General features: G+C 48.7%; 47 protein-coding genes (1 of these 47 only partly in view). 19 read left to right on the forward strand and 28 right to left on the reverse strand.

Annotated elements, in window-relative coordinates:
* Nucleotides 1-129 precede the first annotated feature (129 nt).
* The 6 genes from Q4526_RS16155 to Q4526_RS16180 all read left to right on the forward strand — a co-directional run bounded on the left by Q4526_RS16155 (nucleotide 130) and on the right by Q4526_RS16180 (nucleotide 6288).
* The gene (locus Q4526_RS16155; protein WP_215978158.1) at nucleotides 130-726 is read left to right on the forward strand and encodes a DUF938 domain-containing protein; all 597 of its coding nucleotides are present in this window, start codon (nucleotides 130-132) and stop codon (nucleotides 724-726) included.
* An 18-nt stretch (nucleotides 727-744) separates the two neighbouring features.
* Nucleotides 745-1161 carry an MAPEG family protein gene (locus tag Q4526_RS16160; RefSeq protein ID WP_215978159.1) on the forward strand — a complete coding sequence of 139 codons (417 nt, stop codon included), beginning with the start codon at nucleotides 745-747 and terminating at the stop codon, nucleotides 1159-1161.
* 156 nt (nucleotides 1162-1317) lie between these two features.
* Nucleotides 1318-1887 (forward strand): LPP20 family lipoprotein, encoded by a 570-nt coding sequence (locus tag Q4526_RS16165; RefSeq protein WP_215978160.1) that lies wholly within the window; start codon nucleotides 1318-1320, stop codon nucleotides 1885-1887.
* Between the two features lie 18 nt (nucleotides 1888-1905).
* Complete coding sequence (locus Q4526_RS16170; RefSeq protein ID WP_215978161.1) at nucleotides 1906-3189, forward strand: flagellar assembly protein T N-terminal domain-containing protein; 1284 nt, start codon at nucleotides 1906-1908, stop codon at nucleotides 3187-3189.
* A gap of 83 nt (nucleotides 3190-3272) precedes the next feature.
* Nucleotides 3273-4472, forward strand: a complete 1200-nt coding sequence (locus Q4526_RS16175) for an NAD(P)/FAD-dependent oxidoreductase (protein WP_215978162.1) — start codon at nucleotides 3273-3275, stop codon at nucleotides 4470-4472.
* A gap of 64 nt (nucleotides 4473-4536) precedes the next feature.
* Nucleotides 4537-6288, forward strand: a complete 1752-nt coding sequence (locus Q4526_RS16180; protein WP_215978163.1) for a phosphotransferase — start codon at nucleotides 4537-4539, stop codon at nucleotides 6286-6288.
* On the opposite strand, the gene Q4526_RS16185 is transcribed toward Q4526_RS16180, so the two are convergent.
* Entirely contained in the window at nucleotides 6263-8458 is a 2196-nt protein-coding gene (locus Q4526_RS16185; RefSeq protein ID WP_215978164.1) for an FdhF/YdeP family oxidoreductase, read from the reverse strand. The genes Q4526_RS16180 and Q4526_RS16185 overlap by 26 nt on opposite strands.
* Before the next feature lie 15 nt (nucleotides 8459-8473).
* The gene (locus Q4526_RS16190; protein WP_215978165.1) at nucleotides 8474-9268 is read right to left on the reverse strand and encodes an ABC transporter substrate-binding protein; all 795 of its coding nucleotides are present in this window, start codon (nucleotides 9266-9268) and stop codon (nucleotides 8474-8476) included.
* Nucleotides 9269-9346: 78 nt separating this feature from the next.
* Between Q4526_RS16190 and Q4526_RS16195 the strand changes: the two genes are divergently transcribed.
* Nucleotides 9347-10072 (forward strand): SIMPL domain-containing protein, encoded by a 726-nt coding sequence (locus tag Q4526_RS16195; protein WP_215978166.1) that lies wholly within the window; start codon nucleotides 9347-9349, stop codon nucleotides 10070-10072.
* 72 nt (nucleotides 10073-10144) lie between these two features.
* Entirely contained in the window at nucleotides 10145-11125 is a 981-nt protein-coding gene (locus Q4526_RS16200; RefSeq protein ID WP_215978167.1) for a diguanylate cyclase, read from the forward strand.
* On the opposite strand, the gene fghA is transcribed toward Q4526_RS16200, so the two are convergent.
* Both fghA and Q4526_RS16210 read right to left on the reverse strand, forming a co-directional pair.
* A complete protein-coding gene (gene fghA, locus Q4526_RS16205; RefSeq protein WP_215978168.1) occupies nucleotides 11085-11921 on the reverse strand; it encodes an S-formylglutathione hydrolase in 837 nt (278 codons plus the stop codon). The genes Q4526_RS16200 and fghA overlap by 41 nt on opposite strands.
* 18 nt (nucleotides 11922-11939) lie before the next feature.
* Complete coding sequence (locus Q4526_RS16210) at nucleotides 11940-13058, reverse strand: S-(hydroxymethyl)glutathione dehydrogenase/class III alcohol dehydrogenase (RefSeq protein WP_215978169.1); 1119 nt, start codon at nucleotides 13056-13058, stop codon at nucleotides 11940-11942.
* Nucleotides 13059-13177: 119 nt separating this feature from the next.
* Here Q4526_RS16210 and Q4526_RS16215 point away from each other — a divergent pair, with 119 nt between their 5' ends.
* The 4 genes from Q4526_RS16215 to Q4526_RS16230 all read left to right on the forward strand — a co-directional run bounded on the left by Q4526_RS16215 (nucleotide 13178) and on the right by Q4526_RS16230 (nucleotide 19878).
* Nucleotides 13178-14071, forward strand: a complete 894-nt coding sequence (locus Q4526_RS16215; RefSeq protein ID WP_215978170.1) for a LysR family transcriptional regulator — start codon at nucleotides 13178-13180, stop codon at nucleotides 14069-14071.
* Between the two features lie 430 nt (nucleotides 14072-14501).
* Complete coding sequence (locus Q4526_RS16220) at nucleotides 14502-16628, forward strand: methyl-accepting chemotaxis protein (protein WP_215978171.1); 2127 nt, start codon at nucleotides 14502-14504, stop codon at nucleotides 16626-16628.
* A 264-nt stretch (nucleotides 16629-16892) separates the two neighbouring features.
* Nucleotides 16893-18638 carry a diguanylate cyclase gene (locus tag Q4526_RS16225; protein ID WP_303603892.1) on the forward strand — a complete coding sequence of 582 codons (1746 nt, stop codon included), beginning with the start codon at nucleotides 16893-16895 and terminating at the stop codon, nucleotides 18636-18638.
* Nucleotides 18639-18732: 94 nt separating this feature from the next.
* Nucleotides 18733-19878 (forward strand): AraC family transcriptional regulator, encoded by a 1146-nt coding sequence (locus tag Q4526_RS16230; protein ID WP_215978173.1) that lies wholly within the window; start codon nucleotides 18733-18735, stop codon nucleotides 19876-19878.
* Nucleotides 19879-19912: 34 nt separating this feature from the next.
* Here Q4526_RS16230 and Q4526_RS16235 read toward each other — a convergent pair whose 3' ends face one another.
* From Q4526_RS16235 to Q4526_RS16265, 7 genes are all read right to left on the reverse strand, one after another.
* Entirely contained in the window at nucleotides 19913-22051 is a 2139-nt protein-coding gene (locus tag Q4526_RS16235; protein WP_215978174.1) for a glycoside hydrolase family 16 protein, read from the reverse strand.
* 597 nt (nucleotides 22052-22648) lie between these two features.
* Nucleotides 22649-27163, reverse strand: coding sequence for a di-heme oxidoredictase family protein (locus Q4526_RS16240; protein WP_215978175.1), 4515 nt, complete (start codon nucleotides 27161-27163; stop codon nucleotides 22649-22651).
* A 554-nt stretch (nucleotides 27164-27717) separates the two neighbouring features.
* Nucleotides 27718-28413, reverse strand: coding sequence for a DUF6445 family protein (locus tag Q4526_RS16245; RefSeq protein ID WP_215978176.1), 696 nt, complete (start codon nucleotides 28411-28413; stop codon nucleotides 27718-27720).
* 10 nt (nucleotides 28414-28423) lie between these two features.
* Entirely contained in the window at nucleotides 28424-29923 is a 1500-nt protein-coding gene (locus tag Q4526_RS16250; protein WP_215978177.1) for a tryptophan halogenase family protein, read from the reverse strand.
* Between the two features lie 26 nt (nucleotides 29924-29949).
* Nucleotides 29950-30939 carry a cupin-like domain-containing protein gene (locus Q4526_RS16255; RefSeq protein ID WP_215978178.1) on the reverse strand — a complete coding sequence of 330 codons (990 nt, stop codon included), beginning with the start codon at nucleotides 30937-30939 and terminating at the stop codon, nucleotides 29950-29952.
* Nucleotides 30940-30955: 16 nt separating this feature from the next.
* On the reverse strand, nucleotides 30956-31687 hold the full coding sequence (locus tag Q4526_RS16260) for a SapC family protein (RefSeq protein WP_215978179.1): 732 nt from the start codon (nucleotides 31685-31687) through the stop codon (nucleotides 30956-30958).
* Nucleotides 31688-31844: 157 nt separating this feature from the next.
* Complete coding sequence (locus tag Q4526_RS16265; RefSeq protein WP_215978180.1) at nucleotides 31845-34880, reverse strand: TonB-dependent receptor; 3036 nt, start codon at nucleotides 34878-34880, stop codon at nucleotides 31845-31847.
* 492 nt (nucleotides 34881-35372) lie between these two features.
* Between Q4526_RS16265 and Q4526_RS16270 the strand changes: the two genes are divergently transcribed.
* Entirely contained in the window at nucleotides 35373-36590 is a 1218-nt protein-coding gene (locus tag Q4526_RS16270) for a DUF3300 domain-containing protein (protein WP_215978181.1), read from the forward strand.
* Nucleotides 36591-36605: 15 nt separating this feature from the next.
* Here Q4526_RS16270 and Q4526_RS16275 read toward each other — a convergent pair whose 3' ends face one another.
* Entirely contained in the window at nucleotides 36606-38102 is a 1497-nt protein-coding gene (locus tag Q4526_RS16275; protein ID WP_215978182.1) for a methyl-accepting chemotaxis protein, read from the reverse strand.
* A complete protein-coding gene (locus Q4526_RS16280) occupies nucleotides 38099-38686 on the reverse strand; it encodes an SCO family protein (protein WP_215978183.1) in 588 nt (195 codons plus the stop codon). Before Q4526_RS16280 ends, Q4526_RS16275 begins: the two co-directional genes overlap by 4 nt.
* Nucleotides 38687-39341: 655 nt before the next feature.
* Between Q4526_RS16280 and Q4526_RS16285 the strand changes: the two genes are divergently transcribed.
* Nucleotides 39342-39872, forward strand: a complete 531-nt coding sequence (locus Q4526_RS16285; protein ID WP_215978184.1) for a methylated-DNA--[protein]-cysteine S-methyltransferase — start codon at nucleotides 39342-39344, stop codon at nucleotides 39870-39872.
* Here Q4526_RS16285 and Q4526_RS16290 read toward each other — a convergent pair.
* The 11 genes from Q4526_RS16290 to Q4526_RS16340 all read right to left on the reverse strand — a co-directional run bounded on the left by Q4526_RS16290 (nucleotide 39854) and on the right by Q4526_RS16340 (nucleotide 49818).
* Nucleotides 39854-41299 (reverse strand): mechanosensitive ion channel family protein, encoded by a 1446-nt coding sequence (locus Q4526_RS16290; protein ID WP_215978185.1) that lies wholly within the window; start codon nucleotides 41297-41299, stop codon nucleotides 39854-39856. The genes Q4526_RS16285 and Q4526_RS16290 overlap by 19 nt on opposite strands.
* 128 nt (nucleotides 41300-41427) lie before the next feature.
* Complete coding sequence (locus Q4526_RS16295; RefSeq protein ID WP_215978186.1) at nucleotides 41428-41634, reverse strand: hypothetical protein; 207 nt, start codon at nucleotides 41632-41634, stop codon at nucleotides 41428-41430.
* 207 nt (nucleotides 41635-41841) lie between these two features.
* Nucleotides 41842-43767 (reverse strand): response regulator, encoded by a 1926-nt coding sequence (locus Q4526_RS16300; protein ID WP_215978187.1) that lies wholly within the window; start codon nucleotides 43765-43767, stop codon nucleotides 41842-41844.
* A gap of 37 nt (nucleotides 43768-43804) precedes the next feature.
* Nucleotides 43805-44248 carry a response regulator gene (locus Q4526_RS16305; RefSeq protein ID WP_215978188.1) on the reverse strand — a complete coding sequence of 148 codons (444 nt, stop codon included), beginning with the start codon at nucleotides 44246-44248 and terminating at the stop codon, nucleotides 43805-43807.
* Nucleotides 44245-45672 carry a CHASE3 domain-containing protein gene (locus Q4526_RS16310; protein ID WP_303603893.1) on the reverse strand — a complete coding sequence of 476 codons (1428 nt, stop codon included), beginning with the start codon at nucleotides 45670-45672 and terminating at the stop codon, nucleotides 44245-44247. The genes Q4526_RS16305 and Q4526_RS16310 overlap by 4 nt, the downstream gene beginning before the upstream one ends.
* Before the next feature lie 58 nt (nucleotides 45673-45730).
* Nucleotides 45731-45952, reverse strand: a complete 222-nt coding sequence (locus Q4526_RS16315; protein WP_215978190.1) for a histidine kinase — start codon at nucleotides 45950-45952, stop codon at nucleotides 45731-45733.
* Entirely contained in the window at nucleotides 45953-47275 is a 1323-nt protein-coding gene (locus Q4526_RS16320; protein ID WP_215978191.1) for a sigma-54 dependent transcriptional regulator, read from the reverse strand.
* Between the two features lie 351 nt (nucleotides 47276-47626).
* A complete protein-coding gene (locus Q4526_RS16325) occupies nucleotides 47627-48091 on the reverse strand; it encodes a hypothetical protein (RefSeq protein WP_215978193.1) in 465 nt (154 codons plus the stop codon).
* On the reverse strand, nucleotides 48091-48381 hold the full coding sequence (locus Q4526_RS16330; protein WP_215978194.1) for a hypothetical protein: 291 nt from the start codon (nucleotides 48379-48381) through the stop codon (nucleotides 48091-48093). The genes Q4526_RS16325 and Q4526_RS16330 overlap by 1 nt, the downstream gene beginning before the upstream one ends.
* A 39-nt stretch (nucleotides 48382-48420) precedes the next feature.
* A complete protein-coding gene (locus Q4526_RS16335) occupies nucleotides 48421-48582 on the reverse strand; it encodes a DUF1328 domain-containing protein (protein WP_215978195.1) in 162 nt (53 codons plus the stop codon).
* Nucleotides 48583-48753: 171 nt separating this feature from the next.
* On the reverse strand, nucleotides 48754-49818 hold the full coding sequence (locus Q4526_RS16340) for an AI-2E family transporter (RefSeq protein ID WP_215978196.1): 1065 nt from the start codon (nucleotides 49816-49818) through the stop codon (nucleotides 48754-48756).
* A gap of 315 nt (nucleotides 49819-50133) precedes the next feature.
* On the opposite strand from Q4526_RS16340, the gene Q4526_RS16345 reads away from it, so the two are divergent.
* The 3 genes from Q4526_RS16345 (at nucleotide 50134) to Q4526_RS16355 (ending at nucleotide 52650) form a co-directional block, all read left to right on the forward strand.
* Nucleotides 50134-50784: a BON domain-containing protein gene (locus Q4526_RS16345; RefSeq protein ID WP_215978197.1), complete on the forward strand. Its 651-nt coding sequence runs from the start codon at nucleotides 50134-50136 to the stop codon at nucleotides 50782-50784.
* Between the two features lie 73 nt (nucleotides 50785-50857).
* Nucleotides 50858-51403 carry a bacterioferritin gene (locus Q4526_RS16350; protein WP_215978198.1) on the forward strand — a complete coding sequence of 182 codons (546 nt, stop codon included), beginning with the start codon at nucleotides 50858-50860 and terminating at the stop codon, nucleotides 51401-51403.
* A 191-nt stretch (nucleotides 51404-51594) separates the two neighbouring features.
* The gene (locus Q4526_RS16355; RefSeq protein WP_215978199.1) at nucleotides 51595-52650 is read left to right on the forward strand and encodes a CNNM domain-containing protein; all 1056 of its coding nucleotides are present in this window, start codon (nucleotides 51595-51597) and stop codon (nucleotides 52648-52650) included.
* A gap of 5 nt (nucleotides 52651-52655) precedes the next feature.
* On the opposite strand, the gene Q4526_RS16360 is transcribed toward Q4526_RS16355, so the two are convergent.
* A complete protein-coding gene (locus Q4526_RS16360) occupies nucleotides 52656-53039 on the reverse strand; it encodes an STAS/SEC14 domain-containing protein (RefSeq protein WP_215978200.1) in 384 nt (127 codons plus the stop codon).
* A gap of 150 nt (nucleotides 53040-53189) precedes the next feature.
* Between Q4526_RS16360 and trxC the strand changes: the two genes are divergently transcribed.
* On the forward strand, nucleotides 53190-53624 hold the full coding sequence (gene trxC, locus Q4526_RS16365; protein WP_215978201.1) for a thioredoxin TrxC: 435 nt from the start codon (nucleotides 53190-53192) through the stop codon (nucleotides 53622-53624).
* A gap of 141 nt (nucleotides 53625-53765) precedes the next feature.
* Here trxC and Q4526_RS16370 read toward each other — a convergent pair whose 3' ends face one another.
* On the reverse strand, nucleotides 53766-54479 hold the full coding sequence (locus Q4526_RS16370; protein WP_215978202.1) for a PRC-barrel domain-containing protein: 714 nt from the start codon (nucleotides 54477-54479) through the stop codon (nucleotides 53766-53768).
* A gap of 338 nt (nucleotides 54480-54817) precedes the next feature.
* Complete coding sequence (locus Q4526_RS16375) at nucleotides 54818-56599, reverse strand: alkaline phosphatase (protein WP_215978203.1); 1782 nt, start codon at nucleotides 56597-56599, stop codon at nucleotides 54818-54820.
* 257 nt (nucleotides 56600-56856) lie between these two features.
* Between Q4526_RS16375 and Q4526_RS16380 the strand changes: the two genes are divergently transcribed.
* Entirely contained in the window at nucleotides 56857-57045 is a 189-nt protein-coding gene (locus Q4526_RS16380; protein WP_215978204.1) for a hypothetical protein, read from the forward strand.
* A gap of 229 nt (nucleotides 57046-57274) precedes the next feature.
* On the opposite strand, the gene Q4526_RS16385 is transcribed toward Q4526_RS16380, so the two are convergent.
* On the reverse strand, nucleotides 57275-57671 hold the final stretch of the coding sequence (locus tag Q4526_RS16385; RefSeq protein ID WP_215978205.1) for a Stf0 family sulfotransferase. It continues 425 nt past the right edge of the window; 397 of the gene's 822 nt are visible here — the last part of the coding sequence; its start codon lies beyond the right edge, outside the window; it ends in the stop codon at nucleotides 57275-57277.

A 57671-nucleotide genomic window follows, 5' to 3' on the forward strand; every position in this document is an offset into this window, starting at 1 on the left:
GAATGCTGAATGCTGAACAAAATTGTGAGCGGGCAGCGCTTTAACTTGGCAACCCTTAAGGCTTGCTTTTGCGTTCAGCGTTTGTCGGCTACATTTTTCTTACTAACCAAAATACAAAGACGACCAGTTATGTCTCTACCTTTTTCTCAAGCCTGTGAAAACAATAAAGACCCGATTCTCAATGTCTTAACCGAGGTTTTCTCTGACCGCCGCCGTGTTTTGGAGATCGGCTCGGGCACGGGGCAGCATGCGGTGTATTTTGCCCAAAACTTGCCTCATCTTATTTGGCAAACCAGTGATCTGTCTGTGAACCACGTGGGTATCAACCAGTGGATCGATCATCAGCCCAGCGACAACCTGCTGCGACCGACGGTTTTTGATTTACGTCAGCCTGTCTGGCCCACCGGCATTGATGCAGTATTTTCGGCCAATACCGCACACATTGTCAGCTGGCCGCTGGTTCAGGCGTTATTTACACAGGTGGGCCAACACCTCCCCCCTGGGGGAATCTTTGCGCAGTATGGGCCTTTTAACTATGGCGGCCAGTACACCAGCGACAGCAATGCCGCCTTCGATCAAATGCTAAAAAAGCGAGACCCGGACAGCGGCATCCGCCACTTTGAGGAGATCTCGCAACTGGCCGAACAAAACGCTCTAGTACTGAGTAAAGATTACCCCATGCCAGCGAATAACCGACTGCTGGTTTGGACCAAACTCACCCGCTAGCCCAAAGGAAGACGCACTATGAATTACGATTATTCGATTACTTTTATCGGCACCTATATCGCTCTGGTAACGCTGTTTATTCAGGCTGTTGTGGCGGCCGGCAGCAAGGCCAAACAACCCGGTGCCGTACCGGGCAAAATCAGTGATGAACTGTCACACGACTCTTTTGTATTTCGCGCCCACCGCACGTTTATGAACTCGCTGGAAAATATGCCGCTGTTTATCGGCTCGGTCTTTCTCGGTGTCTTTGCCGGCGCTCATCCGCGCTGGTTGGGCATTTTGGTAGTCACCTACGCCCTTGCCCGTTTTATTCATATGGCGCTCTACTACGCCATTGCCACGGAAAAGAACCCCAGCCCGCGGAGTTATTTTTACGGTATCGCCCTGCTTGCCCAAATAGGTATGCTGGTGTTGATTGGCGCCGCGCTGGTTTAACTCAACCCCTCGCGCCCTGTGATGTTCAGGGCGCCCCCCTCTGCTGCACTGCAACAATCCCACCCACAAACCCCTAAATAATCCTTGGCAGCTGCCGATACCGATCTTATAACCGATAGAACCGGACTAATGATCCCAGCTCAAGGAACCCAGAAGATGACCGTTCGCTTTTTAAAATACTTGTCTTTACTTACCATCAGCAGCCTGCTGGCAAGCTGTGGCATTATTGAGTGCCGTATTTGTGGCGGCTATAACAATGAACACGTACAAGCGGCTCATGTGCAGGTTGAGCCATTAACCATCGCCGCTACCGGTTATGGTGCCATTGACCCAACCCTGGCCGGCAATGTGCCGCAACAAAAGCTGATGGCTCTGCGCGCCTCAGAAGTCGAAGCCTACCGTACGCTGGCAGAAAGGGTACGAGGGGTACAAATATCGGCCAACACCACTGTCAGTGACTTTATTACCGACTCTGACCGCATGAGCGCTCTGGTCGATGCCTATACACTGCGCGAATCTCGCATTGTGACTCAGGGAATGAACAAAGAAGGCTACTTTGAAACCACGGTATCCATCACGCTGGGTGAGCAGTTCTTCCTCGCACCATTGGCTACGATGCAGGGGCAAACCTATGGTTCTACTCGCGGCCAGCATTATCCCGATCAGCGCCAAGTCGTGCGCACGCATAGCACAGTAGAAACACATTACGACACCGGTGCTCACTGACACTAAAGGTAAGGACTCATGCACAGGTTTAAGACGCTTGCATTACTCGCCACGCTCAGCTGGAGTTTGATTATTGTACCCGCTGCGGCAACCACCATTACTGCCCAAGGGCGCAGTGCACTCAGCGAGGGCAGCTTATCTGAGGTGCGCCAACGCGCTATTGAGGATGCCGCCCGCACCGCACTGATGCAGGCGGGCCTGCAGGTCAACGCCTCCACTGTGGTGGTCAATGCCGCTGAGGTGGACGACCAAATCCGGGTTAGCACCAAGGGCCAGCTAAAAGCTTTAAAAGTGATTGGCGAGAGCCAAAAAGACGGTATCTATCAGGTGACTGTCAGTGCCGAACTGGCCCCGCAAGCGATAAATACGTGCCCCAGCAGCGATTATCAAAAGTCTCTACTGGTGACCGCCTTCAACGTCAAAAGCCCAACCCACAGTCGCGTGGGTGAACTTAACAATGCTGATACCGCCCTTTCAAGCGCCATGGCTGAAAGGCTTTACCCCAACCACCAGCTACAGGTTCAAACCCAACCCGAATTATTACTGGCCAGCACCAATCGGTTAATGAGTAATCACTACGAATTATTTAACGCGGTTCAGCAAGTTGCCAACCAGTATCAAGCTCAATATGTGATGACCGGCTACATCGAAGACATGTCGATGGTCAACGGCCACGGTTACTACCGCAGCAACAGCCTGGGACGCGCCTCTAACCGGGTGGCCAGTACCGTCAAAGGCTGGGTGGGCCAATCGCGTGATGACATTCGTGCCCGCCACTTCCGTTTTCGTTTAATGCTGCACGACGGTGTCACCGGCGCTCGTATTTTCGATAAAAGCTATGCCACTCAAGGGTTATGGACTGCCGACTACACCGCGCGCACCGGCTTTGCCAGTCCCGAATTCTGGAGTACCGATTACGGCCATAAAACCAGTGAATTAATCGACCAGGCTGTAGCCGATATCGGTCAAAAAGCCCTGTGCCAACCCTTTATGGCACCGTTAAAGGTCTCCGCCCATGACCAGAACGTCTACCTATTGGCCGGGGCGAACAACGGCGTCGATGTGGGCGACAGCTTTACGGTTTACGCCCAGGGTGCAGCGCCTTTTGCCAATATTCAGTATTACGGCACTCAGGCACTCGCGCCCACCACCTATAAGCGCTTGGATCAAACCGAGGTGACCCTCACGATTACCCAAACCTACCCAGGCTACAGCGTGGGACGCTTTGATGGCGTTTTACAGCCGTATTTGCAATATATGGCAATGGCTGAGCCTGTGACCGACGACGCTTTCAGGCACTAGCCCTGCAAAGCTCCAGGTAACGTATAATAGCTCCCTTTTGACCGGAGCCGGCGCATCTAGCCCGGCCCGCAACGGGCGGCAGAATGCAAACCTTTGACTGTATTATTATTGGCGCCGGCGCCGCCGGGCTTATGTGCGCGGCCACGGCAGGGCAGCGGGGCCGCTCGGTGGCGGTGCTTGATCACGCCAATAAAGTCGGCAAAAAAATCCTGATGTCCGGCGGCGGGCGCTGTAATTTCACTAATTACGATATCGGCCCCGACAACTATCTCTCGGCCAATCCCCACTTTTGTAAATCGGCCCTGTCGCGCTACACCCAATGGGATTTTATTTCTCTGGTAAGCGAGCACCAATTGGCTTACCACGAAAAAACCCAAGGCCAACTCTTTTGCGACAACAAAGCCAAAGATATTCTGAATATACTCTTGGCCGAGTGCGATAAGGGCTCGGTCAGCATACAAACGGGCTGTGACATACACGCCATCACCCCCATCGAAGACGGCCCCCTGCGCTATCAGTTAGCCACCTCTATGGGCAGTTTCAGCTGCCAGTCACTGGTGGTGGCCACCGGCGGTCTGTCGATCCCCACCATGGGGGCCAGCGGTTTTGGCTACGATATCGCCAAGCAGTTCGGCCTCAAAATTAAGGCGCGCGACGCGGCATTGGTGCCTTTTACCTTTAAAGGCGAAACGCTAACCCTGTGCCAATCGTTAGCCGGGGTGTCACTGCCGGTAAACATTACTTGTAACGATCAAAGCTTTCACGACAGCTTACTGTTTACCCATAAAGGCCTCAGTGGCCCCGCCGCTTTGCAGATTTCCAACTACTGGCACAGTGGTGAAACCCTCGCCATAGACTTTTTACCCGGCGCGAGTATCACTCAGCACATAGAACAATGGCGCCAGCAGGGGCAAAAAGCATCACCGCTCAATTTATTGAGCCAGCTCTTACCCAAGCGTTTTATCCAGCAGTGGGTGGAGTACCAGGGGCTAAACGGTCTGATGCAAAAAGAGCTCGCCCAGTGGCGGCGGGAGGATATTGCCAGACTCAGCCAAGCCCTGCAGCACTGGCAGACGATCCCCAATGGCACCGAGGGGTATCGCACAGCAGAGGTGACCCGCGGCGGCATCGACACCGACGGTGTATCGTCCAAAACCTTTGAGGCCAAAACCGCCCCGGGGCTCTATTTTATCGGCGAAGTGCTGGATGTAACCGGCTGGCTGGGCGGCTTTAACTTTCAATGGGCCTGGGCCAGCGGCTATTGCTGCGGCCAACAGCTCTGACTTCACTTGACCGAACACCCTAGGTACACTGAGTTCGCCCACTATTTCGCTGAGGTACGCTTTTTTGCAGCAGACGACAAACACCCCACACTGGCTCTGGCAGTTGGCTCAGCGTTTAATGCAGTTGACGCCCTTTCGCTCCAGCCAAGCCATTGCATTAACGCTAATCGCTCAAACAGCACTGATGCTGGGCATGCTATTGCCCGTGAAAATTGTCATGCTGTTGGGAATGGAGACGATACCTAGCTATATGCCGCAGCTGGTTCAGCAGTGGTCGCGCGAAGCTCTGATTCTGTCTCTCAGTGGGCTTGCCGTGATCTGCTTTCTTATATACTTGGTGGGCGAGAAGTGGGCTACTAATCTCATTAACTCCTCAGTGCGAAATATTGTAGAGCAGGCTGGAAAAATCGTACTGTTTGAAAATCAAGAACAGGTCGCAACCAACACCTACACTAAGGTCATTAACTCACTTGCCGGCATTATATTTATGCTGGTATCCCTTGTAGTATTGAGTTTTATTTATCCATTAACCAGTATTTCGACCATTGCGGTCATTGCGGCCTCAGCCCCAGCAATTCCTGTTTTGGTTCGCCGCGCCCGCCAACACAATCAGCCCAAGCTGTTAATTCAATCACTACAAAATATTAACAATCTTGGCTTTTTACTTATATTCGCTATCATCGTAGTGGATCATCTGTACTTTTCTGGGCCCTCGCTTCTGTTTACTATTGCCACCATTATTTTAACCAGACAGGCCACCAGTAAATTGATCATCAGTGTGGCCGACCTAGCCAATACCGCAGAACTGCGAGAAAAAAATTCAGCGTTATTTTTTCATGACCATGTTTTAAATAGCCACACCCCCATCAATTCAGAGGGGATATGGGCACTGCTGGAGATTCCGAACCGAAAGCATTGGCTGTGTGATTTATTGGAACAGGCAAGCGGAGAACGCCCTGCCACCGATACACTGAGCATTCACTGGCTACAATCGGGAATACCGAACATCTTTGCTTTTTGGGTGGAGGCAGACAAAGAAAACTACATTGTTAAAATTTACGATAAGCCCCGCGCCTTACAATGCAACCATGAGGCGACCCTATTAACCTCGGAATCGGCAGCGCAGCTGCCCGCCCCAGAGCTATTATTCACAGGCGTACACAAAGAATTTCGCGTCAACGTTTTACGCATCGCCACAGGCTATACACCATTAACCAATCGCTCTGAATTCGAAGCCATTGCTACTGAACTTCAGCAGACGCTGGCCGGATGCCTACCGCCAACATCCATAACCGCGCCTTATTTACGCTCGCACCCACTGCTCTGGAAGAAACTGGATGAAGCGCTGGTAAGACCATTACTGCTAGCGTGTCAAAAAGACGAACGCGAGCAGGTCGCGAGTCTATTACACAATATAAGTGCATTACGGAATACGCTCGCCAATTTACCTACAGCTTTTCAAAACAATACGATTAATCCGCATAACATTTTGATTAAAGAGGGACAGAGCCCTATCACTTGGCAGTGGGGGCAATGGGGTTTAGATGTGTTTGGCTGTAATTTTCCCGCCAATAAAAAAGGATTTTCACAAATCCAAACCGCTATCACTTTACGATATAAGAACGATCAGGCACTCAATACAGTGCCAGCCAGTGATATAGAGCTTGCTAGCTTTACCAACGCACTCTACTACTGCCTTAAAAGCCAGCGCTTTAAAGACGCTTTAGAGTTAGTGCCTGAAATCAATCAGCGGCTGGCTGAAATGCCCGCCGCACTCACCAACGAACCTCCTAGCTCGTCGCAATCTCCAACTTAACCGGCACCGACTTAAAGGCAGGTGTTTTACTGCGCGGGTCGTGCTCGGTGTCAATTAAGACGTTGGCCTCGGGGTAATAAGCCAGCACGTTGCCAGATGGCAAATCAAAGGGCACCACTTCCAGCCCAACCATTTCACCTTGCTGTGATTTGACCGTTACCCGGTCGCCGCCTTCTAAGCCAAGCTTTTGGCAGTCGTGATGGGAGAGCAATACCGTCCAGCGCGATTGCGCGCCACGATAGCTGTCGCTCTGCTCATAAATGATGGAGTTAAACTGGCCTTCACTGCGAATACTCGCCAGCGTAAAGGGATACTCCAACTGTTGTTTTTCATCTTTTTGGCTAAACAGAAATCGCGCGCGACCAATATCAAAAATGGGTTCGTGTTTAATGCGACCACCGACGCTAAACTCCTGCTTAGACTCGTCGATATCGGCCAGTGCTTCCATCCCCGGTATACAGCTGGCAATCGCCTCACGAACATGACGGTGCTCTTTAAACAGGGCAAAATCAAACGGCGCTTGCTCTAATAACCGGCTGCCTAAATCGGCCAAAATCTCGACCTCGGAGCGAACATTGTCTAAACGTTTTATGCCGCCGTCACTCAGGCGTACATAGTTAAACATGGACTCTTGGGTAGTACTCTGTGGCTCCTCGTCGCGCGCGGCCACGGGCAGTACCATTACATCACCGGACTCGACCCCATTAACATGACCTTCATTCAGTGTAGTGGTGAGAAATAGCTTAAATCCGACAGCGTCCAACGCTTTGCGAGCGAAATCGCTATTGGGGGTTGCCGAATATAAGTTGCCGCCCATAATCAGAGCGGCATCCATCTTGCCTTCCAGCGCGGTGTTAAGGCACGCAAGAGTATCCATACCGCGCTCTGTCGGCAGGGTAACCGCAAACTTATCCTCCAGCGCAGCCAGTACATCTTCTGCCAACACGGGCTTTACCCCGATACTGCCAATACCCTGCACATTGCTGTGACCACGCAAAGGCAATAAACCCGCACCAGGCTTGCCCAGCATACCGCTCAGTAGGGCGAGGTTAGCAATGGCTTCGACATTTTCCACCCCGTTTAAGTGGTGGGTAATGCCCATGCCCCAACTGAAAATGGCATTGTTGGCGTCAGCAAGTTGTAGGGCGATACTTTCTATGTCCGTTTTCTCCACTCCACACTGGGCTATTATCGCATCCCACTCAAGCGCGGCTATTTGTTCGGCGTAGCCATCGAAGTCTCGGGTGTACTCAGCGATAAAGGTGTGATCTTGACGGCCCTGCTCCAGCAGCGCCTTGGCAATACCATTGAGTAGCGCCAAATCAGAACCGATATTGGGCTGTACAAAGGTCGACGCAATCCAGGTACCGCCACTGACCATCGAGCGCGGGCTTTTCGGCACGGCAAAACGTACCAACCCGGGTTCTTTCGCCGGATTAATCACAATGACTTTGCCGCCGCGGTCGCGACATTTTTTTAGTTGGTGAATAAACCGCGGATGATTGGATGCCGGGTTGGCGCCAATCACAAAAATTAAATCGGCATATTGCAAGTCGTCCAATGCAACCGTTGCCGTCCCAGTGCCGATACTGTTGCCAAGACCAACGCCTGTAGCCTGGTGGCAATAATAAGAGCAGTTATTGACGTTGTTAGTGCCGTATAGGCGCGCCAGCAATTGCAGAACAAAACCGGCCTCATTGGAGGAGCGGCCCGAGGAGTAAAAAAAGCTGCGTTCAGGGGGTGCAGCGCCGAATCGGTCAACGGCAATATCCAAGGCGTCCGACCAACTTAATACCTGATATTTATCTTGCCCTTTGGGCTTAAAAATCGGGTTGTTTAATCGCCCTAAACGCTCCAACTCGTAGGCGCTTAGATCTTTAAAATCGTTTAGATCATGGTCAAACAGCTCTACGGGAATCGGCGGTTGAATATCGGTTGACTGCGCCTGAATACTTTTATTACATACCGAGGGAAACTCATCCGCCTCGTTCGTCATGCCGCCGTGCTGACCGCCCATCCCCAAACCACAGGCTTTGCAAGCATTGCGACTTTTGAGAGCCTTGGCAGAATTGGCCAACCCAATACGCTGAATGGTCTTTAAAGTGTAGAGAACTTTCTTGGGGCCACCGCCGACAATTTTAATAGATTGTTTCTGAGCTTCATCCAACATTTTTGCTACCCATGGTTATCGCCAATCAGAAAGGTGATAGCGTGCCAATATTTTTTCTAACTCACCATTAGCTCTCATTTCTAACATTGCTTGGCTTAAAATATTGGCGTATTTTTTGGAATTTTTATCGGCCGGTGAAAAAGCGATATATACCTTGCTAAATCGATCCGTGGTTGGTACGTAGCCGGCCAGTTTCACTTTACCTTCTATGTCGGCTTGCGCTATTTTTTGCCGCATAACCGTTTCATCCTCAACTAACGCATCAATGCGTTGGCGCAATAACATGGCCAATCCGGTATCCAGGGGTTTATCGCCACGGATAACTGAAATCATTTCTTTACTGCTGTCACTGTCAATATATTGAGTTAAAGCAGGACCATAACCATAACCGGCTAAAATTCCTAACTGCACCAGTGATAATGAGTGTAGGCCTTGAAACTGCCAAGGTGAGTCGGTGTTTACCCAAAAACCATTGCGCATTTCACCTTGCTCAAGACGGGGAAATATAAAGTCTGGTGCTTCAGCTTTAGAAGCGCCAATCGTCGCATGGTATTTCCCATTGCGAGTCTCGCGCAGTGCACGTAACCAAGGCAAGGTAGAATAGTGAATCTCCACTCCTTGTTCGGCAAAGGCGCGGGTCATAATTTCTACCATAAATCCCGGCTTTTTGCTGTTGGGTTCGCAGTTGTAGGGACACCACTCATCGGCAACCAAATGTAGGGTTTGAGCACGCCCCTCACTCGCGCCCCAAAAAAGCACGATGGCAAGACAAATCCGGCAGAAAAGGGCCGAATGCGAACTTTCTGACATATAACCAATCCAAAAACAAAATATTCACTGCGCAATGTAACCTTTATACCATATAGATAATGCCCCTTGGAGTAAGTTATGCAACGTATTCTTTTCGCGCTTTTGCTGTTTACCAGCCTGATAAACAGCAGCCACGCCCAGCAAGATCCGGGCTTTGCCCACCTTACGGTCGCCGGCGAGGCCAAACTGGATGTGGCGCCAGATACCGTAACCTTAAAATTTCAAATCATGGAATATTCAAAGAGCGCCCAAACGGCGGTCGATACAGTGACTCAACGAGCGGCTGATATTGTCGAAATGGGGGCCCAACAAGGATTAGAGCGAGAGCATATTGAATCTTGGGCAATCGATAAACGCCCGCGACGCAGTCATCAGCCCGGCGGCAATCAACCGTTGATTACCGGTTACGAAGTGACACAAAAGTTTACTTTAACGATTGAGGGGCTGGATGCTTACCAAGCCATCGTCAATCACCTAATGCGCATGCCCAACACCACCAATCTCAATGCCACTTTTGACGTCAGTAAACGCGAATTAATCACCGCTCAGCTAACAGAGCAAGCAGGTGCCGACGCCCGCCGCAAAGCTCAGGCGTTGGCCGGTGGGCTCGATGTCGAACTGGGCCGGGTTTATTCAATTACCGATCAACACGCAGGGCTTGCTCCTTACCCCAAGTTTGGCGTCAATGAAGCACAGTTTCGATCTATGGCGGCGGGGGCCCAACAACCCCAATTTGAGCTCTTCGCCCCTCAGAGCATTACCCTCAGTAAAAAAATTCAGGTGGTTTTTGCCATCAAGGAGTAACGATTTTTTGTCAGCCTGCCACGGGGCTGCTATCTTTATTAATACTATAAAGACGCCCTATGGACGTACCACTTGATCACGACTCTTCGCAATAACTTTCGCCAGGCGATGATGCTGTTGCTATCCGCCTGCGCGATTATCGCCATTACACCCCTTGCGATGATGCGAGCACTGGCTGGCCAATGGTTATTGGCCGGGCTCGATGCAGTCATCGTTTTAGGCATGCTTCTTGTTCTGCGCTACAACCTACGCCACCAACACAGCCTTGCAGCCCGCCTAAGCAGTGCGAGCTTTTACTCGATAGCGGGAATCACCATGGTGTATTTTAAATTAGACGTCATGGTTTACTGGCTCTTCCCTGTGGTTATTGCCAATTTTTTCTTACTCTCGCTCAGGCAAGCTATTGTTATTAATTGCGCCGTATTGCTTGTAATTGCCCCGGCAGTATCGGGCTTTACCAACCCCTCAGAGCCAATCGACTTTTATGTTGCCCTTATTCTAGTCTGTGCCTTTGCCGGTATTTTTTCCTGGAAAACAGAAGATCAGCGCCAACAGCTTGAGCAATTGGCCCACCACGACCCACTTACCGGCATGGGCAATCGACGTAAGCTTTTTTCTAAACTGGGGCCAAACAATGCAAAATACACCGGCTCCATGGTGCTGATGGATCTGGATCACTTTAAAGCTATTAACGATGAGCTCGGACACGAGCGAGGCGATACAATACTCCAACAAATTTCTGCCCTGATGACCAACAAGCTGCGCCAAAGCGATGAGCTGTACCGCTATGGCGGCGAGGAGTTTTTAGTGGTGTTAAACAACACAGGCCTCAGCAACGCCTGCCGCATCGCCGAACTACTGCGCCGAGAAATTAACGAGCAGTTGTCGATAACCGCCTCATTTGGCTGCGCGCAGAAGCACCCCGATGAAGACTGGGACAGCTGGATTGCCCGGGCCGACAAGGCGCTGTATCAGGCCAAAAACGAAGGGCGCAACTGTGTGCGCCCGGCACCTACCAATACCGACTGTGAAAGCGCAGATGCTCTTCCATAAAGCTCGCAATAAAGTAGTAGCTGTGGTCGTAGCCCTGCTGCATGCGCAGAGTTAATGGATAGTCAGATTGCTCGGCCGCCTGAGTCAATGCTTGCGGTTTAAGTTGCTCACTCAGAAAGTTATCACTTGTACCTTGATCAACCAACACAGGTGTCTTACCACCGCGAGCCATTAATACGCTGCTGTCGTAATCGCACCACAATGATTTATCTTCTCCCAGGTATTGGCTAAAAGCCTTTTGCCCCCAGGGGCAATCCATCGGGTTTGAGATTGGGCTGAATGCGGTAATCGAACTGTATTTGTCCGGATTTTTTAAGCCGATGGTCAATGCACCATGCCCCCCCATAGAGTGGCCGCTGATGGCGCGCGCCTGGCTCACCGGGAACACACTTTCGACCAATTCGGGCAGCTCATGGACCACATAGTCGTACATACGGTAGTGTTGCGACCAGGGAGCTTGTGTGGCGTTGAGATAAAAGCCCGCGCCCAAACCAAAATCGTAGGCCGCTTCCGGGTCATCGGGAACGCCATCACCCCTGGGGCTGGTATCCGGCGCCACCAGAGCGATACCGAGTTCAGCCGCAATACGCTGCGCCCCTGCCTTTTGCATAAAATTTTCATCGGTGCAGGTCAGTCCGGACAGCCAATACACTACCGGAACCGATTGCCCCGACGACACCTGCGGCGGCAAATAAACGGCAAAGCGCATAGCGCAGTTCAAGGTCGATGATTGATGACGGTACTGCTTATGCCAACCAGAAAAACATTTTGTGTTGGATACCACCTCTAGACTCATACAAGCTCCTGGTATGTACTATTTGGCAAAATGAATAACGCTGCGTATGCTCTCACCGGAATGCATAAGTTCAAACGCGTGATTAATATCATCCAAACCCATGGTATGGGTAATAAAATCGTTGAGCTTAAACTTGCCGGCCAAATAATCCTCGACAATACCTGGCAACTCCGAGCGCCCCTTGACCCCACCAAAGGCTGTGCCGCGCCAAACCCGTCCAGTCACCAACTGAAACGGCCGGGTACTGATTTCCTGACCGGCACCGGCGACACCGATAATGACCGACTCGCCCCAACCTTTGTGGCAGCACTCCAGCGCAGAGCGCATCACATCGACATTGCCAATACATTCAAACGAATAGTCAACACCGCCATCGGTAAGCTCGACAATCACCTCTTGAACCGGTTTATCGTAGTCTTTTGGGTTAATGCAGTCGGTAGCCCCCAGCTTCTTAGCTAAGTCGAATTTACTGTCGTTAATATCCACCCCAATAATACGCATGGCACCCGCCATGGTGGCCCCAATAACGGCCGATAAACCAATACCACCCAAACCGAAGATAGCCACCGTGTCGCCCGGTTCCACTTGCGCGGTATTGAGCACCGCCCCCATACCCGTGGTGACCCCGCACCCCAGCAGACAAACCTCTTCCAAGGGCGCAGATTGATCGACCTTAGCTAATGAGATTTCTGGCAACACGGTGTACTCAGAAAATGTGGAACACCCCATATAGTGGTAGATAGGCTCGCCGTCTTTATAAAAGCGAGTCGTGCCATCAGGCATTAGCCCTTGGCCTTGGGTTTCGCGTATCTGCTGGCAGAGATTGGTTTTGCTGGACAGACAGAATTTACATTCGCCGCACTCGGGGGTGTACAAAGGAATCACATGGTCGCCCACCGCGACACTGGTAACCCCTTCTCCAACCTGCTCAACAATACCGCCACCTTCATGGCCGAGAATAGCGGGCCAATTACCTTCCGGGTCGTCACCGGACAAGGTGAATGCGTCGGTATGACAGACCCCACTGGCGATCACCCGCACCAAAACCTCACCGGCCTTGGGCGGCATAACATCGACCACTTCAATACTCAATGGCTCGCCTGGGCCCCAGGCCACTGCAGCACGCGATTTAATCATGGCAAACCTCACAATTGGCTAAAAGAAAGGAGACTGTTTAGTCTATGTCCCCATTGTAATTATTTTTATCTGGATAATAATACAGCCTACAAGTAAAACATTTTTACAGCAGGGTAATAATGGGCAATTGGGAGGGCATCAGTGAGTTTGTCGCCGTGGCTGAAACCGGGAGTTTTACCCGTGCCGCCCAACGTCTGGGAACATCTGTAGCCCACATTAGCCGCCAAATAAAAGCCCGCGAACAAAGGCTCAATACACGCCTGCTTGATCGCACCACGCGCAAGGTCAACATGACCGAAGAGGGGCGGGTCTTCTACCAGCATTGCCGGCAAATTCTCGACGCTTTAAGCAGTGCCGAAAACGAGCTGGCCGAGCTGCAAACCAATCCCACCGGAATACTGCGATTGACCGCCCCGGTCACCTTTGGCGAAACATACATCGCCCCACTGATTAACGATTTTGCCTTGCAACACCCGCAGTTGCGCATTGATTTGACACTGAGTAATCAACGCCTAGACCTAATGGATGAAGGCCTAGATTTGGCCGTGCGACTTGGCCCACTGGAAGATAGCCGCCTGATTGCCCGTTTACTGGCCGAGCGCACCCCCATTGTGTGTGCCGCGCCCGGATATCTAGCCCGCCACGGTACGCCGCACACGCTAAGTGAATTAACCGACCACAACTGCCTGCTGGGTACGCTGGATTACTGGCGCTTTAGTGAAGCGGGACGAGCCCGCAATGTGCGTGTTAGCGGTAGCCTTCGATGCAACAATGGCCCCAGCTTAGTCGATGCGGCCCGCAAAGGAATTGGTTTAATTCAATTACCGGACTACTACTTAACCTCCGAGCTAGCCGAGCAACGGCTGATACCAATTTTAAAGACCTATTCCCCCGCCCGCGAAGGAATTTGGGCGCTCTACCCTCCCACGCGCCGGCTATCACCCAAAGTTCGACTGTTAGTACACCATCTGGAATCTCAGCTACCGAGCCTTCTTAATCGCACGGTGTCATAACCATAGCCGCACCGAAAAGTGGCAAAAACAATTAAGGGCACTTCTATTAAATCAAAGCCGTCTCTACGCGAGTCCAAAACGCTCACTCCGCTAGCCGCTCTTAGCCGTAAGCCCTTAGCAATAAGAGCAACGACGCGGATGGACGTTTTGGCCGCGCCCTGCGGGGTCTTCAGGGCTTCCCGACTCTGTGTTGGCTCCGCTAGACGGGCAACCAGCGCGCTTTCACGAAGCCGCCTTGGGCTCGAAAAGCCCTGAAGGCCAGAGGCGATTCTGAATTAATAGAGGTGTCTTTATACCTAAAGAAAACCCGCAGCGACCGATAACGTTGTAAGGCGCGCCTCTGTACGCGGTAGATAACCGCCCCGCGTCATCATTATGTCGCCAAACTCATCTACACTTTAATCTCAATACTCACGACCAAGGACTCCCCATGTTCAGAACCTTGAAGGCCAAATTGCTGGGCGCCATAGCCGTTGCGTTAGTTTTATTACTCTCGGTCTTGGTGACCCAGCTGGTGTCTGGCCTCAACGGTATGAAAAGTCAGCTGTTGGAGCAAACCCAGGCCGCCATGGAGGACGAAGTACTGGGGCGGCTTAACAGTGAAGCGGCCAGCCTTGGCAATAGAGTCGCCGGCTACATGAACAGCCTATTCCGGGTGACCGAGACTCTTGCCGGCGAACTCTCTCTGAGTGCAGCGAATGAACAACACCGCCTCAACCGGGCACAAGTGAACCTTCTTACCGAAGCCACTCTGACGCAGCACGCCGACATCAGCGCTTTGTACGCACAGTTCGAAGCCGATGCCTACGATCGACAAGACACACAATTACTCGGCAGTGAGCAGGTGCATACGGTAGCCAATAGCGGCGCCCTGGAGATTTACTGGATACGGGATCAGGCCGGGCAAGTTCACCAAGAGCGCGTCGAAGACTCAGAAGAAAAATATCTCGACACCAGAGACGAGTTTGGCCAGCGCGAGGCCGAGTGGTTTTTATGCTCAAAAGACACTCGTAGCGCCTGCGTGCTAGAGCCATACTTTTATGAAATCCGCCCCGGTTACAGCGAATTGATGACTAGCTTGACCAGTGCCATTACTGTTGCCGGCGATTTTCGCGGTGTGGTCGGAATTGACGTCAACTTGCCGGTCATACAATCCTTAATTGACGAGTTACACCGCGAGCTTTACGCCGGCCGCAGCCGCATCACACTTTTGAGCGAAAAGGGCTTAATTGTCGGCTCCAGTGAATACACCGACAAGCTGACCCGCCCCCTTTCTGAAGCGCGGGACACTTATGCCGAGCAGCTGACTAATTTGCACCAAAAAGCCGATTCAACCCTCAAGCGCGATGGCACCTACTATGTTGCTCAACCACTGTTTATCGAGGCCTCCGATTCGACCTGGTCACTGTTAGTCGAGCTGCCAGAAGAGGTGGTATTGGCCACCACCAGCCGCCTGACCGGCACCATTGATAACAATGTCGCGACCCTGCTGCGCAACCAAACGGTTATCTCTTTGGCGATCTCTCTGGCCATTGGCGTTGCACTGTTATTATTGGTGCAGTCGATCGTCCGCCCCCTGCGCAAGCTCGATGAGCGGGTGCACAATCTGGCGAGCCAGGAGGGGGATCTCAGTGCCTCCATTGACGTACAGACCCACGCCGAGTTGATGTCTTTATCGCGGGGCTTCAATAACTTTATCGCCAAGCTGCGCCATATGGTGAATGAGTTAAAACAAATTGGCTCCGATGCACACCAATCGGCCGAGCAGATCACATCGATCAACAAGCGCGCCGCCGAGGCCACCCACGAACAACAGCGGGAAATCGACAGTGTGGTGACCGCCACCAACGAGATGTCACAAACGGCAACCAGTGTTTCCCAGCTGGCCGCACAAGTATCGGAAAATGCCACCACTTCCCTGGATACCGTGGTTCAGTCGCGTGAAGCGCTGGCAAGCTCTGTCGAACGAGTGGAACAGCTCACCGGTGAAATGCTGACCGCCAGCGACAGCATTCGCGATGTGGCCGCACGCACAGAAGATATCAATCGAATTCTCGATGTTATTCGCGCCATTGCCGAACAAACCAATTTACTGGCCCTCAATGCGGCAATTGAAGCGGCACGAGCCGGCGAGCAAGGCCGCGGCTTTGCCGTTGTAGCCGACGAGGTGCGCAACCTGGCCAGCAAAACTCAAAACAGTACCGACGAAATTAATGATTTAATTTCTAGCTTAAAAGAAGGGGTCAATCGCTCTGTGGCGGTCATCGCCAGCAGCGCCGAAAAAGCCGAAGACACTAAGGCCAATACACAGGCCTCCTTCGACTCACTGTCCACGGTGGTGGCGGATGTAAACTCTATTGCCGACAATATTACCCAAGTCGCCACCGCCGCCGAAGAGCAGAGCGCCGTAAGTGAAGAGATCAGCCGCAATCTGACGATAATCGGAGATAAAGCAAACCAGCTAGCCGCTATGGCCAAAGAGTCTGATCAAACCGGTGTTGAGCTAGACACCATCATGCAGCGGTTGGATGACCAGCTCAGCTCACTCAAAACTTAACCAGCGGCTTATTACGATTGCCACATCAACCTTAGACACGCGCCCGACAGCTTCCACCGGGCGCGAGCTCGCCGCCGGTTAGCGCTTACCTCACTATACACATTGAGCTGCCGTGGCCCCTACCCGACAAATCTAAGTAGCCCTCTCGATCACCACGATTGTTTTTCCCTCAGACAACGCAACACTCATGCGGTAAACTACAATGGTATTTATACCATACACCTTAACAACAAGATTAAGAGTCAATGGGGGCCCCAATTGCGCGTGCACACTCGCCGCTTTTTTGCGTTATATGCGCTCATGACTTTACTGGGGCTAACTCTGGCCAACCAGCAAGCGGCCGCATATAACCTTGAGCCGACCCGTACCCTTAAAGATCTCGACACCCAAATTTTATTAGCGGTAGAACCCCTTACCATAGACCAGGCAACAACAGACTTGCGCTGGCAAGAGTTTCAACCTCGTGACAATAATCAAGGAATCAGTGATAAGCATTACTGGGTAAGATTTAGCCTGCATAACCCAGAGCCGGAAGACCGGGTAGAAATTCTGAGCACCGAGACCAGTTATTTGGACCATATGGCCGTCTATCTGCGCCGCGACAGCGAGTCCAACTTTCAATCACATAGCCTCAGCGATAGAGAGCCCTTCTCAAGTCGCCCCGTGTTTTATCGCACCCTGGCTTTGCCTATTGTTTTACCGGCGGGAACCAAAACCGAGATTTATATCCAAGCCTACCACACCAAAGCCGACTCACTTACTATGGGCTTTAAGCTGGAGTCCCCTTCGCGTTTTGCCACCAGGCAGCAGCAAGAGCACCTCAGCTTTGGGCTTTTTTACGGCGCTCTGAGCATTATGGCCCTGATGGCCAGCATATTTGCCATCACCCTAAAGCAGCGCAATGCGGCCTATTACGCTTTATTTCTGCTCAGCAGTATCGTCTTTTGGTTAATGCTTAACGGGTTGGGGTTTCAATACCTCTGGCCCGAAGCCCCCTGGTGGCACAATGAAGGCTTCCACCTTGTTTACTTGATATTTGTTATTTGTGCGCTGCAATTTAGCAAATCTTTTTTACAGCTTCAGCTTTTATCGCCACATCTTAATGTAGTATTTATCGCCATTCAGGCCGTCGCGGGAACAGGCATAATTATCCGTCTAATCGGCTTTTATGAGCCCATTTTGACACTCTCATACGGCTTGCTGGCGGCCCTTGCACTCATTCTCCCGGTTGCCAGCTTCGCAGTGTGGCGCAAAGGCCTCGATTACGCCCTGTGGAGTCTATTGGCTTGGTTGATATACGCTGCGGGATTGATTTTAAGTTTAATCAGCGCCGCCACACCTCTATTCAACTGGGGCATGACACCCCTATTTTATGTCCAGATTGCAGCACTTCTGGAAACTTTATTTTTAATGATTGGCCTATCTAAATGGTTAATTCAATTAGAGTCAGAACGTCAACAAGCCATCACACAGGCCAGCGAAGATCCTCTGACGGGTCTGGGCAACCGACGTCGCCTGCAAATTGCATTTACCCAGCTAAAAGACCGCATGGCCATCGATCAAAGACCTGCCTACGTATTAATGATTGATTTGGATTATTTCAAACAAGTGAATGACAACTATGGCCACGAAGCTGGCGATCAGGTACTCAAAGATGTGGGAAGATTATTATTGCGCACCTGTCGCGACAGCGATGTAGTAACACGATATGGCGGGGAAGAGTTCGCAATTTTATTGCGCGCCAGCGAGATAGACTCCGTAATACAGATTGCCGAACGCATACGCATCGAGTTTGAATCAACACCGACGCAATATAATTCTAGCAAAATCGCACATACTCTGTGTTGTGGCATTGCCGAAGTAATGAACATCGAATCCCAGCCCAGCGTGCAAGATATGATGCGCCACGCCGATGCTGCACTCTATCAAGCCAAGGCGGCCGGGCGCAATCAAACGTATGTGTACCCTCACGAACATAAACTTAACCATACTCAACTGACTGTATATTGATTTATCATTGCTAAGTTCATTCAAGGTCATATACTGTATGAACATCTAATAAAAACGTAGAGCTATCTCTATTTACCTGCGATAAAAATTCATTATGGAAGCTTACATCTTCAATTTTCACGACGTCATCGTTTTTATGACGATCATTGAGTGCATCATGCTGGCACTTTTTCAGTGGGCTTTGCCGACCGCACGTAAAACGGCCAGTGGAGCATTAATTGTCTTCTTGCTCTCAATTGGTCTGCACAGCCTTTGTATACTTCTCTTGTGGAATGATTTGGTTCACACCCTCGACTTTTTTGACTTAAACGTCGTACCTTATTTACTTATGTTGGCTGCATTTAGTAAAGGGCAAGCACTCTATTTTTATGTTGCATCGCTAACAGAACATGACTTTAAGCTAAGAAAGAACCAACTTGTACATTTATTACCCTTGGCCCTTAGCTGGCTTTTATTGTTAGTACTACAAATTGATAGCGATGCACTGCGCTGGCGGGCGGACAATCAATCACAACTGTCCATTACCGTGGTGAATTTTATTTGGCATAGCTCAAAAGTCATTCCGTTTATATATGGATTAGCCGCTGTACATTTGGCGCGCCGGTACTACCTGTCACTCAAAGATCAATACTCTTCGTTCTCAAGTGGCGAGCCCAGCTGGCTGATAGTGCTAACGGTTGGATTTTTGCTGCATTGGATTTTTTCACTGGTCGTTCATGTTGGCGCCCAATTCAGCACCATCAGCCTTTCCAATTATTTAGGTATCTCTGAAAATTATGTCGTTTTCGTGCTGATCAATGGCCTTTTTGCCTACAGCGCCGCCTATGCTCACAGAGTATTAACGACAAAACCTGTGACCCTTAAAACGGTTCCTGAAGATCAGCCGAATGATGCTGCCATTGTGAAAGTCAAAAACGGCATGGAGGTTGACAAATTATTCTTACAACAAAACCTGAACATTGAAGAATTTTCGAATCAAATAAATCTACCCGCCAGGGATGTGTCCGGCGTAATCAATAAACATTTTGGCACCAATTTTTTTGAATTTATGAATTCTTACCGGGTAGAAGAAGCCAAAAGGCTATTGTTAGACCCTGCCCACAAGCATCTAACGATTCTCGATATTTTGTTACAGGCAGGGTTTAACAGTAAATCAGCGTTTCATCGCTTCTTTAAGCGACTGGTGGGGATATCCCCCTCTGAGTACAGAAAACAATCGGCAGGGAAAGGGGAGCGATAAACGCAGGTTTGCGTTATTGCCCCCCCCCCCGAATTTACGGTGCGATATAACGAATGTTATCCAACTGCAGATGGACATTCGCTTGCGCTTCCCAAGTAGGGGAAATCACCAATGGAGTATTTACCCGGCTTAAATCCAGGCCGCCATTAACCAAGTCATTGATTGGCACCTCCACCGTCTGCCAGCCATCGGAGCCGACCATGCCTAACTCTATATCGCCGGAACTGCAGGGGTGCACACAGTCAACCCGGATAGCCACTTGACTTGCCAAACCGTAGTCCAATACCTGAACATCAAACACCAGACGACCGCCGGAAAATACGCTCATATCCTTTGGGCTGGTCGACTGAATAAAGGCTATACCACTGCCTCCCGCATTGCCAAATTGAACATCAATAACTTGCCCCCGGGCATTATCACTCGCCTCCACGATTGACGTTGAAACATGGTTCGCGGCAGTCTGATAAATACCAATACCAAAATCCCAGTTCACATTAATGGCATCGTCAAATACGGTATGCGGCGTTTCTATGGTACTGGATTGGCCGGCCAATATGGCCTGAGGCGCGCAGTCACCCAAACATTCATAAGCAATATTGTTTATTTTAATTTTAGCCGTCCCAGCGGCCAACTCTAAAACAAAGGGATTCACCACTGAATTCAGGTCGACCTGACCCGGCTCAATATTATTCGCCTGCAGCTCGCTCAAGCGCACAACCACGCGCGTCCACTCACCCACACTGGGTTCAATTTCTTTTTGGCTCACAGCGGGCCAACCACTATCCACCTTCACTAAAAATTGCGCGTCACCGGACTTTTCTTCAACCAACAAATCGAAGGCAATCTGCCCGGTTTGGGCAAACTGAGACAGATTCACACCGCTGGCCAACCCATCTTCTTCCGAACTCTGATCTGCACTGAGAAAAATATTCGCCGCACCGGAAAACTCTGCGCTCCACACCGTATCACTGCCGGTATTAAAGGCCGGGTCAACCACCAGGTTACCAGCATTCGACTCATAGTAGCCTGGTGTTAGCGAACGCAGGGTGTCACTGCTGGGCGTCTCTAGGGTCAGTGTTGTGTCCCCATCCCTATAGAGCGAAAAACTCTTTATATCGGGGGCGGGAAAACCCGGCAGTCTTTCTATTTGGCTATCCAGCAAATCACTACAACCAGCGCCTGTTTCTGGATCGAGCGCACACTGATAAACACGCACATAATCGACCAGAAGTGTCTGCGGAAAGGACGTCGTATCATCCGGATCCTGCGGCCAATTACCGCCCACTGCCAAGTTAACAATTAAGTGGAAGTTTTGATCGAAAGGCGCCGCGCCTTCACCCAACTGATAGCCTGCACCAGAGTCGCTGGTGTAGTAGGTGTACCAGCCGTCGGATGTTTGTGTGGCATAATGAACGTCATCCACGAACCAGTGGATTTCCCCCTCCGACCACTCAACTGCATAAGTATGAAACTCTTGCCACACATCTGCAGGTGGCACATAAGAGGTGCCGGAGTATTGATTACCCGGCCACGCGCTGCCGTAGTGCAAGGTGCCGTGAACTTCGTTGCCGCCAGCGGCATTGGTATTCACGGCCTCCAATACATCAATTTCGCCACTGCGGGGCCAACCACCATAAACATTGTCGGTGGGCAGCATCCAAAAAGCCGGCCAAATGCCCTGCCCTTGCGGTAGCTTCGCGCGGATTTCCATTCGGCCGTACTTAAAATCGCCTTTGCCTTTGGTGCGCAGACGCGCCGAGGTGTAGTCGCGCTGAACGGAGGTATCATTGGGATCGTAGCTAGGCGAATCATCCCATTCACCCGGGCCCTGATAACTTTCTTCGCGCGCAACGATATGCAAGAAACCGTTGTCGAGATAGGCGTTCTCCTCGCGCGGCGTGTAGCACTGCAACTCATTGTTGCCACCGCCGGTGCAGTTAACCTCAAAGCTCCATTTGTTGGTGTCAATGCTCTCGCCTTCGAACTCATCACTCCACACTAGTGCCCAATTTTCATTCAAGGACTGTGAACTGGCAGAGGACGTGCTGCTAATGCTAGATGAGCTGATCGAGGAGCTCGATGGGGAGCCGACATCAGTCGTAGAACTACCTCCGCCACAAGCGGCCAAACCGGTTAGTATCAGTGGCAGCATTGCAAGTGACAATTTTCTCATGGATTTTGCCTCTTTATTGTATGGGCTAGTCTGAGCACGGGAGTTATCTTTGAGCTCCATTGGAGCTTTACATCCTCAGAACAAGCGGGGGAATAACATGATAAAAACGCTCTGAAGGCTTCTGATAAATTTGATACAAGTATGGCTTTTATTATGTAGGGCGGGTAAAAAAAACCCCTCCCTGACGGGAGGGTAAGTTTCTATACGAAGAGCCAGAAATACTCACATATTCATTTGACTCAAAGCCGTGGCGACCTGACACGCCACCAGCTTGTGCGAATGTAAACCAGTCACCCGGTTGCCCATACATCCACCTTTGTAGTTTGACCTTAGTAAAAGCACTAATCGTCCCATTTTTACAATGAATACAAAGATGGGATGCCCCAATAAAAGCGAGGCTCTGTAATCATAGGGCTTAAGGTTCCAACAATCTTGGGGTTCGCTTTATGTGCCGAAGTGTATCCGCAAGGTGGGACACCTGCCGTAAGCTACCCCTTAATTGTCGGTCGCACTATCGAAAATACGAGTTAAGCTGCTGCTTGGCCACAAACAAAAACGGCACCCGAAGGTGCCGCTAATTCCAATCAAGCTTATACTCTACAGTGATTCAATAAAACTCAGTAAATTACTGCGCGCATTGTTGGACAGTCCATCGTAGGCTTGCTTTGCCGCGAGCGCTTCACCACCGTGCCAACGAATCGCCTCGTCGATAGTGCGAGCACGGCCGTCGTGCAAAAAGTTTGCGTCGGGAACACACGTCTCATAACCGTCTAGGCCGAAACCGTCCCAGCCGATGCCACCCTCTACGCCACCGGTTACACAGGCGGATAGCCCCACACCCCAGAGCGGAGCTGTGCGCCATTCACTACCGGTCGCCTCGCCTTCACCTAGGTTATCGGCCAATCCCGGGCCCATGTCATGCAACAACATATCGGTGTAGGGGCGAATGGTTTGGTCGCGTAACTCGGCCAGTGGATGGTACTCACTGGTTTGGTGAGTGGGGGTATGACAATCCGCGCAACCGATTTGATCAAAGGTTTGTTCGCCATCGAGTACGGCTGGTTCATTGTAGTTGCGCTGCGGACGCACCCCTAACAGTGAGACATACTTAACCAAATTGTCCAAATGTTCATCAGCAAGCTCACTGCCTGCTGGACCACAGTCGTTTTGCGCCGATCCACAATCGGGGTTGGGTAACAGGCTTGTCATTACTCCCATATCGGTATTAAACGCCGCGGCCACCTGATGCTTAACACTAACCGCTGCCGCCTTATAGCCGAATCGGCCCAGTCGCGTAACGCCAGTTTCAGGATCCGCGATACGGTTAGCACGCCCGGAAATGCCATCGCCGTCGGCATCGTTGGGGTCTTCCAGTGCCAGGATAGCCGACTCTGGAATCGCCTCTAACAAACCCAGACCATTTAAGTTGGGCGCCAAACGAGCTGAAAAAGTCTCTGGTGTGCCATTGCTAAAGGTGTAGTTGGGTGAACGCAAACCGCCCGATTCTGTCCAAGACTGAATGGCTACATCACCTTCACCACCCAGCCCACGTGGCTGTAAAACACGGCCGCGATCTGCTTCAGGGTTGCCATTGGCATCGCCAATTTTAAACACCCAACGATCCAAAGATTCACCGATCTCGGCCACCGAAGCACGGCCATTGCGCACGTGACAGTCGGAACAGCGCTCGTTAATATAATTGGGGCCGGCTTTGCCAACGGCGACACTGTTTACACCATTTTCCGCACTTTCATCGTGTACACCATCAACAAACGACGAGTGGTGGATATGACGCCCCAACACAAATGGCTGACCATTGTCATAGCCTAAGTTAGTCGCCATCTGCTGAAAGTGACCATCGGGCTCTGCCGTCATTTGCACGTGCAAGGTGGTATCACCACCCATACGTGCCCGCTCAGGCACAGGGATAGTGTCACGTTGTAAATAATTGCCGCTGACAAACTCTACCTTATCGGTAACATCCCAAGGCACTATGCCCTCACCCACAATATACAGATACGTCGTGCCGTAATAATTGGCACGTCCGCGCGGCACACCCACATCGAGGAACTGGCTGATTTCAAACTCGAGTTTATCCCCCATTTGGATGGGCCGACCTTCACGGCAGTTCCAGTTTTCCTCTTTCCAGTAGTTCACATTATCACTGGTATTCATTACGCCATTGCCGCAATACTGAGCGAGGGTATGCAGCCCCTCATACCACCAGCGATTTTCAGCCTCGGTATCGGACAATTTAAATTCAGTGCGAACATTCATCCGTATGCTGTCGCCACCCTTGGCCACGTAATCGATAATTTCTATCGCTGCGGTACGATCTTCCCAGTAAAACGACAGGTAATGATCGTAGGCCTGAAAGTGGTTTTCTTTGGCGTGACGATCGCGAGCCCGATCGGAAAAACGAGTGATCAGGGCATCACCTCGATCAAAACTGATCACCGGCTCCAACGCAGTATTATTATCAAACAAAGGCGTTATTTGCGCACCGGGCGGCAAGGTAACGGGGCAACCGTTGGCGTCGACACTGACGCCCGCCGCAGTGTTGGGGCATTGGTCATTGGCATCAACAACGCCATCGTTATCACTATCGCCCGGTGTTGGATCTGGATCAGGGCCCGGATCTGGATTTGAACCGGCTCCCACAGTGTAGCTTTCCCACGGTGAGTCGACAGCTCCGCCCAAGTTGGCATCCCAATAGGTAAAACTGTAATCCACTACATCGCCACTACTTAAACCGCTCGCGTTATAGGTATTGCGACCGCTGCCTTGCACCATAGCGACATTAATTTGACCGCCACCGTTAACACGGTAGTGCAAATCCGCCCAGTCAGCCATGTTGAGATAAAATTCTAGGCTGCCCTCCGTCGGCTCGTTGACACCGGAATTACCATCAGTGTTCGTTATAGCGCAGCCATCGGCGTCGACCTGGGCTCCCGTAGCGGTAGCCGGGCACTGATCGATATTATCGGTAACGCCATCGCCGTCACTATCGACTACCACTTTTTCCAGATTAATCCAATTTAAGTTTAAGCCCGCCGCATCGATATTAATACGTACATTGGCATTGCCTGCGGCCACCTCTATATTACCCAGCACCAGACTTTGCCAGTTCTGCCAGCCACCGGTACTGCTCACCGAACTGCTGGATGTGTAGGCGCCATTGATGCCAACACTAAGCGCTCCACCATCATTTAACGCCGCTACGCGCGCCGTCACCTGATAGGTACCCGCCGCCAAATCTGTACTGTATTCAAGCCACTCACCGCTCTCGGTCCAACCTACGTTGTAGCCGCCATCGGTGTCAGTGGCCACCTCGATATCAACATCATCATTGCGATATTCGCTGCCGTTATTGCCGGCGCTACTGTCTAAAAAGTTGATGTAGTCTTCGGCTTGAATTTTCACGCTGTCGGCACTGCAACCGGTGGCGTTAACACTGGCACCTGCCTGCGTATTAGGGCAGGCATCGTCGCCATCCAACACACCATCATTGTCGGTGTCGGTCGCAGATACTTGGGCGCAGCCCGAACTATCAACCGCAATGCCGGCCGGTGTTCCGGGGCAAGCATCGTTCTGGTTGGCAACGCCATCAGCGTCGTCATCGGCGGCACTGCCACCGCCTTGCCAAATAATGTCATCAATGGCTATCGAAAAGTTGGCACTGGGCATAGTGTCGCCGCTGAGCACCACAAAGGGATAAGCGAGAGATTGCAACGCCACCAATGCGCCGCGTAAATCGCTCACCGGTACAGTTGCCGTACCCCACTCGCCGTTACGCACTAAACCATACTGATTCACACCAGCGGGGAAGTCGATATAGTGCTCATTGGTATAGGTGTCTGTCACACCAATTCTAAAGGACACATCAGCGGGCGCCTTAATACGAAACGTTACTGTGCCGTCGGCAAAGTTACTCATATTCAAAGGCTGACGCGATTGAATGCCACCGCCAAACCACTGACCAGGCGCAGTGTAATCCCAACTAATCACATTATCGCCTTCATCTGCCGGCTCAGTGCCGCCGGTAAGGGAGCCAGTACTCCAAATATATATATCGGAACTGACACCCGGCTCAAGCTTGTTGTCGGTTGCGGTGTTATCGGTAAACACACCAAAAGTGCCCACTTCAGCCTGGGTGGTATCGCCCAGCGTCACCTCTCCCATGCCGTCGTATTCGTAGACACGTACATAGTCGACGTACATTTTTGCTGGCAGTGGTGCGGTTACCTCGCTATTTTGCTGGGCATCGGTGAAGTTGCCACCTACAGCCATATTCATCAGCAAATAGAAAGGAGCCCGGAATTCGTCGGATTCATCGGTAATGGGCACTGGGTTATCGTACATATCGTATTCAACACCGTTATCAACCACCGCAAAACGCAACGATTGATCGGTCCAGTAAAGCCGATACGTGATAAAACGATCGTTCATCGGGGTTTGCGAGACATAGGCGTTATCTGTTTGCCAGGCCGACATGGCCGCACAAGTCGGATTGCCTTCTACGCAGGCATCGTCGGAGTAAAAAATGGCATTGCCACCGACAAAGCTATTTGGGGTCGCACCGGCGTGGAAATGGTCGATCTCGGTTTGGCGATGGCCCATTTCCATCATGTCGATTTCGCCCTTGGCGGGCCAGCTGGCGGTGGTGGTGCCCAGCAGCCAAAAAGCGGGCCACAGGCCTGTCTCTAAATTGGGCACCCGAATGCGAGTCTCGATCATACCGTACTGAATGGCGACCGCATTCTGGCTGTCGAGCTTGCCCGAGGTAAAGGCACTGCCCTCGACGTTCTCGGCGCGCGCTTCAAATACCAAAGCAGAATTGCCGGGCTCACCCGGAACCGCTTCAATAGAAACGTTATCAGCCTGATAATATTCCAGTTCTTGATTGCCCCAGCCGCACAAATTGGGGCCTAATTGACAGCCGTTACCTTCAACGACGTTCCAGTGATTGGTATTGATATTGTCAAAATTGTCTTCCCACAACAATTGACCAACTTGTTGCGCGTGGGATGTACTCACAGCCAAAGCCGTGGTGAGTGCGGCTGCGCCGACCATTAAAGGGCGGCAAACCGAATATCGGTTGCGTTTATTCATAGCGCTACTCCAGGGTTTGATTATTGTTAAAGTCCCATGGTATTTAATTTTTGTTGTGCTTTCTGAGCCTTGTCATACAAATGCGGCTCAATGTCCTTGAGCACAATACGCGGCTTAATACTAACCGGCTCATTACAACGCTCGGGTTAACATCTTGCCAACTTGATTCAAAGCAAGCACTACCGAGCGCACATTTTTCACGCACAGCTGCCTTGAATGATAAAAGTAGTGTTAAGAGGCCTTTTCGTCGTCCCGCTTTACTCACAATTTCCAACAGTTACACCGTTAAAACTGGGACTTCGCAGCGCCTTGGCTGGCGGGGGCTACAGCAAGGGTATCAGTTTGTAAAACTACCATTTTGTAGAAACGTCCCGCTTTCAATTCCACGGCACGTAATGAAATATTTAAATGGTGGTGATTTTTGCGCCAGAAAAATTATTCTAGTGGCGCCTGCTTTATTTAAATTCTATTGATCAGGCCGAGACAAGAGAACAGTTCACTAATGACTGAGTCAAACGTTTTAGTTCGCCACTAAATACTCTGAAACGATTCACTCAAGAGAAATCCACAAAAATATTTGCGGTTAGCCTACCGGTCAACGGACAATGGTTAATATCTGTCGCGGTATTTATAAGCCCTGAATGAAGAAGGTTACCCGGATACACCATCAATCGGTTAACCCTGTATTCAACTGAGGCGGTCATTTCAAATCGGTCATTCGAGCCGGCAATATATTCGTGGGCAGGCTCGGACTGTTTAAGCTCACCTCTTACCGACTCAATAAAGACAGATCTGTTGTCAGGCTTTACCCGTTCCACTCCACTCGCTTTGTGCCGAAAAAATCCTGTGCCGCCAAAGTCGCCATCTCCCAGATAATGCATAACCGCGAAATAGCGGGAAACATCAGAATCAAAATGAGGTAAGCGTTGCAAGGTCGACAACTCCGACGGCCTTTTAGTCACTAGAGAAAAGAATTGTTGATAACAGCGCCCCTGAGCGGTATCAGGCAGTGAGTAGACCGACTGTATTAAAGGTTGCAGAACACTTAATACCGCACTGCCATAACTGGAAGGAAGAACCGCTCTGCACCCCGGATACCCGCCCTGTGCCGGAGTAAACCGCGCATAGTCCTGTGCCACAACCCGAAGGCCATGAAGCGAATCGCCAAAGTCATCAATAACAATAACAGGGGTCTTGCTCTGGCCAACCAGTAGAATATTTTCTACCAGCGGCTGTTTTATTTTTATCATATCCTATCAATCATTGCGCTGAATTGTGCGCGTTTTTCGACTGGCAGTAGTGATCGATAAACTGCTGATGCGTGGGCAACTTGGAAACCATAGTCGACTTTGACTGCCTGATACTAGCCAAAAAATCATTGAGTTCTTGGTCACTCATTACATCGGCAAAGCCGTGATACGATTTTGGCTCTACCCCCTGCCCCATCATTACCTGAATCCAAGATTCCTCACCAAACAGTTCATTGTTAACCTTAAATACTTTGGCCGAATCTGAAAACAAATCAATTTTTTGTTGCAGCGTGTCGGGAATTTGCATGTTCTTACAATAGCGCCAAAACTCAGTATCAGTTCGATTAGTCACTTTATAATGCAAAATAATAAAATCTCGAATTCTTTCCACATCGATTTTTGTCTGCCGGTTAAATTCGTCCACATCACTGGCATTAATGCCCATTGACGGAAATAACTGTATAAAACGTACCAGTGATTTTTGCACAAGATGTATGCTAGTGGACTCTAAAGGCTCTAAAAAGCCACTGGCCAGCCCTAGCGCCAGACAGTTTTTATGCCAATGCTTGCGACGAGTTCCGGTGCGAAACTTTATTTTTTTAGGTTGTGTTAAAGGCTCGCCTTCTAAGTTTGCCATTAGCACTTCTTGAGCTTGCTCATCGCTCCAAAATCGACTGGAATAAACCATGCCATTACCTACACGGCTTTGCAGTGGTATTCGCCACTGCCAACCCGCATCGTGGGCGATAGAGCGCGTATAGGGCAATGGATCCGACACCTTCGGCGTCTGCACGGCCAGCGCGCTGTCACAAGGCAACCAGTGAGACCAATCTTCAAAACCTGCATGCAGTGACTGTTCGATCAGCAACGCTCGAAAACCGGTGCAATCAATAAAAAAATCGCCGTCAATCACTTTGCCAGACTGTAAGGTCAGCGATTGTATATTACCGCTACTTTCATCCAAATTAACTTTTTCAATTTTTCCTTCTTGACGCTTAGCACCTAGCTTCTCGCTGAATTCGCGCAAATACTTAGCGTATAGGCCAGCGTCCATATGATAGGCATAATTCATTCTGGCGTTAGGGGCAATCGCAAACTTACCTTCATAGGCCGCTAACAGCTCGGCGCAGTAATCGGCGTAAGGGTAGTCGATACCGCGCGCTTTACCAGCCAACCAGAAATGCACAAAACTGCAAGCCCAACAATCTTTACCCGCATAGCCGAACGAGTGAATATACTTGTGGCCTTTTTCGCGCCAATTTTCAAAACTGATGCCCAACTTAAACGTACCGTTAACAGTTGCCATAAATTCTCGCTCGTCAATATCGAGAATATTATGAAATGTGGTCAACGGTGGAATGGTGGCTTCACCCACGCCGACGGTGGGGATATCGTCTGATTCAACCAAGACGACCTCATTTTTTTTGCCCAGCGTTTTCGCCATAACAGCGGCGGCCATCCAACCTGCGGTGCCGCCTCCGGCAATCACAACTTTTTTGATGGGGTTCATGGGTCACCTCTCAATAATTTTAAAATTTATTGTTTTAATTTTTGTGCGAAATTCATCCACGCTAAGCGCGCTGCTGGTTCATTATCGGGATCTAACATGCCTTGCAGCGCCTTGGGTATATTGTCAGTGGCCATAGCATTGTCAGAAAACACATAGTGCTCAAACATGGCTTTCCAACTGGCTTTTTCACGCGTATTCATACCACGCAAAGCCAGTATGGCGTGCTCCAATGCCAGATCGGGCACCCCCATATAATCGGCCGTTTGCTTCCACCAATAGTTAACCAGCATATTGATTGGCCCGCTGCTTTTAACTCTGTGCCACCACAACGGGGGAATATAAAGCGCATCACCCGGTTGCAATCGCGCCACCACACTGTGCTCAAGTGCGGTGGAGAATTTGGGAAATTTTTCGAGATCGGGCGCGTCAAAATTAACCATACTAATTGCCCGCCCCGAAGGCGTTCGATCCACTGGCCCTATGTATAGGTTAGTGACCTGCTCGGGAGGAAACAGTGTGAACTCCCGCTTACCAGAAACACAGCACGCAATGTTCATAGGGCTGTCAAAGTGGGCGGCAATGTCGGTTTCACCACCAATCCAAAAATTGGCCAAAGGCTGTGCGCCGGACATGACAATATCGTTTTTCTCGCGAAAACCGGGCAGCCATTTATCTATCCGAGTGGATCCAATATAACGCCCCTCAACGGCCTCTTGCAGGCTGTTCAGAACCTCATTTAAATGGGCACTGGCCCGATCGAATGTAAAGCCACTAAAATCGTCTAAATAGCCTATTCTGCCACCCGTCACACCGGCTTTGATTTGGTAAAAGGTAACGGGCAAATCGGACGAATATTGTTTTAAATATTGGATGAGACTGGCATCGGAAACCGTCGCCTCAGCCACGGCGGGCCAATGACTTACAAACCCTTTTAACACGACCGGGACGCTTAGGCCCGGCAGTTCCTCGGGCACTGTGCCCGGTTCTGTGTAGGGATGGTTTGCAACGGTGCTCATGGCGGTTTTTTAACCTTTAGCCTACAGCAGCCGTTTTTAGCGCGACCTTGCGCTCCATTAAGCTGCGCACTTTGTTAACCGAGGCGATGGCCATATAAATTGGCTCTAAATAGTAGCGCCGATGCAATTCAATTAACTTCTCATCGGGCAATTCGCGCAGACTTTTTTCGTTGATGGTGTAAAATCCCAGCAGCTGACCTTTGGTGCCATCATCCAAAGTAATATCCATGGTCACCTGCTCCAGCAAATTAAGTTCTTGCAGAGCTTTAAGAAATATTTCGTTATCCTGATGCCATACATGCAGTGTTTCCAGCATGCCTGAAATTCTGTCTAAATAGGGTGTAGCGGTACCCAGCTCATCAAATAATCGCTGTCCCACTTTTTCATTCACTTTGGGATGATCAAGATCAACGTTGATAAAACGATTGGGACCATCGCTTTGTTCATCTTTTTTCCTTCCGATGGAGAAAGGGCCGCGCTGAACCATTAAAGGAATGTATCCCGCGCCCCACCGTCCGTTATCGAGAAATATATTATCACCCTGCTCAAAGCCTAACAGCGTTACGGCCATAAACTGACCGGTTTGGCTGTCTTTTTGAAACAAGATGGGATAGTGCGCTTGTGCGTTGCGAAACTCGGCGGCAAAGGTTTGCGCCCACATGACGCCATCGCCAAGTTCAGTTGAATATTGATTGCTAACGTGTAAGTTGCGGTGTTCATCACTGTTGAGCATTACGGTTTTTGTCACATGACCACCTATTATTTTTTATTGCTATTGGTACGGTTGTTACCGCTTCGTTAATAAGCCAGAGAGCAAAAAGCCGGCCCAATAACTGCCGGCCTCTGGTACCAGCACTGGCCAAGACCTCACCAGTGCTGGTACTACACTCTACCCTAACTTTAACTTAGAAAGTATAGCGGGCCCCTAAGTTATAGCGAGCGTAACCTTGATAGTAACCCAACACTTGCTCGTAAGAGCGACCATAGTTGCGGCCACTTTCTTCGGTGACATTTATGCCTTCGACAAACACCGAAAGATTCTCGGTCACATCGTAACTGACATTAATATCGACCTGGCTGTACTCATCGACATAAATCGGGTTGTTGCCCGTACCCGATGCGCCCGAGGCCAAGAAAGCATCGCGCCAGTTATAGGCAATACGCGCCTGGAAGCCATGTTTTTCATAGAAGGCAACCAAGTTGGCGGTATCACTCACCCCCGGCAATGAGAACTGAGGATCACGCAGCAGCATGTCATCAAAGTTGGTGTCAACATCCACTAAGGTGTAGTTCGCCATAAAACCAAAGCCACTTTCACCGAAGGTGTGCTGAACCGCAAACTCCAAGCCATCCACGTTTACAACCTGATCCGAATTCGCCACCTCGGTGACTTCGACGGGCGTATTAGGATCTTCGCCTGGGATGCCGACGATCACTATATTGCCGCTGCCATCGATATAGGCTGTGTCTGGATCGGCATAGTTATCGTAAATATACTGGCGAATATCGACCACCGCATTGGGCGACAAGCCCGAATCAACGGCAGCCTGGAAGCGCTCACCCATGGCTGGGTGCGGTGTATTGTTCAGCGGGCCATCCTCAAAGACAACCTGCGTGCCAATAAAGTTTTCCACCTCTTTTTCAAAGTAGCCGACCGATACATAACTTGCGTCGGCAAAATACCATTCCGCCGAGATGTCGAAGTTATCCGCCTTATAGGGCTCTAAACCTGGAGAGCCTCTATCGGCTGTAGCACCGTTAATACGAAGACCTTCAGAGTATGAGGTGCCGCCGCGCAGATCCAGCCAATCGGGGCGCGCGATACTTTGCCCATACGAGGCGCGCAACACCACATCATCTACCACTTCTAAGCTAGCATCGATCGAGGGAAGCACAAAGTCGTATTCGCCACTGTCTGTCACTGCAACCGCATCCCCCACCGGACGCATCGTAAACTCGTTGGCGGATACCCAGGAAACCGGACCATACGCCTGCGCCGACGCAGGGGTTTCTACCTCGGTAGACTCATAACGCACACCGGCCAACAAGTTAAATGGCATAGCGGCTATATTCGTCTGCCAAGCAACCGACACATACGCACTGTCGGAACTTTCGCTAATGTCATTAAATTGGTCAGGAGCTTGCGCACAGTACCAAGTAGAACCATCGGGACAGTCAGCAGGCCCTTCGCCATCATCAAGGTTAGCGGCAGCAAAGTTGCGTACATCCTCAAAACTAAAGGAGTAGTACTGATCCAGCGGTATGGCATTGCTACCACCCAGAAATGCAATCTGCTCTTGTGTGGTTTCACCATAGGAGCCATCAAAACGATCCAAAATGGTTTCAGGAGTAAACCATTGCTCGTCTAGCATGCCCGGCTCACCTAAGCCGCCCCAGGCTTCACGCTGTACGTTACTGAAGGAAGAGCGGTAATCGCTCTCAGTACGCGCCACACCGAATTGTAATTTTAACTCATCTGTAAAGGCGTACTCACCGTCGAACTGAATTTGATCAATGTCTTGCTTCATACGGCTGTTACGGAAGTAACTGCCCGATACTTGCATATCTTGCACGCGCAGGTCACTGCCACCGGCACCGTCTAAAACATCCAAAATCAACACGGGCATGTCACCGGCGACATTAATGGTAGTGCGGTCACGCACATAGGCGGATACCGCCACGCCGACACTATTGCCGTATTCGTTATCGGGCGAGGCCTCTGCGCTTGAGCTGTGCGCATCTAACGATAGCTTCAGCTTATCGCTGACCTGCCACTCCAGATTTAAACCAACGGAGTTATTTTCATATTTTGCCGCCTGACGCCCCACACCCATCGGCAGGTCACCTGCGGTCATATCCTCTGAGTACAAAATTGGGGTTTGCACGGCTGGCGAGTCATAATCGGTAAAAATCGTGCTTTGTCCGCCGAAGTTAAACCAGCCGCCCACATCGTTGTAGGTAGAGGCAATGGTGTTTTCGCTGTAGGTGTAATCGAGCGTAGCGGTCAGTGCATCGGTAGGCGCAAACTGTAAGGTCAGCTGGCCGTTGGTGCGCTCGCGCTCAAATTCGGTAAATACATAACCCATTTGCTGCGGGGTTGAATAAATATCGTCCGCCGAGGGCTGGTTTTGGTGATTGCCATTAAAATCGATACCACCCCATTCCCAATCGACCGTTTCCTGACCGCCCCAATCCTGCACAACAGACCCTTGGAATGAGCGCCAGCCGGTACCCACTTGAGCAGCAGCGGAGCCACCTTTACGTTCTTGATAACTACCGGTTACCGCAACACCTATTTTGCCATCGGCAAAGGTATTGCTGTAAATACCGGAGATCTCAGGGGTTAATGAGGAGTCCTGCGACGACTCATCGTAAACACCTTTAACACCAAAGGATGCGACCGCATCCGACTCCAGCGGTTTGGGCGTGACAATATTGATGGTGGCGCCCATACCGCCCGGAGGCGCATCGGCGCGAGTGGTTTTATACACCTCGACCGCGGACACCCCTTCGGAGGCGATGTTGGCAAAATCAAACGAACGCGACCCCGAGGCCACAGTTGACTCTAAGGTCGCACCAGGCATTTGGCGGCCATTGAGTAGAACCGTATTAAAGTCTGGCCCTAAACCGCGCACCGTAACTTTGGAACCTTCCCCATCACGGCGATTAATCGATACGCCGGAGATACGCTGCAAAGACTCAGCAAGGTTTGTATCTGGGAACTTACCAATATCTTCGGCGGAGATGGCATCGACCACACCGTTGGCATCGCGCTTTAAGTCCATCGAACGCTGTAGGCTGGCACGAATGCCAGTCACAATGACTTCTTCTAGAAGGCTCTCTTCTTCTTGGGCATAGGATGCGTTGCCAAATCCGGCGACTGCTGTCGATGCAATCGCGGTGGCAATAAGCTTGCGCTTAAATGTCTGCTTAAAATTCATGTAGCTGATCCTCGAACCATTATTGTTATCTCAAGGCCGTGGCTAACCGACCTTACCGAGGTTAATACTGCCCTTTAGCATTTAACGCTTCGTCCCACTTTGGCTGTGAGCGATAACATGGCGAGTCTCACTTTCCCCCCAGTAAAGCGGGAAAATATTTCTGTTTATATTCAAACACTTACAATAAAAACCCCAGATCACCCAAAGCCTTTAAATACAAAAAATGTAAAGTTTAAAAGCCACCCCCTTATTTCAATTCGTGCATTTATTGGCCCCCAAAGCTCTGGTAGCGCAATCATCCCACCTTGCAGCGACGCCTGTTTATTGAACTTCCCACGGCCTTAAACGATCACAGTAGATAGAGAAAAAATATAGTTGGTAACGGATATATACGGATTAATTACCAAGCTGGCGACTCATTCATTACAGGTTCAGGTTGACTTGCTACACTGATCCCCAGATAACACGAACTCCGCAGAGCGGGAGACGACCATGAAACTACTGCAATACATATTACTGAGCCTGAGCCTGATGAGCGCAACAAGTACGGCACTGGCACAAGACAGCCACTTTTCCGAGGAAAAGCGGCAACAGCTGCTCGCCCCGGTTGCACTCTACCCCGATACGGTTCTAACCCACCTATTGATTGCCGCCACCTACCCACTAGAAGTGGTGCAAGCTGATCGCTGGAGCAAAGCTCACAGCGATCTTGCAGGGCAAGAGGCGGTCGCCGCCGCGGCCGATAAGCCCTGGGACCCCAGCGTCAAAGCACTGTTGGCCTTTCCTGACTTACTCTCACGCATGAGTGAGGACTTACTATGGACTCAAGAATTGGGAGATGCGTTTCTAGCCAGCGAGTCGGATACTCTCGACTCTATCCAGGCCCTGCGCCAAATGGCGATGGACAATGGCACCTTAGAAGACATGGAACATCAGGAAGTGGTACGTGAGGATAAGCTGATCATTATCCAACCGGTACGCCGTGAGGTAGTCTATATTCCCTACTACGACTCGCGCCATATATACGGCACTTGGTCGTGGGCCAGCAGCCCGCCGGTTTACTGGTCACACCCTGCTCGGTACCACAGTGGTTTTCATTGGGGCGTACACGCCTCGGTCAGTGATTGGTTCTACTTTGGTGGCTTCCATTGGGGCCAGCGCTCGGTCGTCATCAGCTACGATCGGCCTTACTATTACAGCCGTCATCGCCTTTATGGCTACCAAACGCGCAATACGGTTCGCTGGCAGCATGACCCGTATCACCGTCGCGGCGCACGCTATCAGCACGACAATATTCGCCACCACTACAGCAACCGGGGCCGTCCTGAAGTCAACCAGCAATTGCAGCACCATAGCAGCCGTTTACACGCCATTTACGGGCGCGGTAAAGACCGCTCGACTATCACCCGGAACACAACACGAAACGCTTCGCCACCAGTGCAGCGCAGCGACCGGGCCAGCCGAATTGGCAGCACTCAAAACCAGCGTACCGGTACCGTATCCACCAGCCCTTCACACAACAGCAGGGCGGTGCGCCGCGACACCTCATCCAATGCGCAGGCCACCAGCCGTACACGCACTGAAAGCCGCCAACAAAGTACTCGTCGCGAAACCCTGCAACGGACGAGCAACAATCGCCCAACCAGCCGCAGCACTACGCGTCAATCACCTTCACGCAACGATGGCGATCGCGGCGGCCGCTTGCGTTAACTCTTATTGCGGCCGCTATACTTGGTAGCGACCTATGGCGGCACGGTTTTCCGCGACTGTACCGCGCAGCGCTGCCGCGCGGCTCACCAGCTCCTCTGATACATTCGCCAGCTCACGTCCCTCGGAGTTAATCGTATTGGTACTACCGCCAATTTGTTCCATTACATGGCGCTGCTCTTCCAGCGCTTGGGCAATCGACTGTGATACTTGATTGACTTGCCGCGACTCGCCGGCGATTACCGTGAGCTTATCGCCCACCGATAGCACTTCATTGCTGCTCAGCTCCAGCTCTTGCTGACTGCGCCCCAAGGAAGACAAGGTTTGCGCCACACTGTCGTTAAGGTGCTGAATTAAATCGCCTATTTCCGCCGCTGAGGTTTTGGATCGAGCAGCCAGTGTGCGAACTTCATCAGCCACGACAGCAAAACCACGCCCCGATTCGCCAGCCCGAGCCGCCTCAATGGCAGCATTCAGTGCCAGCAAATTAGTCTGTTCAGAAATGGCTGTAATACTGTCGGCAATCGAGCTAACGGCTAAGGTATCTTCATGCACACGACTCATGGAGCTGGCTACATTGGCCATCTCACTTTCCAGACCACGAATCGCGCTAACGATGCTGGTCATACTTTCGCTCGCGGCCGACACCTCCCCCTCAAGCTGCGCGGTTAAGTTGGCCGAATGATTGCTGTTTTGCTCGACCGAACCAATACTGCCCAGCATATCTTTTGTTGCCTGTGCGATTTGTGAGGACTGGTCATACTGCACCGCGGTAAGCCGGCCAATATTAGAGCTAATATCATCCAGCGCATGGCTTAATGACTCGATATGATCGGCCCGCTGACGGAACCCAATAAATGTCTCCTGTAAACTGCCTATCAAGGTATTAATAGCCTTACCTGAATCGGTTGTTTCATAGCGACTTCGAGCCAATAAGTTGCGACTGGATGCAACCTCCTCAACCACATCGACAACAACCTGATCGACTTGTGTACGGCGCCGAAGCATCTCGGATAGCACCACCAACGCAGCGGCTTCAAAGCCTGCGAATACAGCATGTAAGAAGGTAATACTCCAGGAACACTCAACAGCGAAAGCCAGCAATGGCATATCACCTAAATGAACTCCACTTAACTGCAAAGCTGTAAAACTTAAATGGTGTACTGCAACCGTCAACAATGCCGCCACAATAGGCTTCCAATCTTCATACACCAGAAAAACCGCCATCATCGCAAAAATATGAAAGTGCATTTCCAACATGCCCAACTGGGACTGAATCAATAGCCCAGAAAAACTCATCATTAAAATGGCGAAAGCAACAGAAGCCAACCAGTGGCCCCGCAAGGTTACAAAGCAGAGAATCGCTATAGTCGCCAACACTAACGAGCCAATAATGCTAAATAGAAACAGCCCCGCCCCCATTGCACCTGACAACCACAATATGGGGACTTGTACCAACAACATTATTAACACAGCTTTATCTTTGCGAATTTGGACATTAGCTGCAGTCTTCATATGGACCTCGGATTTATACTTGATAGTGATTGGACGTCTAGTTGAGAGATAAGGCGATCATGGAGAGCTGGCCAGCTAAGATTCGCGCTTGAAAAAAAATCCACGATAATTCCCTGTCGATTCAGCAAATAAACATTTCCACGATGATTGGCAATATCAGGGGCTCTATCACCCAGTTCAAAACGTAGGCGGCTTAATTGTTTATCAGCAAGTTGCACCGACTCAATACCAAGGGAATCGACAAAACGGCGACGACGCTCCACCGTATCGTGCGTGGCGTCTAACGTTACAAATAGTATTTGTAACAGCTGCGGGTCTCGATGACGGGCAACTGTCGCCAGCTCCGCCAACGTAGCGGGGCAAATCGAATCACAGGACAGATAGCCGAGAAAAAGTAGTGTGAATGGAGCTTGACTCGAAGCTAGCGAACTTCGATCGCCGTCAATATTAATCCAGGAAAAAGGTGTTATCGTTAACACAGGCTTAATTGCCCAGAGAGAAGCCAACCATAAACACAACGGCAGCCCAATGACGGTCAGCGCCAATACGCTAACTTTGACAAACAAACGGTAAGGCAAAGCCACCGCGAACAACCTCTCTATGCTGCACGGCAACCTTTCAGTTTAAGATCGCCCCACAATAGAACCAACATAGCGTACCAAAGCACAAATAAAGCCTCGTTTGGCACACAATAATAAAAGAGCCTGACTATATTGCCCAATTATAGTGCATAACACAGTAATGCACACCACCTAGTCGAGGCTTGTCACCTCATCTGCGCAGGATAATTTCACTTAAGTCGTCGCTAATGCTTAAATATCGCTATAGAAACGAACCGGCCAGTATCGTCGCCCTATCCAAGCGCTTATACCTGCACTAAAACGGCCGTGAATGACACTGTCAGTAGGATAATTAGGAGCAACCTCAGCCCCATAAAGTTACTGATAAGCCGCCAATCAGAGACCCCCTATGAAGCGCAATGCAGACACAAGGATAGATCAAGCCTCTGCCTCCACTCTGGGAGAGAGGGCAGATGTGTACTCATACCCTCAATTTCGCCCCTGTTCGAAATGGGTTGGCATTAGCCCGAAAGAAGGTATCAAGCTCTATACGCCGAGTAGCGCAAATAGTTCACTGACAAGAAATAACATAACCCAAGAACAGATAGCATGCCCCTCTAAAAGGTCTAGTTGCGGAAGGCGGCGTGGCTCGTTAGTCAGTATTGAGGTCTTGCGCCCATTGAACCACAAGCGCATCGGTGCTGAGCTCACCATCCACTACCAGTTCTTTGATACGCTATTCGGTGAAATGATGGCGGCCAGCACACATAGAGGGGTTTGCTTTGCTCAGTACTTTGCCAAACGCTCCACGGCGCTGACAGCTCTAAACGCTTTTTTTCCACAAGCTACTGTTGTTGCTTCGTCCTCACAACACTTAGTAGCCTTACAACAATATCTTCAAAACCAATTACTGCCTGAGAGCAAAGTAAAGCTACATCTTATCGCTACACCTTTTCAACTTAATGTCTGGCAAGCTCTGCTTAAAATCCCCCTCGGTCAGTTAGCCACATATTCAGACATCGCAGAAATGATAGGTCAGCCAAAATCTGCTCGAGCTGTGGGCTCTGCCATCGGGAAAAATCCCCTCGCCTTAATAATTCCTTGTCATCGTGTAATAAAAGCCAACGGCGACCTAGGGCAATACCGTTGGGGAAAAGCTCGCAAAGCAGCTATTATAAACTGGGAGGCCACTCACTCTTCTGGCGCTTGACGCGGGGAGCCTTGCTGGTCTTCTGCCCCATGACTTCCCTGCGTGGCGTGATCAATGGTGAATTTAGCCGATGTAGCCTCGCCTTGTTTATTTTCACCAAAATAAAGTGTTTGATGCGGAAACGGAATCTCAATATTGCGCTTATCAAACGCATATTTCATACGGCGGTTAAATTCTCGGCCAACCTCCCATTGATGTATGGGTTTAGTTTTAATACGTGCCTTAATCATAACCGCACTGTCGGCAAAGGCATTGACCCCCAGAATTTCCAGCGGCTCCAGAATGAATTGACTATAGTAATCATCAGCTATCAACTCTGAACTGATGTCATTTAACACCGCGCAAACTTCATCTGTATTTTCACGGTAGGCCACGCCGATATCAAACAAGTAATAGCTAAAGATTTTAGTGAAATTTTTCACCACTGTAATTTCACTGCAGGGAACGGTGTACACACAGCCATCCAGGTCTCGCAATTGAATTTTTCGCAACGTGATTTTCTCTACAATGCCGGTTCGCTCACCCACAGTAATCACATCGCCCACATTGACCAAATCTTCAAGAACGATAATAAAACCATTCAAAACATCCTTAATCAAGGCTTGAGCGGCAAAACCGACCGCAATACCAATCACACCCGCGCTGGCCAAAATAGGGGTGACATTAACCCCCATTTCCGAGATAAGGGTAATAGCGAACAATAAAATCATGACGCCGTAAATAATATTCCTAACAATAGGAATTAGGGTATTAATTCGAGCGCTGTCTTTAATGGCCAAACGATGAAAGTAGCTTTCAATGGCTGCCGATACCAACTCAAAAACAATTAGCAACACAACAAAGGCTAAAGAAAAATTGACCGCCTGAGCCAGCCATCCCGTTATTGTATCGGCCAAGACTAACTCGGCATCCCCTCCCCACCAAATTACAAATAGCGTTAACGCGCAAAGTAATACTACCACCACATGAATCATGGCACTCAACACACGGCGGTATAGCTTTAAGCGCTTTCGATTAAACCGCAACTTGTGATCGTTGCTGATAACTTTCTTATAGATTTTTTTACTACCCGCCGCCACTAACATTATAACCACACCGGTAATGATTAATACGATAGCCGTGGCAACGCCTTTAGCGGCCCAAGAGGCCGAGAAACCTAGTGCTTCTAACCAGCTGTTAATCTGCGCTTCCCAAGAGATGGCGATTTCATTGACATCGATAACCTGATCGAGATGTAGACTCAATGCCGGCTCGTTCGATTCAGAGCTTTCATTAGGCGAGCACGAATCGCCTTGGCATGCAGACGATGCGCTGCTACTTTGCGCCGAAGATTCAGATGTCGATAAAAGATCAAGTGCGGTTTGCGAGAAGCCAACATTAAAACAGCCCAGCAAAATAATGGCGATTAAATAGCGACAAATCGGCATAGAACAGCACCCTCATTTTTGGAAAGTCATTTTGTTTATACGAAGAAAAACGGCAGACCATAATAATTGGCCTGCCGTTTTGAGTTAACCTTTAGGCTCGGGAATTAATTCACGGGCCTCTTTACGGATTAACAATTTTCGCCGGAAACCTCTTCACAAGCATCTTCAGCAGAATCGCCAATAGAATCAGCTGCATCTTCTGCGGCATCACGAGTTGACTCGGCGGCCTGATCCAATTTTTGACCCACTTCCTCGGCAGCACCATCGTTGTTGTCACAAGCGGCTAAAGGCAGGGCGATTATCAGCATTAGGGCAAAGCGTTTCATTAAATCCATAAAATCCTCCAAGTCATTCAATTTATATAAGACACTTAACCTATTGCTCAAATCGTGCCAAAACTTGTTGGACCTACCAATAAAACCATAAGCCATTGAATATATTGATTTTTTTATTTTATCGAGAAGGTATGTGAGAAATTAATAATAAAAAACTCGCATTACTTCTGAGGCAGACAAGCATAATGGTGAAAACAGTTGAAAATATTACAGAGCCTTCAAATCTTGCAGGCTAACCGGTTTTAATAAGCTTGCTGATATTCCAGCTGCTTGCAATTCTTCACGGTCACGAGCCTCACCACTAAGCAGTATGATTTCAAGGTCTGGCTTAAAGGATGTGACTTTTTCAGCAACCTGAAACCCACTAATATCGGGAAGATTTAAATCGGTCAATAGCAAATCGACGTTATTGTCTTGGACGACTTGCACTGCTTGCTCTCCGCACTCTGCCGTTAAGACACGCCAACCAATCAACTCTAATAAGCTAGCAGTGGCCTTTAGGGCATCCCTATCATCATCCACAACAGCAATTGTACGAGTACCAACCACCTGCGCTGACAGTGATTGTGCAGGTAAAAATTTAGCTAGATTTTGATAAAGCTGCAACCGATCCACAGGTTTACTAATGTAACCGGTGAAACCAGACTTCAGGCACTTATCCATATCGCCTTTCATATGCGCTGCAGTTAAGGCGATCACCGGTTGCTGAAAGCCCTTCTCCCGCATTTTGGCAACCGCATTATGACCATCTAGGACTGGCATATGAATATCCATTAACACCAAGTCTATACGACCTACACTGGATTGAGCATCCAGCTCCATGGCTTTTACAGCCTCTTGTCCATTGCGAGCATAAATAACATCCGCCCCACACTGGCGGACAAAGTGTCCAATTAAACTTCGAATATCGGGTAAATCATCCACCACTAAGACACGTCCACTCAGCTTTGGAATATCTGAGCTCAGTGCTCTATGTTCGACACTCTCTAGAGAGAAATCACAAAGTTCATCGAAGTTCTCGGCATCAATCTCAATTGAAAAAGAGAATTCACTGCCCTCGCCAGGCTCACTACTCACGGCTATACTTCCGCCAAGTCGCTGTGTTAGCTGCTGACTAATCGCCAACCCCAAACCAGTTCCCGCCCTAGGCTCAGCGTAAGAGTTCTTTGCTTGTACAAACGGATGGAAAATATCTTTCGCGACATCTTCCTGAATACCTACACCAGTATCCTTCACCGCAAAGGATAACCAATTTCTCATGTCGTGCTGATAAGCTGATACTGTCAAAGACACTTGCCCGTAATCGGTAAATTTTATGGCATTGCCTAATAAATTCAACAAAATTTGACGCAGGCGGGTTGGATCAGTACGAACTTTTCGTGGTATCGGATTTGGACACTCAATATTAATATCCAAAGATTTATCAACGGCGGCGCCGTGCATTAAAAAATAAATATCGGTTAAAAAAGAAGATAAGAATACATCTTTGTATTCTAACTCAAGTTTTCCAGCTTCAATTTTTGACAAATCAAGAATATCATTCAACAAACCCAGCAAATGCTTGCCGTTTCTATGCACAACCTTCAAGTGTCCTAAAGATTCAGAATCGTACTGATTGTTCATTAACAGTTCAGTAAAGCCTAAAATTGCCGATAATGGGGTGCGAAGCTCATGGCTTAGATGAGCTAGAAATTCACTTTTAGAACGATTCTCAGCCTCAGCCTTCATTCGCTCAACACGCTCTTTTTCCATATCACGGCGAGACAGTGCATAACGGATAGAGCGAGCAAGTTGCTCAGAGGAAAGATTTTCTTTAACTAAATAATCAACGGCGCCAGCCTCAAGGGCTTTCATGTCAATTTCGCTTTGATGCATTCCAGTTAATAAAATAACTGGCCCGCTAAAGCCGCAATTATGAGCCTCAGCCAACAACTCAATACCGTCATTGGCACCAAGCTGGTAATCCATTAAACAAAGGTCATGACGATTAAGTGATAATATTCGCCTCCCTTCATCAAAGCTAGACGCCCATTCAATTCGATAATGACCAGAAGAGATATCTTCTAGTAAATCGCGAGTAAGTAGAAAATCATCCTCGTCGTCATCAACAATTAACAGGTCTATTTTATCCATGAACTTCTTGATTACTTTGTGTATGAATTAGGGGCAATTATGGCAACTCAACGAACTCTACCCAATAACGTCCCAATGTACGCATTAACTCAACCAACACATCAAAGGTAACAGGCTTAGTAATATACGATGCGGCCCCTTGATCATAACCACGCAACATATCCTCTTCAGCCTTAGAGGTAGTAAGAATCACAACAGGAATACGCTTTAACACGGGGTCCTTTTTGAGCTCAGCTAATGCCTCTCGACCATCCATTTTGGGCATATTTAAATCGAGCAGAATTAAACCGGGCAGTGGATGCGCTGTGCGATCGGCGTATTTATGATCACCGCGTAGGTACTCTAATAACTCCACTCCATTTTCAACAAAATGTAAATCATTTAAAACTCGACTTTCTACAAGGGCCTCAGATGCCAACAGGCGATCATCTTCGTCATCATCTGCCATCAAAATAATCAGTGGTTTCTTTTGGCTGTTCATTCTACGTCCTCCAGTGACTCTAAATTAACTTGCTTACTGGGCAAATCAAACTGAAATGTTGCGCCTTTACCGGGCGCGCTAATTGCCACTATAGTACCACCATGGCGCTCGATAATCTTACGACACAACGCAAGGCCTATTCCCGTTCCTTTATATTCATCTCTACCATGCAATCGTTGAAATAAGTTAAACACCTTATCGGCGTATTGCTCATCGAAACCGATACCATTATCCACGAATGTAAAACGCCACCACTGCCCAGTAAGCTGCTCATACTCATCGCCCAAATCAACCGCCTCACAAGTAACGGCAATGCTTGGGTTAACGCCTGAACGCCTAAATTTAATGCTATTACTTAATAAGTTCATCATTACTTGCCGTAACTGTGAAGCATCGGCATAAATCTCTGGAAGCTCACCCACCTCAACAACGGCACCAGAATCCTCAAGCGCAAACTCTAAATCTTCTAGAGCACCGGCCACTACTTCATTGAGATCAACCAGCTTAAAAGGTTCCTGCCGTGTGGTCACCCTTGAAAAACTAAGTAAGTCATCAATTAGCTGTGACATACGCTCTGAGGCAGCATGCATTCGTTCTACATAATCAGCGCCACGCTCATCTAGGGACTCTTTATATTTCTGCCTTAGTCGATCACCAAAGGCTCGAATTTTTCGCAGTGGCTCCTGCAAATCATGTGAAGCAATAAAAGCGAACTCTTCCAGCTCTCGGTTACTTCGCTGTAGTTCATCTGAATACTGCTCTAAAGCAAATGTACGATTAGCCACTTTTTCTTCTAATTCATTATTGGCTTTCTCAATCTCGTAATTCAATAACTGTATTTTCCGTGAGTGCCTATATACTGAGATGAAAATCCCTATCGCCAATAGCAAGCCTACAACATTAGTCGCCATTAAAACTGAAAATATTATTTTTCTGTCTTCTGTTGCCACAGTGCGATTATCATTTAAAAGCTCACGCTCTTCAGCTGCCATCTCACCAATTAAAGTATCGATCTCACGCATAAGTTCGATACCCACATCATTCTTTAATTCCTCAATTGCTTCACTTCTTTGCCCCAAATGAACCAAATGAACTTTTTCTTGCATTCGATCAATTTTTTTATTAATTAATATCTTTAATTTATCAAACCGTATTAGCTGCTCCGCAATTTCAGTATTTGAATTTGACAGCTCTTGTAGCAACCGATCAATATCTTCCATGGCTTTGTGATAGGGCGCCAAATATTGGCCATCAGCGGTTAGCAAATAACCCCGCTTTCCTGTTTCCGCACTGACCAGTGATGCTTTTAGATCTTGCACAAGCGCCAAAACCTGCAGCGTATTACTAATGCTTAGGTTGTTATCGTGCAACACACTAATTGATCGGTAGGCTGACCCCATGCTGGCAAGAAAAAACACCACCACTGAAATCAATACCCAACCCCATGTTCGCGTACTGTAATAATGTGAACTCATTACGTCGCTACTCATCAGGGCTAGACTTGGAATCTTTTAAATAACTTGACAGCACATCTAACGATTGACTGCAGCGTTTGCACTCGTTCACAATCGTATCAAATATAGCCATCGCCTTTTCTTTATCATTGATAGTTTCTAATGTTAATTTACCCAATTCCGCATTCACAGAAATATTATTCAATGGATTGCGAGCGTCGTGAATTAACTTCTTAACGTCTTCATTCATTTAAGCTGTCTCCTCTGAATAACTATTTAATCGGTTATACAGAGTTTTTAAGCTTACCCCGAGAACTTCCGCCGTTTTCTTTTTGTCGCCATCGTAGTGTTTAAGGGTGGATTCAATTAATTCCCGCTCAACATCTTCAACAGTTTTACCTACTGTTATACCCGGGCTGCTATTTTCAGCCTTAGAAAATGGTGACGTGAAATTTTCAGGAAGCACCAATAGATTTGTCGTAACATCCGCCATTATGTAAGCCCTATGAATGGCATGGCGAAGCTCACGAACATTACCTGGCCAATCATAGGTAGACAAACGCTCTAAAGATTTCTCATCTACACCGATATCCGATTCATATTCACGATTAAAGCCTTTGATAAAATGCTCTACCAATAATGGGATATCTTCTTTTCTTTCACGCAACGGAGGAATTGTAATGGGGAAAACTGCCAATCGATAATACATATCTTCGCGCAGACACTTTTCTTCAGCTAGTTGCGCTTCACTGCGATTTGTAGCGGAAACCACACGACAGTTAACATTAATAAGCTCCGTACCGCCGATACGAGTCAGCTTTTGAGTTTCCAGGACTCTAAGTAAATTGGGCTGTTGATCAATAGGCATTTCGGTAACTTCATCGAGAAATAGTGTTCCTCCATTTGAACGCTCAAAAACACCTTCTTTGCGTTGTATTGCACCGGTAAATGCTCCCTTTTCATGACCAAACAGCTCACTACCAATAAGCTCACTGGTTAAAGCACCGCAATTGGCCGCAACTAAGTCTCCTTTGACTTGGCTGGCTGAATGAATGGCCGAAGCCACCATCTCTTTACCAACACCACTCTCCCCCATCAACATGACGTTAGCTTTGGTTTTTGCCACACGTTCAATTTGCTGATAAAGATTTGTCATAGGTTTTGATTCACCGACTAAGCAACCAAAATGTAAGTCTTTATCAGAATTTAACTCAGCAATACTGCTAGTAGTGGTATCGAGAGCCGCCTTGAGTTGCTGAAGGTCAATAGGTTTTATCAGGTAGGATATATTGGGCCCTAACAAATCTTTAACTAACGACTTGACCGACGGATGCCCAGTAACCAATGTCACACTACAAGAGTTATGATCTTCAATAGATTCTAATAAATTGAGACCGCTACCATCGGGGAGTATCAAATCCAGAATTAGATGATCAAAACTTTGACGATTCAATATCTCTTTAGCGCTAGAGAACGATGTTGCACTGGCCACAATATGGCCAAGCATTTCTAACAACTCACGAGTCGTATTAACAAATGTTTGATCGTCATCAACTAACAGTATTTTCGCCACAACTAATATTCCCCAGTAAAATTTTTATAGCGCTCCTACTTAAACCGCTGCTTGGTTATTACATTGCGATTTATTGGGCGCACAATCAGACTTATTTGTTAGTCTAAACTAAGCATGATTTATGCACAAACGTTATATACATTCCATTTTATAACTAGGCGATAATAATATAATTAGAGAGCTAACGGTATTTTTCTAATTAAAGGAATAAGACCTTTTCTGTATATTCCTTTCGTTTTGACGCGTGCGAACAAGACACCAGATGAGAACCCAGCAACCATCAAACAAATCAATAACCGCCTAGGGCCAATTTTAATTCCTGCTTCCCTCATTTGCAGACCTAAATCCTTCTTAATCTCTTGAATTTTCGCTTGGCTTTTTTTGCTCTTTTTCACTTGTCGCACGTTGAACCCCTTCAATTAATGCCCTGATATTTTCGCGCGTATAGGGAAATGACATCCAGTGCTTAGATCGCTTTATATATAACTGCAACAAAACAAAGCATAAAGCTTGTAAAACCGTAAAACTTGCTATACCTATGACAGCACTATCAGAAACTGCATAAACATACATACCGGCTGTACTGCTCAAACCCAACCAAAAAAATAACAATATAGGAAGGCTTAACAGCCACGCCATAATCAATTTTGGCAGCGTAGTGATAAGTTGACGCGCCTCTAGCCCGGCTAGAGTAGCGCCCTCCTCCAGCAACGCAATTAATGTTTTACCAATGGCAACATAATCCTGCCCGGTAGGATCGACACTCTCGGTCGAATTCTGCCGGGCCGAGGATGACTTATCTAACTCATCAGTCATTAAGATTCTCTGCGCGGTACTAACAAGCGAGAAACCAACCAACCAGCAGCAAAGGCAACACCTACAGCCACTACAGGCCGTTCACGCAGAACATTCTCTGCACGCAGACCATAGTCTGTCGCTTTAGTTTTACCTTCGTCCAAAGCCTCTCTGGCTGTTGCTTTACCGGCTTCAGATAATGATCCGAAAGCTTCGTAAACACTGGTTGAGGCCTGTTTAATTTGATCAATTGCCTCAGCAACTTCTGCACTTTCTGACGAATTCGCTTTCTTAGTAGCTTGAGTAGCCATAACTTATCTCCTTAGTTTAAATATAAATTTCGCAGACGGTTACGGGCGACGGCGCCCAAAAATAATCGACAAAATAAACAGGACGAGAAATACAAAAAACAGTATTTGGGCAATACCTGTTGCCGCACCTGCAATACCACCGAAACCCAAAACAGCTGCGACTAACGCTATGACAAAAAACAATATTGCATAACCTAACATCTTAACCTCCTAAACATTGCTGTGTATCAAAGTACCTTCAATCTTCATGCCAATAAATATATTCTATATACATCAACGACTTACGAGGGTTTCATCATATGGAACTTTGCACATTCTGCAATTTTTATCACTCTTACAAGCTTTCAGACACTTCAATATCCGCGGGTAAATCTATTTACTTTTAACGACTCGCTCCCAACCACCTATTAGATTGAGCTGCGATGCCAGTATTCGACAGCACATTAACAACGGAATGGCCAATAGCATGCCTACCGCACCCCACAACCACCCCCAGAAGAACATCCATAAGACAACAAACAAAGGATTCACGTTAAAGCGCTTACCGAGAAAGGTAGGTGTTACAAATTGACACTCGATAAAATTCAATGCTAAAAAAGCACCAGGCACAATAAGTGCCTCTTGAATATTGTAAAACTCAATGTAGCCTACGCCCGTTAAAATGATGGTGATGACCATGGGGCCTATATAAGGTGCAAAGTTAAGCATAGCGGCCAACGCCCCCCACAATAAGGCGTCTCTAACGCCCAGTGCGTACATTGCTAAAGCCGTACATATTCCTAACAACATATTAATTAATGAGATCACTAACACATAACGAGAGACATCGGTTTTTGTAGTATTAAACACTTTTAGAGTGGCTTTTTTAGAAGCCATTGTCTTTTGAAATCGAACAACATTTCGCGCCAAGTCTTCACCGAACGCTAAAAAGAAGTATGTAATCACAACAATTGCCAGCAGCTGAATAAAGACCATTACTGTCGTTTCTGCCATCAGCGCAATTAGACTATCGACTGAGGCATTAACCGCGGTACCCACTGCCTGCTCTCCCGACCCCGACACACTTTCACGCAATGCCGATAAAGGCTTAGCCACTCCCCCTACCTCTGTCTTTAATCGGTGCAGTATATAAGGGACGGTTTGCAACCAACGGCTGGCGGGCTCCACCAGCAAATTCAATACATAAGCTATGCAATTTATTAATAAACCAATAATAAAAACTGACCCTATTGGTCTAGGTACCCGCAATATCTTTAATAACTTTACCAGCGGACTACAAAAAAGCGCCACAAAGCCCGCCACCAAAATCGGTACAAATAACGATTTAGCAAAATACAGTGTATACACCACAGCCATAACACCGAGAATGCATAATGCAAAACGACCGTTATCATTGCTCTCTTTATCTATCCAAATATTTTTCAACTGACTTGTCATTCGAATATCCGTGTATAGTTTGATCCGCCTATCCTGTCGATAACCGCTACCGACCCCAATAAGACCTTAGTGCTATTTTCATACCAACATCAGAACCCCACTTAACGCATATCTTCAGCTTTAATACGCAGGTCAGCCGCCGCTGGGTTATAGCTTTTACATTTTTCTTGCAATTAATACCCAAAAATCATCCATTTAGTTTATAGCGCCTAGTCTTATCAGCCTTTTTACTGCTCTTACCGCACCCTCATACAGTTGGCACGATTTCAGCTTATAGGCCACCGACTATGTTTTTAGCTATGAAGGAGATAAATCATGAATTATCTAACCAAACAAACAGTACTTTCGACTTCTATCGCAGCCTTAATGACCGCATCACTAGCACCTACAGCCAGCGCCGGAAACTCGACCTATAAAGAAAAACGAAATGCCGATGAATACTGGTCTGAATTTAAACAAGATGCCGAACAATCATGGGACACCACCAAAGTGGCATTTCGCGATGGCTGGATCGAAGGCAAACTTGAAACAGCTTTGATTATGAATGAGCACTTGAACCCATTCGATATCGACATCAGCGTGGACAACAATGTCGCCACTCTAGAAGGCGACGTTTCCAGCGATATTGATATCGAGCTTGCCAGTAACATTGCTCTAGGTATCGAAGGTATTGATGAAGTTAAAAATGAATTAACCATCGAAAAAGAGTTAACAAATTCAGACCAGGAGGAAGGTCGCGATTTTGCTCAGTATGTAGAGGATCTAAGCACTACAGCTGCAATCAAGTCTCAACTAGTGGCATCATCTAATGTAAGCGCACTGGACATTAACATTGACACCTTTCGTGATGAAGTAACCTTACAAGGTAGAGTCGATACTGAAGCCGAAAAAGAATTGATAGAAGCCATTGCGGCCAAGCATGACGGCGTAGAGTCTGTTGATAATCAATTGAAAGTTCAATCTTAATTTTTTTTGCGGCAAGTTTACCCTGCCACAGTCGACTTATAGAGATTAAACACACCCATATATGGAGAAGACCATGACACAGACAGCTTTTATACATGACTTGCAGGCACGAAAACAGAAAGCCAAACAACATATGATGCGCGGCGCGGTTACCGAGGACTACACCAACGACCGCGAAGTTATTGTTAAGATGCTTAACGAAGCATTAGCCACTGAACTTATTTGTGTTCTGCGCTATAAAGTTCACCACTTTACGGCCAATGGCCGTGGCGCACGCGATGCCGCTGTCGAGTTTTTGGAACACGCTCAAGAAGAACAAGAACACGCTGACAAGTTAGCCGAGCGTATCTCGCAATTGGGTGCCGAGCCTGAAATGAACCCTTCGGTACTGGCTGAGCGCTCACACAGCGATTATCACAGCGGTGGTGATACGATAGAAATGCTCAAAGAAGATTTAGTGGCAGAGCGTATAGCCATCAGCAGTTACCGCGAAATGATTCAGTATATCGGCGACAAAGACCCAACCACACGCCGGCTATTAGAAGATCTATTAGCTCAAGAAGAAGAGCATGCGGACGACCTGGTTGATTTACTGGAACATATCGGGGCCGATGTTTAATAGCTGTGTTAAAAGTTGCATTCCTGCCCGGGTTAAATGGCGGCTCTCACACGCCTATCCAACTGGGCAATACTGGCCTTAAGGATATCCCCTAGGCCATATTTGCCCAGGCCCTAAGCAGGCCCCTTTGCCTTTCAAGTTTGCACCGAGCCTGCTAGGCTAGAGTAGCGCTCACTGACAAAGGTATAACTGTGACACTCTTACTGTTTTATATTGCTTTGGCGTTGGGCGTCTCTTTTTTGTGCTCTGTTGCCGAAGCCGTGCTATTAAGCGTTACCTCGGCTTATTCATCGCTCTTGGCACAAGAGGGGAAACGCTCGGGCCTACTACTAAGCAAGCTGACTCAAGATGTAGAGCGCCCCTTGGCGGCCATACTCACCCTGAATACCATTGCCCACACCATTGGCGCGGCAGGCGCCGGGGCCCAGGCCACTGTTGTTTTTGGTAACGCTTATCTGGGCCTCTTTTCAGCGGTGCTGACTCTACTGATACTCGTCTTGTCTGAAATCATCCCCAAAACCTTAGGCGCTTACTACTGGCGTCAACTAGCTCCTCCGACGGCCTTTGGCTTACATTATTTAATTAAACTCCTCACGCCTTTTATTTATCTATCCGAGTTATTAACTCGCCTGATTACACGCGGAGAGCGAGCCGGGGCGGGCCTCAACCGTCAAGAACTGGCTATTGCCGCCGACATTAGCAGTGCAGAGGGGCATTTGGATGAAAATGAAAGCCAAGTCGTCAAAAACCTGCTAGAACTACGCCAAACTCCCATCCGAGAGGCAATGACTCCCCGCACCGTACTGTTTAGCGAGCCATCTAACAGCAGCCTTAGCGAGGTCTTTAATCGGCATAAAACCATCCCCTTTTCGCGCATCCCTATTTATGATGACGAACCCGATAACATTACCGGTGTGGTACTGCTTAGCGACTTATTATTAGCCCAGGCTCGCGGCGAGGTAGATCAACCCCTTAGTCACTACCGGCGCGAGCTGCCCGCTCTGCTAGATGCCATGCCACTGACACAAGCTCTGGAGGAATTTCTCCGCAAGAAAACGCATATTATTTTGGTTGTCACCGAATTTGGCGATGTATTGGGTATTATCACTTTAGAGGATGTACTAGAGGCGCTGCTCGGCCGGGAGATTGTCGATGAAAATGATAAAACTCGCGACATGCAAGAGCTAGCCCGCCGACAGTGGCGCAAACAAAAATCCCGCCAACACGCCGGCGATGCAAGTCCGTAATATTCTCAACGCTCCAGCAACCAGACTATGGCTGCTTCTTGACTCTCGAAGTATTCAACCTCACCCGATACAAACCAACTACCGAGCTTTGCCGCCACTTTTTGCCAACGTTTATTGCCTAAAATTGCAATCTTATGAAAATGATTATTGTGCTTAAGACCGATCTTAAAATCATCCCAGACGGCCCGAGCTTCCCATCCTTCCAGCTCCGTTCCATCAATCAGCACATTCACCTTAGGTGAGTTAACAGACTCAAGAGCTGAATCTATAAACGGTGTTATGATTTTATAATCGGCATGGGTTAATGTACCCACGGCTTTAAGGGAGAGAAAAAAATCACTGCCCACCCCCTCCATACCAATACTTATGCCATGCTTAATCGAATTCATAGACTCATCTCCAGAGTATAGAGGTTAGTATTATCTCCATTTTTAGCTCATTTCCGAGCACATTTCCACACATCTATACTTACAGCGATAAACCTTTCAGACGCTTCGTCACTTGTTATAATGCACCCTTGCACATAAAGAGGAATAACCATGGCATACCTGCAAACTCTCTGCGCCCATTGCCTGACTGCCAACCGAGTGGATGATTCTCGCCTAAGCGAGGCCCCCAAATGCGGTAAATGTCACAAGCCACTTTTTACCGGTCAACCCATTAGCGCTAACGACGCGCAGCTTACCCGCTGGCTATCGCACGAGCAGCTTCCCTTAGTGGTGGATTTCTGGGCCGAATGGTGTGGCCCCTGCCAGAGCTTTGGCCCAGCATTTGCACGAGCCGCGGAGCTTGAGCCAATCGCGCGCTTTATAAAAGTTAACACCGAGCAGGCTCCGCAATCAGCGGCGCAATTTCAAATTCGCAGCATTCCAACCCTAATGATTTTTCAACAGGGGAAAATACTCGATCAACAAGCCGGTGCTCCGCCCTATCCGCAATTTCTGCAATGGTTGCATCAAACTCTATCGCGCTAACCGCTAGCGTCACCGTAGACGGGAAAGTAAACTTGCCGAGCTACTTGACCGCGCAGCTCGGCACTTCTGGCTCAGATATTTCACACCTGTGGCACTGTCAGTCATCAGGACCTCTGCGCAAGCAACTTTTTGCACCTGCCATTAAGAGTGCTCATCCTCTGAGTACTCAGGCAAATTATCCAATCGGTGTTCAGTTAGGGGCGTATTCCAAACAACATGGTCGACATCGATACGCAACTCACGAGCATCAACCACGACGTCTTTATCGCCAATACCCATAAAACCACCAATGCTCACCACAACGTTTTGCACCTTGCCATCGTCGACAATCACCTTCTCAACTTCGCCCACAATCTCTGCCTGTCGATTGATGACATTAAAACCTTCCACACGATCAGCGTTATCGGCCGGCAACTGATCTACCGTAACAGCCGCTTTGGCCTGCATGTCGCTCTGGCCCTGAAAGGTTCTTTCAGCCGTACGCTGACGTTGATCACCCGCTTGATACGCAAGCTCGGTATCCTGCGACTTGGCAACAGCACGCGCGATAGTCCGTGACAACTCGGCATACTCTTGCGGCTCTAAAACGTCATCGCCATTTTTATCGAAGCGATTTAGAGTCGTGCTCTTATCTAAATGTAGCGATTCAAGCTTTGCGCCGTATGCGTCTTTTACCTCTTGCCAGTGTAAACTGCCACTGGTATCACGATCGACCTCATTAAACGATATAGGTGATTGAATCTGCTCAGATGCGGTATCCTCTGCTGCCTGAGCGAGACCACAGGTAGCAAAAACAAGTGCCGCTACCGACACACGAGTCCGTTGAGCAACTGTCATTTTCCGAGAAATATTCATAGCAACTACCTCCAACGTCATTAAGACAAATTAGGGAGTTACGGGCTAAATGTCTGCCGCAATACACAGCTTTTAATCCGTAAACCCAATCTCTGACTTGCTAGTCGCAATTGCTATGCCAAAATTAAATTTAACGCATCCGCGTGAAATTGCTCACATTCACACCGATTCAGCGTCGCCTACTGGAAATAATTACAACGATTGACGAATAATTTTTCTAATATGCAAAGGAAGTCTGTAAAGGCTGGCAATACTTGAATCACTCAAAAGTAAAAAGTAGAAATCACAAAAAACGCCGGTATTACCCGGCGTTTTAGATTTTACTTTTTCGAAAATGACTAACTAAAGTGATATGGATTATCCGCCGATACCGTCATTTCCTGAGTTCTGGAGGCTTGTAGGCTGTAGTCACTCTCTTGTACCGAGGTAACAAACTCCCAGCGCGCGATAATACGCTCGTGGGTAATGTCCAGGGTTAGCAAGCCACGGTCAGCGCTATTCAAATACTTCAGCCCCTCCACCAAGTTGACTATTCCCGCTTCGGTTTGCGCGTAAGCATCGGGCGGTATGGCCAGGTACTCTTCCAACCCCGGTGAACTTACCGATGAGGTGGCCAATTCTACCGCTGCAAAATTGCCATCGGCATCGGCAATTTCACTGGCCCATGCGTTATGCGTATCGCCAGCCAGCACCACCAACCGTGCGTTAGCCTGGCGGGCCATGGCCAACACCTGTTCGCGCGCATAGCCATAACCGTCCCAGGCATCCAGGTTATAAGGGATACTGGGCGCTTGCAGTAAGGCCACAACCTCTGGCGTAAGACGCTCTTGGTTAGCCTGTAAATACGCCAGCTCATCAGTACTGAGGCTCGGGTCGCCCTGCTCTGCACGCGCCGCTAATAAAGCCAGCGCGCCCAACTCGGCGTAATCCGGAATACTCATTTGCTGGGTGGCAATGGCAAAAGGTAAATTCATTCGCCCCATTAAAACCTGTTGACCCAACATCTGCCAGGTTGCACTTGAGGTAGTCAAAGCCGCAGCCAGCCAGTCGCGCTGCGGCGCGCCTAATAGCTCGCGAGTCGGATCGTTTATATCGGCAAACAGCCCGGTAAAGTCGAATGTGCCCGTCTGAGCATTAAAGTAACTGCCTGTTTCCAGAGGTTTAGCCCGCGCTTCGTTACGGGTATCGAGCATCAATAAATTTACCAGATTGCCCCACTCAAATTGACGATAAATACTCGATGGCATAGCCAGGCCGTCGCTGTCGAGTGCCCCTTCCGAGCGAATAGGCAACCACTCAAAATAGGCCCGCAGTGCCGCCAACTTGCGCTCGGCAAAGTCGCCCTCGCTTGCGTCGTGATTTTCTGCACCGTCGATGTAGGTATCGTTGGCGATTTCATGGTCATCCCACACCACCAAAAACGGTGCCGAGGCATGAGCCTTTTGCAAATTTTCATCTGTTCGGTACTGTGCATAACGGGCACGGTAATCATCCAGCGACAGGATCTCGCTGGCCGGTAAAACTTCCCGGTTCATTTGCGCTGCCATGTCCGATGCATAACCGTCGCGCCCATACTCGTAGATGTAATCACCCAAATGCAGCACTAAATCTACACTCTTATTGGCAATTTCGTTATACACATGGAAGAAACCCGCCGGATAGTTTGAGCAAGACACCACAGCCAGTGACAGCTTCTCCGCACTGTTATCAGGCATAGTACGTGTACGCCCAACAGTAGAGGTGGTACTGGCCGTTTTAAACCGGTAATAATAATGTGAATCTGGCGACAAGCCCTGTACATCCACCTTAATGGTAAAGTCGCGAGCAATATGAGCCTCACCCGACCCCTCGGCAATGATATTATTAAACGCTTGGTTATCGGCAATCTCCCAACTGACCCGCACCGCCTCTGCACTGCTATCGGCAGGCGTCACTCGCGTCCATAAAATAACGCTATTGGCTAATGGGTCACCCGAGGCCACCCCGTGGGCAAAGGTGCCCATTCCTAAGTTTTCGCTATCGTCACTGCCGCCACAACCACTCAGCGCCGATGTCACATACACACCACCAAGGCCCACTAAACCGTTGCGGATAAAACCCCGCCTAGATACATCTGGCATATATCACCCCAAAGCTTCAGTAAATAATCGATTATTACCGGTATTGGTGACATAGGTGTGACAGACATCACTGTGCAATGTGACAAACTCGGGAGATTCCAGCAAAAATCATTAGAAATGCACTACCAATTTAAGTCATACTTGTTATATAAAGATAAGATTACAAATAACAGCAGCCCGGATATTGAATAAACCTGATACCGACACCATCGTTGGTAAATATGGCCGAAAAGGAAATCACAAGTGGGAGAAAATATATGCGAAGTATTAACAAATTTTCAGCATTGAAAACCGCTATCGCCAATGGCGATGAAACCTCCGTTAAAGATTTATTAACCGATGAGCCCATGGTTGAGCTCGAAAAGTCTTACCTTATAGACCTCGCTGAACTGAATGGCAACTCAGTGATTGTAGAACTGCTAAAAAACGTCCCCGTTAAGAAGTAAAGCAAAATTATTATCGTGGGTAGGCAGACTCGTTATCTATATTATGCCTACTATAGAAATACAGATTCATTCCCTCATCCCAAATTTGTTACTGCGGATAAAACGTTTGACTCACTCACTTAGAAAAAATTATCGGAACTCACAAATCAAAGTCTGGCGCCGCACGCTCGACACCAGATCAGAACAGCGTTACTAATATTTTATTAAGTATTTCTAAATTTTTTATATATTAGTATTTATTAGAAATATTTCCAATACGGTTTTCTTGCTTGAATCGATCTTCGAAAGATTGGTTTATAGTGCCCGCCTGTTTAAGCAATTTCGAGCCATTAATGTTTAGAGTTAACCCTATATTAAAAAAACCTAATGCCCTGTAAATATTTCCAAGCTCTTGTTCCGTATTATTACAAAAATCCTCGTACGAAACTTCTACCGGATCTATTGAGTGTTTAAGAAAAAACCCCTCAAACTCTGCATTAGAGCGGACAATTTCTTTAACAAACCTATTAATTTCTACCGGATTATAAGATATATCATCACTATTAATTTTACTTTTCTGTGTAGACATCCACTGTTTGGTTTGCCTTGCTATGGATAACGAAAGCGCTTGAGCAACCACATTCTCC

The sequence above is a fragment of the Gilvimarinus sp. 2_MG-2023 genome, assembly GCF_030547685.1.
Classification (GTDB): domain Bacteria; phylum Pseudomonadota; class Gammaproteobacteria; order Pseudomonadales; family Cellvibrionaceae; genus Gilvimarinus.

Coding starts and splice junctions, on each gene's coding strand:
- Q4526_RS16155 (WP_215978158.1), top strand. CDS start 130: ATGTCTCTACCTTTTTCTCAAGCCTGTGAAAACAATAAAGACCCGATT.
- Q4526_RS16160 (WP_215978159.1), top strand. CDS start 745: ATGAATTACGATTATTCGATTACTTTTATCGGCACCTATATCGCTCTG.
- Q4526_RS16165 (WP_215978160.1), top strand. CDS start 1,318: ATGACCGTTCGCTTTTTAAAATACTTGTCTTTACTTACCATCAGCAGC.
- Q4526_RS16170 (WP_215978161.1), top strand. CDS start 1,906: ATGCACAGGTTTAAGACGCTTGCATTACTCGCCACGCTCAGCTGGAGT.
- Q4526_RS16175 (WP_215978162.1), top strand. CDS start 3,273: ATGCAAACCTTTGACTGTATTATTATTGGCGCCGGCGCCGCCGGGCTT.
- Q4526_RS16185 (WP_215978164.1), bottom strand. CDS start 8,458: ATGTTGGATGAAGCTCAGAAACAATCTATTAAAATTGTCGGCGGTGGC.
- Q4526_RS16190 (WP_215978165.1), bottom strand. CDS start 9,268: ATGTCAGAAAGTTCGCATTCGGCCCTTTTCTGCCGGATTTGTCTTGCC.
- Q4526_RS16195 (WP_215978166.1), top strand. CDS start 9,347: ATGCAACGTATTCTTTTCGCGCTTTTGCTGTTTACCAGCCTGATAAAC.
- fghA (WP_215978168.1), bottom strand. CDS start 11,921: ATGAGTCTAGAGGTGGTATCCAACACAAAATGTTTTTCTGGTTGGCAT.
- Q4526_RS16210 (WP_215978169.1), bottom strand. CDS start 13,058: ATGATTAAATCGCGTGCTGCAGTGGCCTGGGGCCCAGGCGAGCCATTG.
- Q4526_RS16215 (WP_215978170.1), top strand. CDS start 13,178: ATGGGCAATTGGGAGGGCATCAGTGAGTTTGTCGCCGTGGCTGAAACC.
- Q4526_RS16220 (WP_215978171.1), top strand. CDS start 14,502: ATGTTCAGAACCTTGAAGGCCAAATTGCTGGGCGCCATAGCCGTTGCG.
- Q4526_RS16230 (WP_215978173.1), top strand. CDS start 18,733: ATGGAAGCTTACATCTTCAATTTTCACGACGTCATCGTTTTTATGACG.
- Q4526_RS16235 (WP_215978174.1), bottom strand. CDS start 22,051: ATGAGAAAATTGTCACTTGCAATGCTGCCACTGATACTAACCGGTTTG.
- Q4526_RS16240 (WP_215978175.1), bottom strand. CDS start 27,163: ATGAATAAACGCAACCGATATTCGGTTTGCCGCCCTTTAATGGTCGGC.
- Q4526_RS16245 (WP_215978176.1), bottom strand. CDS start 28,413: ATGATAAAAATAAAACAGCCGCTGGTAGAAAATATTCTACTGGTTGGC.
- Q4526_RS16250 (WP_215978177.1), bottom strand. CDS start 29,923: ATGAACCCCATCAAAAAAGTTGTGATTGCCGGAGGCGGCACCGCAGGT.
- Q4526_RS16255 (WP_215978178.1), bottom strand. CDS start 30,939: ATGAGCACCGTTGCAAACCATCCCTACACAGAACCGGGCACAGTGCCC.
- Q4526_RS16265 (WP_215978180.1), bottom strand. CDS start 34,880: ATGAATTTTAAGCAGACATTTAAGCGCAAGCTTATTGCCACCGCGATT.
- Q4526_RS16270 (WP_215978181.1), top strand. CDS start 35,373: ATGAAACTACTGCAATACATATTACTGAGCCTGAGCCTGATGAGCGCA.
- Q4526_RS16275 (WP_215978182.1), bottom strand. CDS start 38,102: ATGAAGACTGCAGCTAATGTCCAAATTCGCAAAGATAAAGCTGTGTTA.
- Q4526_RS16290 (WP_215978185.1), bottom strand. CDS start 41,299: ATGCCGATTTGTCGCTATTTAATCGCCATTATTTTGCTGGGCTGTTTT.
- Q4526_RS16295 (WP_215978186.1), bottom strand. CDS start 41,634: ATGGATTTAATGAAACGCTTTGCCCTAATGCTGATAATCGCCCTGCCT.
- Q4526_RS16300 (WP_215978187.1), bottom strand. CDS start 43,767: ATGGATAAAATAGACCTGTTAATTGTTGATGACGACGAGGATGATTTT.
- Q4526_RS16305 (WP_215978188.1), bottom strand. CDS start 44,248: ATGAACAGCCAAAAGAAACCACTGATTATTTTGATGGCAGATGATGAC.
- Q4526_RS16315 (WP_215978190.1), bottom strand. CDS start 45,952: ATGAATGAAGACGTTAAGAAGTTAATTCACGACGCTCGCAATCCATTG.
- Q4526_RS16325 (WP_215978193.1), bottom strand. CDS start 48,091: ATGACTGATGAGTTAGATAAGTCATCCTCGGCCCGGCAGAATTCGACC.
- Q4526_RS16330 (WP_215978194.1), bottom strand. CDS start 48,381: ATGGCTACTCAAGCTACTAAGAAAGCGAATTCGTCAGAAAGTGCAGAA.
- Q4526_RS16335 (WP_215978195.1), bottom strand. CDS start 48,582: ATGTTAGGTTATGCAATATTGTTTTTTGTCATAGCGTTAGTCGCAGCT.
- Q4526_RS16340 (WP_215978196.1), bottom strand. CDS start 49,818: ATGACAAGTCAGTTGAAAAATATTTGGATAGATAAAGAGAGCAATGAT.
- Q4526_RS16345 (WP_215978197.1), top strand. CDS start 50,134: ATGAATTATCTAACCAAACAAACAGTACTTTCGACTTCTATCGCAGCC.
- Q4526_RS16350 (WP_215978198.1), top strand. CDS start 50,858: ATGACACAGACAGCTTTTATACATGACTTGCAGGCACGAAAACAGAAA.
- Q4526_RS16360 (WP_215978200.1), bottom strand. CDS start 53,039: ATGAATTCGATTAAGCATGGCATAAGTATTGGTATGGAGGGGGTGGGC.
- trxC (WP_215978201.1), top strand. CDS start 53,190: ATGGCATACCTGCAAACTCTCTGCGCCCATTGCCTGACTGCCAACCGA.
- Q4526_RS16370 (WP_215978202.1), bottom strand. CDS start 54,479: ATGAATATTTCTCGGAAAATGACAGTTGCTCAACGGACTCGTGTGTCG.
- Q4526_RS16375 (WP_215978203.1), bottom strand. CDS start 56,599: ATGCCAGATGTATCTAGGCGGGGTTTTATCCGCAACGGTTTAGTGGGC.
- Q4526_RS16380 (WP_215978204.1), top strand. CDS start 56,857: ATGCGAAGTATTAACAAATTTTCAGCATTGAAAACCGCTATCGCCAAT.